We start from the raw sequence: 57,671 nt of genomic DNA, 5'->3' as shown, positions 1-57,671 counted from the left end.
TGGTTAAATTTGATAAAGCTAAAATTGAAACAAATTGCCGTAATTTATCTTCACCCAAATAAGCTGCAGCTTGTTTTAAAGAGGTTATTTCTATTTTGGTACCAGTAGCGACGTTATTGACCATTTTAAGTAAACTAAAAGTTAAATTAACATCATGACTGATAATGTCGGCAATATTATCAAAATCTAATGGGTAATTGAAAGTTTCACTGAGAAGGTTCAGCATTTGCACTTTAATAGGCGTTAGTGTTTTCCCTGTTATCACTTCCGGCTCGTGATAAAAAAATCCCTGGTAATAGTCGAACCCCACTTCCACTAACGATTGTTGTTGATATTTAGTTTCAACTTTTTCAGCGATTAGTTTTATGCCATACGGTTTTATTTTCATTACTACGGGCACTAAACGTTTGGTATTTATTTTTTCTACATCTATCTTAAGCGCATATAAATAAGGAATTAGACTATCCCAATGCTCATTAAGATCGTACTCAGTTAACGCTATTTTATACCCCTTTTCAAAGTAGTATTTAATAATTTTGAGTAAGCGTTCAGTCGGTTTTTTAATGCCTATTAATTCAATCACAATTGAATCTTTATCAAAAATTAATGGATATTTTTGAGTTAAACCATTTTCAGTAAAATTAATATAAGACACTTTATCCATACTAATTTTTTGTATATCACCATGAAGGTGGTTTTGAATAATTAGCTTAGAGCTGGCTATATCAAGATCTATCTCAGGGAAACAATTTTCAGGACTATTTCTAAACAATAATTCGTAGCCTACAGTATTCGATTTGTTATCGAATATGGCCTGTCTGGCGATATAGGTATTTTGCATTTAGTTGTCATAACCTTTTCTTATTGAACAATATTTAACATAGCTTATACCTAAGATAAGAAGCTAGTTTTGTATTTATAATAACATCTTAATTTAATGATTATTGATATTAATAATCGATTCTAATACTTTTATATTTCCATCTATTTGGCTATTAGGCTTAATCCCTAGCAATTTAGCCAGCAAAGGGTAAATATGGATATTTTCGAAGGCGTTAATCGTTTGTGGTGCAATAAAGTCAGGTCCCGCAGCAATAAATATTGCAGCTAGTTCTTTGTCATTTAAAGGATCAAAGCCATGACTTGCAACGGTTCTCCTTTTTGACGATGTGAAATAAAAAGGTTGTATAGCTTCAACAATTAAGTCAGGAATTGCTGGTGAATCACCTGTTAAATGCCAAGATTGTGGAAAATGTTTTTTACGATAAACTTTAAATTTTTTATCCAAGCCATTATTAGCTGATAATTGAGAATGAGCGTTTTTAATAAGCGCGTCACTATCACTATAAATAAGTAACTGTGTTTGGCCATTAACTACGGTTAACTTGTCGTCTTCTTCTAATAAACTTACAATTTTTATAGGAGATTTTGTCAGAGGGACCATCCCATGATCAGACACTATAACGATATTAACATCTTGATTTATTTCATTATTAATACGAGAAACTAATAAACCTATTAATTGATCAACTTCTTTAACCGCTAATGCAACTTGTTTGGAATTTGGCCCATGCTCATGACCTGCACTGTCAACTGTTGAGAAGTAGCTGATCAATAATTGAGGACGCTCTTCACTCGGCAGCTTTAGCCAATTAATAAGTTGATTAACTCGGGTTATATTAGGGGTGTTGTGCTGATATGGATAATAATATGTAGGTAGCGTTTCAGAAATTGTTGCTTCTGATTCAGGCCAAAAGTAAACTGCGGCTCTTAATCCTTGAAGCTCAGCAACCGTCCATATTGGTTGAGCTGTTAGCCATGACGAGTCATCTTTACCAGCCCCTAAATAATAAGATTTATTTAAATCGGGACGATAAAAACGATTATGAACAATTCCATGTTTCGCAGGATATACGCCCGTAACAATAGATAAATGGTTAGGAAATGTTTTGCTTGGATAAACAGGTGTAAGTGCTTGAGCCCGAACACCATTCTTTGCTAGTGACAATAAGTTTGGTGGCTGGTATTTTTCAAGGTAAGTATTAGAAAACCCATCAATAGATAATAATATCAATGGGTTTTTAACATTCGCCATAACTGAAAATTGAATTAACGTTAAAAAAACTACAATATTTATTTTTTTATATGACATAAATGATAACCAAATATCACCATTCCCATGGTTAGCACAGTTAAGGTGATTGCTGAGAATTTAAAAATACTGTATCAAACTAATAAGTCTTTAATATTAACTAAGTCTTTTTTTCCTTCAATTATTTCATCAGGAGTTAACCCCGATAACTCGTGCGGAAAAACTAACCATTCGCTTGATTCATGAATATAATAATCAGGCACTAATGAAACTTTTGAATTTTGTGGTTTATACCAAGGACAAGCTATCCGTACATCTTTAGGCATGTTTTTTCTGCTGAGTAACTTTATTTGCTTTATTAATGCATCAATACTTCTACCAGAATCGAATACATCATCAACGATTAATAACCCATCATCAGCATTAGCATTTTCTATAATGTAATGCAGTCCATGTACTTTAATTTCTTTACTTTGTTGGTTAATACCGTAGTACGAAGAGGTTCTAACGGCGATATGATCGGTTTCAACTTTTTTAAAGTCAAAATACTCTTGCACGGCGATACCAATTGGTGCTCCACCTCGCCAAATACCAACAATAAATTGAGGTCTAAAACCATCTTCAAATACTTTTGCTGCTAGTCTAAAAGAATCTTCAAGTAGCTCTTGGGCTGTGATGAAACGTTTTTCCATTGTTGGATAACCTTAATAGTAAATTTAATAATAAAACGTTGTATTCCAATGCAAGATTTAAAATACAGAACACTTAGTATAACGGGAATTTAAATTTTATGTTTAACAAAATTGACCAGTTGGTCATAAATAGTGATCTAATAACCGAATATGACGGTATATTGCTTGGGTTGCCAAAAGGTAGAATTGTTGATTTATATTTTCAAACGTATCATCACTGGTATGATAGTTTTCATGAGTGCCTACACCAAAGTAAATAAAAGGTATTTTTTTTCGGTTAAATGCCCCATGGTCACTTGCGACTAGCCATTTAACTTTTTTTCTAACCAAACTACCATGAGTATCTGTGTCTCTAAACCCTTTTTTGATACTCAAATTGGCATGACTAAATAAGTCTTCTTGTATTTGTGAGTAAATGGGATCTTCAATAATAGAGTCGACTCCTTTACTTATAAAGTGCAATGATTTGGTTTTTTTAGCACCTGCGATCATATCTAAATTTATATTTAACTTTATATTAGGCACTATAGCCGTAAAGTCATTTAAAAAAGCTTTGGCACCTAATAAATTCGACTCTTCTGCGTCAGTAAATAAAAATATTACGCTATAGCGTAATGGATTTTCTGAGATAATTTTTGCCATGTTAAGCAATGCAGCAGTACCAGAGGCGTTGTCGTCAGCACCATTATAAATTAACCGCCCTGTACTGCCTAAGTGATCAAAATGAGCACTTAATACTATGTACTTATCGCTAAAATGACTCCCTTTCACTAGCGCTACTAAATTTTGTCCGTTAACCGTTTTCGTTAAAGATTGGTGAGTAAAACTATGTCGATAACTTCCTTTATCATTAGCTTTTGTATTACTAGTTTTCTGACGACTAGCTAATGTGAGCGTATTAAAGGAAGCTAATTTTGATTCAATGAAATATCTTGCTTTTAAGTTACCCAAAGTTCCTGTTTTGCGCCCTTCAAATTCATCAGAAGATAAAGTTTTAAAATCTGCTAATAATAAAGTCGCATTTATTTCATCATGAATATTATCAGGGTATATTAGCTTGTACTTAGGCGCTTTATTAGTACTGCATGCCGTAATGATTAACAAAAATATTGTACTTAATGTTCTTTGTCTTCTAATTCTCAATAGCGGCATCTTTTAAATAGTTTAATTTAGCAATATACAAGCGATTAGTTCCTCTACTGTTATTATGTAAAATGGCACGTTCAATCGATTCTTGGGCAAGTCTAATTTCATTCATCTTAGAATAGACTTTAGCTAGTCCAAAATAAAACTCATGAACATTGCGATTTAATTTAATAGCCTTTTTATAATAGCGTAAAGCATCGGCATTATTACCGCTATAAAATGCGTCGTCGGCGAGTAACGCATAATAGTACGGGTTTTTTCTACGAATCGTTTGTAACTTATCTTTTATACTCGTCGCTTCTTCAAAATTTTGTTCTTGGAATAATAAAATGGATAAGTTCTCTAACGCCGTTAAGTTTTCATCATTTAAATCTACAGCATAACGGTAAGTTAACTCTGCCTCTTCAATTTGATTAGTTAACTTATATAATACCCCTAAATTACCCCATGTTTGTGAAAAATAAGGAGCAACATCAACCGATGTTTTAAAATATTGATAGGCCTTTGCGTAGTTTTTTTTAATAAGAGCCTGAGCGCCTTTATTATTGTAAAACATTGCTAGAACGATTTTTTTATCGATAACCGCCCTTTTAAATGTAGATTTACTTGCCAGAGGATCAAAGTCTATTTGAAAACCGTCACTGCCAAAGTTATAAGATTTACCATGATCTTGTTTTTGTTTAACTAATAAATTTACATGCCCGGTTAAAAAATTATATCGTCCATTTCTAACCCAGTACTCGGGGGTATTAATTTGTTGAAAACTCACGGCTAAGTTCGCTTCTTTAGCAAGTGAGTAAGCGAGTATAGTGAGTGATAAACAATTAGCTTGTTGATTATGAAAAGCTTGCCTTGCAGTAACATTGGCATTTCTTGCATAAGTTAATGAAATGTTTTCTGAATTAAATATAAACTTAAGCAGCTTTAATGCACGTCTTTTAATGTTTTGTTCAGGCGTTAATTTTTGAGCAACCATTAACTTCATCTCATCATCTAAAGCAAAAATCTCATCTTCAGATTCAACAGTAAAATTTTGATAACCAGGAAATTTTTCATCTAATAATGGTGGCTCAATTGTGGAACCATGAAGTGACGAAGGCGACGATTGGCAGCCTGAAACAATTACCGCAAAGCATATAATAAAAATGTTAGCTTTCATGATATGACCTCTATTAAGAAGAGTTATCTATAAGCTTAGTACGAAATTGCTCGTTTGTATTGTTTTAAAAAAAATAAAGCCACTTAGGATAAGTGGCTTTAATATTATTTTATATCTACTGTCCTGATATCTACTTAGCTTTTAGATTGAATATATTCATCAACAAAGTCTTCAAGTACATTTAAAGGCACAGGACCGTTTTTAAGAATAATATCGTGATATTCGCGTATATCAAACTTATCACCTAGTGCATCTTTCGCTTTTTCACGAAGCTCAACAATTTTAAGCATACCAATTTTGTATGCTGTCGCTTGAGAAGGCATCACTATGTGGCGTTCAACCATTTTAACTGCATCAGATTTTGCATTAGGGGTATTAGTTACATAGTACTCAATCCCCTGCTCGCGCGTCCATTTTTTAGTGTGAATACCTGTATCTACTACTAAACGACAAGCGCGCCATAGTTCCATAGCCAAACGACCAAAATCAGAATAAGGGTCTTGGTATAAACCAATTTCTTTCGGGATCATTTCGCTGTATAAACCCCAGCCCTCTGTATGAGCAGTATAGCCGCCAAACTTTCTGAACATTGGCATATCTTCCAGCTCTTGTTTAATAGCCATTTGCATATGATGGCCAGGAATACCTTCATGGTAAGCAAGTGCTGCCATTTGATAGGTTGGCATTGCTTCCATGTCGTATAAATTAGCGTAGTAAATACCAGGGCGAGAGCCGTCTGGCGCTGGCGATTGATAAAAGGCTTTACCTGCCGACTTCTCTCTAAAAGCTTCAACCGCTTTTACTTTTAATTCAGCTTTAGGTTTAGTTAAAAATAAAGTATCTAAACGGCCTTTCATATCATCAATAAGTGCCACAGCTTCACTTAAATAACGCGCTTTTCCTTCTTCGTTATCTGCATAATAAAACTGCTTGTCGTTGCGCATAAATTCCATAAAGGCATTCAAGTCGCCTTCAAAACCCACTTTATCTTTTATTACACGCATTTCATCATGAATACGTTTTACTTCACTTAAACCAATTTCATGAATTTCATTGGCTGTTAGATCTGTAGTTGTAGTACGTTTTAATGCATTGTTAAAATAAGCTTCACCTTCTGGGAATTTCCATGCACCATCACGATCATCAGCTTTTGTTTCTAAATAAGTAAGATAAGTAATTAGGTTATCGTAACCCGGCTTTAAATGGGTTGTTAAAGCTGTTTCTACTTCTTTTATTAAGGCAGACTTTTTAGCATCATCAATCGTCAATTCATTTACTTTACGAGTAAAATCAGCTAATACAGTACTAGCATCGCCATCATCAAAAGGAGCACCAGTAATAATATTGTTAGAGTCTCGAATAACATGCTCAAACACAAACTTAGGTACAATGATCCCAAGCTCTTCTCTAAGCTTAAGATTATCCACTAACTGGTTTAATAGCTTTTCAGTGCCATTTACGCGTGAAATATAATCTTGTGCTTCTTTTTCATTACTGATGGAGTGCTGGTTAATTAAAAAAGCAGGTATTTGAGAGTGTAAACCAAACATTTGATTTACAGGGTAACTATGAAAGCGCCATTTATGATCAGCAATCTCGTTTTCTAAACTTTGTATATATAAAGTACGGCTAATTTTAGCTTGTGCGTCTAACTTGCTTTCATCAATCGCTTTCACGGTCGCAAGATCTTTTTTAGTGATAGCAAGTTCTTTTAAAGTATTTGCTTCTGAAATATCGTCCCACTTATCGTAATCATCTTTTATACCTAAATAAGTTTGGTACATTGGACTACGCATTACAGCAGCTTTATAAAGCTCATCGAACTTTTTATTTGCTTGTTCTGTAGCATCTACTGCTACTGGAGCAACCTCACTTTCAGGCTGAACTTTTAAAGTGTTAACAGTAGTAGACTCTGGCGATTGATCACAAGCGGTGATAATAAACGTTGATGAAATAGCAATAGCTAATAAGGATTTTTTAATCATGTTATCTATTTATTGTTGAAAAAAAGTAATTGTTTTTCCCATACTGCTGTTAAAAGCGCAAGACTTTAGAGATTAATGGGGGAATATTTAAGATGAAACTTGTAAAGAATGCATGACGATAGCGACAACTTGTGGCGATGAGATAGAGATTTGAACTCTACGTCGAAGGTGTTGCGCTACAAACCTTTAATATTATTAAGTGTCAGAAAGCAAGAAGGCGCTAACCTTTCGATTAGCGCCTTCTTTAAATGTAGCGGTGAGATAGAGCTTTGAACTCTATGTCGAAGGTGTTGTGCTACAAACCCTTAAAAATATTTATCGCGTTTATTAAAGCAAAAAGCCCGTTACTTTCGCAACGGGCTTTTCTAAATGTGGCGGTGAGATAGAGATTTGAACTCTAGGAGGGCTACAAACCCTCGCCGGTTTTCAAGACCGGTGCTTTCGACCACTCAGCCATCTCACCATAGATGTCTAAACAAATGCTTGCTTGAAGACGGAGCGAATATTAAAGTGTCGAAAAACACTTGTAAAGACTTTATTAACTAAAAGTGTTTGATTGCTAAAATTTTAATCACTTTGATGCCAATTCAAACAAAGGTATAGATAAAATGGATAAAAGCACAATTTGTAGGTGCACTTGGTTAGATACAACAAAACCTGATTATGTTAAATACCATGATGAAGAATGGGGAATCCCCGTTTATGATGATCAAAAATTATTTGAATATTTAACCTTAGAATCTGCTCAAGCTGGATTAAGTTGGTATACCATTTTAAAGCGTCGTGATGGTTACAGAAAAGCTTTTGCCAATTTTAATGTTGATATGGTTGCCACTTTTGGACAACAAGAAGTTGATACTTTAATGCTTAACCCAAGCATAATTAGGAACCGAAAGAAGATAGAAGCGGCTATTAATAATGCTCAGCGATTTCAGGAAATACAGCAAGAATTTGGCAGCTTTAGCGATTATATGTGGTCATTTGTAGACCACAAAACTATTGTTAATACCTTTGCTGATTCAGATATCGCACCTGCTACTAGCAAAGAGTCTGATCTTTGGTGTAAAGATTTAAAGAAAAGAGGTTTTAAATTTGTTGGCTCAACAATATGTTACGCACATATGCAAGCATGCGGTATGGTTAACGACCACAACTTAACTTGTTACAAAAGAAAACAAATTATTAATCAATTTCAACAAGATTAGCCATGGCTATTTAAAAATCACCATGCCATAATATGTCACAAGGGTTGATTTTTCATTGCTCAATTAATACAGTTGAAATTGAGGTTTTAACCCCCATCTAATATATATAATTAGTTTTATAAGGAAGATTTATGCAATCTAATATGAGTTTAAATGCTGCTAGTCAGAGTTCAGCAATTGAAATCAACAAGGTATTAAAAAATACGTATATGTTGTTATCAATGACCTTGGTTTTCAGTACTGTTACCGCTGTAATTTCTATGGCCATGGGTTTATCTCACATGATGGCGTTAGTCATGATGTTAGGCGCATTTGGCGTAATGTTTATTGTAAATAAGCAAGCAGAAAAAAGTAGCGGTATTTTATGGATATTTGCTTTTACTGGTTTAATGGGAGCTTCTTTAGGCCCAATGTTAAGCTATTACGCAGCAATTGATCCTTCTTTAATTATGCAAGCTTTAGGCGGAACAGCGCTGATTTTCTTCGCATTGTCAGGTTATGCTTTAACAAGTAAAAAAGACTTCTCATTTATGGGTGGCTTTTTAATGGTAGGCTTAATCGTTGTTATCGTTGCAGGTATTGCAAATTTATTTTTCCAAATCCCAGCACTTTCTTTAGCCGGTAGTGCAGCCATTATTATGATAATGTCAGGGTTAATATTATTTGATACCAGTCGTATAATCCATGGCGGTGAACGTAACTACATTCGTGCCACTATGTCTTTATATTTAAATGTTTATAATATTTTCACTAGCTTATTACACCTTTTAGGCGCATTTGGTGGTGATGACTAAATCAGTTAATAATTGATTTACAATAGTTAAATTATTTATAATAAAAGCCTCGCTCAGCGAGGCTTTTTTATTTCAGTTACAGGAAACTAACGTGTCAACACTTGCCATTATGGTTACAACGCCGCCTTTTAGTAATTTAACCGTTACTGCTATCGACTATATAAAAACAGCCATCAATACCGGTATTGAAATTACAGGTGTCTTTTTCTATCAAGAAGGTGTGACCAATGCGAATAAACAAGTCTCTATTGCTAGTGATGAATTCCAAGCCATTAATCACTGGCAAGAGCTACATGATAAATATGATTTAAAACTTCACCTTTGTTATACCGCTGCTGAAAAAAGAGGTATGAATGATGAAAATTCAAAAGACTTACTGCATGATTTTTTCATTGTTTCAGGTTTAGGCGAACTCGTTGAATTAACGACACAAGCCGATCGTGTGGTGCAATTATGAGTAATCAAAAATCTGTTGCCATTATTAATTCAAAGGCCCCCTTTTCATCTTCAAATGGGCAAGACTCGCTAGATGTTGCGATGGTTTTTGGCTCTTATGAACAAACCATCAGCCTATTTTTTCATGGTGATGGTGTTTATCAATTAATTGATGATCAACAAGCTGAGTTGATTAATAAAAAAGATTACCTTAAAACATTCTCTGCGCTAGAATTTTACGATATTGAAAAAATTTACGTCTGCCAAACTTCACTACAAGAAAGAGGCTTAACTCAAAGCCGTTTTCACCTTGATAATGTAGTTACGCTTGATAAAACTGACTTTAGTGATGAACTCCATCAACATGATGCAATTTTTAGGTTTTAGGAGCCATTTATGTCCATACTCAATTTAATACGTAAATCAGCTTTTGAGTCTAATGATTTTCAACAATGTATTAATACTTGTCATGCCAATGATCTAATTGTGTTAATGGATGACGGTTGTTACAACCTGAGCCATCCGCTTTTAGCTAAAGTAACCTGTAAAGTAAATGTGGTAGCACCTCATGCCAATGCACGATCAATGACGGCAAAAAATGATGAACAATTTATTAGCATGGAGCAACTTGTTAAGTTGACCTTTAACTACAAAAGCGTGGTAACTTGGCAATGATTTTTAATAATCAAGAAGTATTAACGGATAAGCAAGGTTACTTGCTCGACTTTACTCAATGGGATGCTAATTTAGGTGCATTTATGGCGAGTGAAGATAATGTTGAATTAAGCGCTGAGCATTGGGAAGTTATTAATTTTGTTCGAGAGTTTTATCTAACTTTTAATACCTCTCCAGCCATAAGAGCTTTAACTAAAGCCATGAAAGCAGAGTTTGGGGAAGAAAAAGCAAGCAGCCGTTATTTATTTAGGTTATTCCCAGATGGTCCCGCAAAACAAGCGACAAAATATGCGGGACTGCCTAGACCAAAACGCTGCTTATAACGTTTATTCGTTAAATTTTCAGTTGTATAACTAAAATTTATACTTTGATATTTACATTGTGACCGCTATTACCAACAGGCAAAGCGACAGCATTAAGATTCGCAGAATCAATTAACTTAAGTGCCATTTCACCTTCTAGCTCTTGTTGATCTTTAGATAATTTAGCCGTTTTTAATGCATGACCTGTGGTAATTTCACTCACTGCGTTGTCATTATTTAATGTTAAAGACATAAAACCTCTCTTAAGGACTTCGTTCTAATTATTTAACGCTAACTTAACCATAAAGTATAGCTAAACAGGTTATCGGCTTAAAATGCGTTAGCTTTAATATTTATTGACGAACGTATGTTTATAAGAAAGAAAAAAGGCACATTATACCAATGTGCCTTTTAACAATAGATAATTAATCTGTCTTAACTATTTTATAAAAACTAAGATCTTCTTGCACTTACAGCATCATTAAGTTGAGCTAACAACTTTTCTGTATCAGCCCAACCAATACATGCATCCGTTAAGCTTTGACCATAAACTTTAGCTTCACCATCAACCATATCTTGGCGACCTTCAACTAAATGGCTCTCTACCATAACACCAGCAATATCATGGTTACCGTTGGCAATTTGCGCGCTCACATCGGTTGATACTAACATTTGGTTTTCGAATTTTTTATTGCTATTGGCATGGCTAAAATCAATCATAATTTTGGTGTTAAGCGAAGAGTCTGTAAGCTGCTCAGTTACTTCTTTTACTGAATCAGCATCAAAATTTGTTGTTCTACCACCACGTAAAATAATATGGCAGTCTGGATTACCTGTTGTTTCAACAATTGCTGAGTGACCTAACTTAGTCACAGATAAAAAATGATGAGGAGCACTAGCAGCACCAATCGCATCAATAGCAATTTTAATGGTTCCGTCTGTGCCATTTTTAAAGCCAACAGGGCAAGACAAGCCAGAAGCTAATTCGCGGTGAACCTGGCTTTCAGTAGTACGAGCGCCAATTGCTCCCCAACACATAAAGTCACCCATATACTGAGGTGTTATCATATCTAAAAATTCACCTGCGGTAGGTAAACCTAAGTCATTAAGATCAAGTAACAGCTTACGACCAATTCTTAAACCATCGTTAAGCTGGAAAGTATTGTCCATATAAGGGTCATTAATCAGTCCTTTCCAGCCCACCGTTGTTCTAGGCTTTTCAAAATATACGCGCATTACAATTTCAAGAGTGTCTGCGTATTTTTCTCTTAATTTAACTAAGCGCTCACCGTACTCTAATGCAGATTTTGGATCATGAATAGAACAAGGGCCAATTACCACTAATAAACGATCGTCTTTACCGTTAAATATATTGTGGATAGCTTCCCTACCCTCAAAAACCGATTTAGATGCTTTTTGTGTGGCTGGAAATCGTTCGAGTAATGCAATTGGAGGCAATAACTCTTTGATTTGATTAATTCGTACATCATCGGTTTGGTAAAACATAGTATTTCTCATTTATTCTGTATTTTAAATTCTTTATTTACGTCTAGACACCTAGAAGCTAATCCCACAGCCAATTTACCAATGTTATTGTTTCAATACCAACACTAAGTTAGAAAATATCGATATATTCAATAATTTTTATATTTTTCATTAATTTTTTAGTATTTTTGAGTAATAATAGTAATGTACAACCTTCAGTAAAACATCCTTGCTAGTCATCTTATGTCGTTAATAAATGAGCTAGAAACTTACTGAGATAAACCAATTCAATTACATAAAAAAGGTGATTCTCATGGCAACAGCTCATATCAGTGCAGAACTCGGCGATTTCGCTAAAACGGTGTTAATGCCGGGCGATCCATTAAGAGCAAAATTTATTGCGGACAACTTTTTAGACAATGCAAAATGTGTCACTAAAGTTAGAAATATGTTCGGTTATACCGGCACTTATAAAGGTAAAGAAATTTCAGTAATGGGCTCAGGTATGGGCGTTCCTTCTATTTCAATTTATGCAACCGAGTTGTATAAAGATTTTGGTGTTGAAGAAATAATCCGTATTGGTTCCTGTGGCGCTGTTCGTGATGATATTAAAATTAGAGATATTATTATTGGAATGGCTGCAAGTACAGATTCTAATGTAAACCGTCAACGATTAAACGGCTGCGATTTCGCTGCATGTGCAGATTTTAGTTTATTACAAAAAGTAGTAAATACCGCAGCAAATAAAAATTTAAAACTTCATGTAGGTAATATTTTTACTGCCGATTTATTTTATACACCTAATGTTGAAATGTTCGCTCAAATGGAAAAATATGGAATTTTAGCAGTAGAAATGGAAGCAGCTGGTCTTTACGGGGTTGCTGCCGAATACGGTAAAAAAGCATTGTCGGTGTTTACTGTAAGCGATCATATTAAAACAGGTGAGCAAACTACAGCACAAGAACGTGAAAACACCTTTAAAGAAATGATGGAATTAACATTAGACAGTATTGTATAAAACGCTAATTTAACAATGTTAAATAAAAAGGGCTAACTGATAAGTTAGCCCTTTTAGCTTAGTATTTCTCAACACTAAAATTTATCAACACTAATGGTAATCGTTACCACTTAATTAAAAGAAATTAGCTTTAAATTCGACACCAAAAAATTGTGGCTCATTGGTGTAACCTGTTAGGTTATTAAAATCTATTGCGCCAGTTAACTGTTCTTCATCAAGAATGTTACGACCAAAAGCTGCAACTTCATATTCTGCACCGTCTGTATACCATTCATAACCTACTCGCAAACCACCTTCTAATAAAGCGTCGCCGGTAAATTCAGTTGACTCGTATAAAAAGAAGTTTACTTCACTGCGGTATGACCAATCAGTATAGGGGTTTGAAGTCCAACGGTACGAAAAGTTACTCTAAGCAGTGAATTACTAAAATTGTTGTCATTTTACGTAGCTATGAGGTAACTACCAATGCTGCCCCGATTCTTTATGTGAAATATTAATTTCAACAAAGCAATTTTTCATATCGGCTGTGGATTGAGCCTCAGACATTATATCGTAGACGGTTTCTTCAAGATCTTGTGGGGAACTGTAAGGTACCTTTAAAATATAGACCCAACCATCTTTTTCTGGTTTGAACATATCGTACTGAGAAATCCATTCATCCTCTATATACTCCCGGGCTTTACTCTTTCCACGCACAAACTTACTGTTGTTTTCAACATTCATTGATACATCTAGTTTGGCAATTTTAATTTTTGAACGAGACCCGGGTAAAGTAGTCGTTGGATTAGCGTCCATATATTCTTTAATGATCCTATACACGCTAGCAATACCAATATCTAGTTTTTCTGCAACTGCTTGGCGGGTAAGTCCTTCCTTTATAAGGTTGATCACCTGTTCGGATTTTGTACGAGCCGTTGGTTGACGCCCTTTGTACTTTCCTTGTGCTTTGGCCTTAGCAATCCCTTCTAGTTGCCGTTCTTTACGCAATGTTGTTTCAAATTCAGCAAAAACACCCAACATACTAAAAAAAGCATTTCCAGCAGCACTGGAAGTATCGATAGGTTGCTCTGTAGCTTTTAAATGAATACCATTTTCTTTTAAATCGTGAGCGAGGTTTTGAAGATCTCTAAGGCTACGTGAAAGTCGGTCAACCCGGGTAACAATTAACGTGTCTCCTTCCCTAAGATAATCCAAACAAGCATCAAGCTGACTTCTTTCCTTTTTTTGGGTGCCACTTTTTTTTTCGGAAAATATCTTTTTACACTGAGCAGATTTTAATGCTGCATATTGAATGCTTAAATTCTGGTCTGTTGTCGAAACCCGGGCATATCCTACCAAAGCCATATCATATTACCCTAGATTTTGTGATAGTTATCTATCATAAATGGAAATTCAACTTATATGATAGTAAATGTTGATATAAAAAGATACTATCTTATGGGTGTACTCTATCGATAGGCTGAATCGGTATATATATTTAGCACCAATCATTCGATTCGTGTATAGTGATTGAATCAAGTGATATTAAGGTGGAATTCAAATGCTAGCACTCTCAGCTAATGATGCAAAAACACAATTTGGTGACATGTTAATGAAGGTTCAACGTGCACCGATCCAAATTAATAAAAATGGTAAGCCCGTTGCCGTAGTAATATCTGTAGATGAATACCAAAGTATAGAAACATTAAAGTTACACTTATTGCAAACTAGAGCTATAAACGCGATTGAAGATATTAATAATGGTGAGACTGTTGATGGAGAGCAATTTTTTACTGAACTTGAATCTGGACAACATGACTAAATGGTAGCGTATAGATTTACCCGGGATGCGCAAACAGATCTTATTGAAATTCGTCGCTACACCTTAAGGCAATGGGGACTAGAACAATCTAAAAAGTATCTCCTTGGATTACGTCAAACCATAAAAGTACTATCTGAAACACCAACTATTGGTAAACAATGCCATGAGGTAGGGAATAATGTTTTTAGCTTTCCTCATGTAAGTCATGTTATTTATTACACCATAGATAAAAATCAACTAGTCGTATTTGGCGTTTTGCATAAAAGCATGGTACCTCTTCTACATCTTGATGATCGAAATACTATTTAAAAACGCATGATAGTTAACAGAGTGACCATCACACGGTAGCAGACATATAATGAAATTGAACATTAACTCAAAAAAAGTTCAGGAAAAAGTAAAGTGGTTTAGCAATGCTAAAGGTTTTGGTTTTATCAACACAGATAGTTTTTCTGATGATATTTTTGCTCATTTTTCAAAGATTGAAATGGATGGTTTTTTAACATTAAAAGCAGGTCAATCAGTATTATTTGACATAGAAAAGACACCAACAGGCTTTCACGCGAAAAATATCTTACCAGTTATCTGAGCTAGAATTCAAAGGAGAAAAATTTATGGCAACATTAACCAAAGATCAAAAAAGGGCTAAAAAGAAAAAGGCCGCACAAAAAAAGTTAATTACCAAGCAGCATGAAGAGAATAAAAAATTAAACCAGTCGATCGCAGTAACTAATAATTTACCAGAACGCCAAAACCCAATGACTAAAATAAAACCTGACTATAAAGCCCTTGTTTCAAATTTTTCAGGTTCAATGGAGCAATGGGATGCACTTGTTTTACAAACTCATAATACTTTTGGTTACGGTTTTGAATATGATGATCTTGCAGATGTCATTATAGAAAAAGTCATGGAGGCTATACCAAGTAGTGCAGATATATTAAGTGCGAAAAATGGAAAATCTCTTGAAGAACTTATTAAGCAATTAGAAGATAAGTACGAAGATCAGCTTATTAATATGCTTTCCGTTGTTGATAAGCAAACAGGCGCTTATTGGCGTGGCGAATTAGAATCAGAGGGTTTGTTAGATTACGGTTTTGTATAAGATTTATTATCATTAGCATATTTAATACCGACATTAGCTTAAATATTTACTCAGATTCATTATTGGAAAATAGAATCAATCTATAAGGAACATAAAAAAAATGAATAAAGTAACAACACTGAAAACACTTGGAGCAATATTTTCATTTGCTTTACTTCAAGGGTGTGGTGACAGCTATCCAGAAGTAGGAAAATTTAGTGGTGGTAATTTTTCCGCGAAAAATATATTACAATATTCTACAGTTTATGCTCTAGAGTCTAGTGAATTTGAAGATTGGAAAAGTAAGTTAGAGGAATTTAAAGACCTATCTGCATTATCAGAAAGTGAACTATTAGCGCTTCAGCATACATTTTCACAATCTCCTTTAATTAAAAAGTCATTTGCATCAAAACCTTTGTTAATTGCCGATAACCTTGATTTAGATAAAATTTCAGAAACTGAATATGGCTTAACGACCAAAGAAACTGAACAAGTCAAAGCAGCTATAGTTAAGATTAAACAAGCCATATCCGATCTTGAAAGTGAAAAAATAAAGCTTACAACGCAATTAATGAACTTGGTCGGATAAAAAACGAAATTAAAGCAGAAAGAGAGGGGCTATTTAATCATTTTAATGCGTTAAAAGCTCAAGGTGCGGAGTTATTTAAACAATACAGTAAAAAAGATACAGGCTCATACAAAGCGCCGAAAGATGAAGTACTCAAAGGAAAGCCTTTTGATTATATTACTTTTAAGCAAGAAAATATGTCTTGTCGTGACTACGCCATAAGTAAAAATAAATGGCAGAAAGAAAGGTACCAGACTTACCTTTATTCGAACCCTATAAAAGTTGGCGAGAAAACATATTGCCCTATATTTAAAACAATGGGTAATAAAACGTCAAAACGTAAGGCACTATTATCTAATTTGTCTGAAGCAGATAAATCATTACTAATGAAAACAGCGACAGCAAACGTTATTTATAAAAAACGTAAAAGTGAGTTGAAGAAAAAAGAGCGTAATGTTACCCGTGATAATCCCAATTTAATGCAAGCTACAACTTTAGGCATAAACAACAATTATCAAATTTGGTTGCAAAAGAAAAACAAGCAAACCAAAAGCTTGCTCAACTTGGGGGTAATTCCACATAGCACTAGTTTGTCTTCATGAAAGTCTACAGCCCTTAATTTAAAGGGCTTTCAGTGATTTTTGTGTTTATATTGTTTTCAACTGAAAATTTAGTAACATCTTGAATATTAATAACATTATCTGTATGCCTAAATTCAAAATTTCCGAGTAAGTTAATGTGCTGCCAAGCTACAGGTGAAAAACGCTTAATTTGACTACATAACACTTCATCATTAGCAGCTTCAGCCTGTGCTAATAACTCGGAAAGTATCGAGGTATTGTAGTAAATAATACAGCAAGCTAATATTTTGTTGCATTGATTGCTTATCTCATACGCCTTGTCAGTTTTTCCTAATAGTTTTTTGCCGCTAATTTGAAGAATTCCAGCGCGTAATTGATGAAATGCCTCACCCCTGTTTAATGCTCTACTTACTCGTCTTCTCAAATCGATATCATTAATGTAGTTAAGCATATATATGCCCATAGTCATTTTATCAAACTCGATAAGTGCCTTTAACGTAGGGTTTTTCTTTGAATATGATGATAGTTTTCTGATGATGCCTGAACAAGCCCAGAGGTTAATGCTAAACTAACTAATGATAACGCTAAAACTTTCATACAGTATCTCTTCTCATTTTAATATTTACGTAAATATACCATTTATAATAAAATTATATATAGCTAGTAGATCATTCAATATTTAATTTAGAATGTCAAAATTATTGGGGCAAGATCAATGAAATTTTAGTTGCCCGTCAGGTTAAGTTTAATCCTGATCTTTAAAGTCGTAAGATAATGTCTGATCTACCAGACCTTAACGATTGGTTTAGATCTTTTTTACATGTTCTGATGCTAATCTCTTATACGCAAATAAATTATGCTTGAATTAAATTTTATGCTGTGTAGTTGATCAGAATATTTATAATAAAACAACAACGAAGTTAATATCATTAATATTCAATAGGTTACAAAGTATGTAATTATGAATAGTATAAGTGTGAAATCACTGAAGCCCTCGTGTATTAAAGGGGGTAGGCTATCATGAAGACAAACCAGTGCTATGTGGAATTAACCCCTTATAATTAGCTTCGGTGTATATTCGTTGCACAAATTAATCTAAAATTAGTTAATTATCTCTAAATAAGGTAACTAAACCTGTATTAAAGCATCATTGCCAAAGGCTTCCATGACAGAAAAATCCGCACTATTACCCGAGAGCACATCAACTATAAATTTATTATGTAAGCTACCTCCACTTTCAACTTGAACTATTACAATTAGCCTTTTAATTCTCGCTAAGTGATCAATTCATTAATTCACTTAGTATTAATACTTACCCAGTAAATTAATAAACCAACCTTGGTAGGTGTAATCCGTTAGCTTTAAATCATCACTAAAATCAGTGAAATTATAGCCAACACCCACTTTAAAATGTTCACCAATATGACGGTCGATGCCGACTAGCCAGCCCTGACGGGTTGAGTCATCTTCAGCAACATTTAAGCGGCGATATTCTAATAAACCGTCCCATTGGTGAGCGATATGATAACGGGTTTGTAGCGCGGTAAAATTAACCGTGCTTTTAAAGAATTCACCGAGACCACGACCTGCGCGTAGCTCACCAGTTCTCCGGCCTACTTTAGCGGCAAACTCCCATTTGGGGTTGTAGCGATAGGTACCTTCTAAGGTGACAATATTTGATTTTTGATCTGTGCCAAAATTGGTTTGTGCTAAACCGCGCAAATCATATAAATAGGTATATTTACCGAGGACATTCCAGCGGTTATTGTCATACGGGCGGTAAGCAAAGCCAACGCTGGCCTCAGTAAATTTAGCATCGGCTGCCGGGTCAATAGCATCTTCGGTGTCAGAGAAGTTATATTTGGCTGCTAAGCGCCATGAATCATTAACTAAATAAGTTAAGCGATTGGTGGTTAGCCATTGTGTGCGTTGCTCTGCGCCGCGATCTTTACGGTATTCTAGTTTTGTTAACCATTGTAGGTCTTTATCGCGAAAACCCGCAGATATAGTGGCTGCATCGCGAGCAACTTCACCAGCTTCTAGGGTTAATTCGCCATGTTGTAATGAAGCGCCTAAATTCCAGCCTTGTCCAAGCAGGTAATTCAAACCAAAAACATGCACAAAGCCATTTTCATTTTTACTGTCAATGGTTTGAGTTTCATTGTACACATTGAGCTTGTCGCTAATACTAGAGCGATGGCCAAAAGTTAAACCGTTACTGTTGGTTGATGACAATAGCGGGCTGGTGGTGTCGGTTGACCAGCTATAACGGCTATATAAACTGTGGTTACTATTCAATTGGTAGTCAATATCAAGCGCGGCGGTATCACCACGATGACCCGTTGCGTATTCTGCGCCAATATTGGAGCGGTCAGCCAGTAAATATTTACCACCAAGGGTGATTAAGTCATTATTTTTATAGTGCTTGTCGGCATCGAGTGTGCCTTGAGCAATACCATAAAGCTCAAAGCTTGGCGATAAACGTTGGCGATAACCAATAGCGGCTAACAGCCCGTTTTGCTCAACATTATTTTGCTGCTCTTTAACCTGTTTGATCTCGGCGCTGATATTACCGCTGGCAGCAAGGTTTTGTTGAATAAAGGCCCTGGCTTGCTCACGTTGATTATTGCCTGAGGCTTGCAGGGTAAAACGGGCACTGTAATGGCCGGTTTGGCTGTACTGCCCACTCACCTCAATGCCTTGCTCGGTAATTTCTTCATTTAAATCACGACGGGCAATAGAGAAACCTGCGGCGGTGTTTTTATGCCATGCCGCTGCGGTTAACTCTTGCTCGGTGTAGCCAAGAGCTTTGAGGTTTGCGCGTGCTTCAATACTCAACGCATCGCCCGAATCTTCTGTATTTTCTGCATCATCAAGCGATAAATTGCTCTGGTTAAAGGTTAAACCACCGTTATCTGAGTAGAATATAGGCGCTTGGCTATTTTTAGTGTCGCTGTGCTCAATTTTAATATAGCTGCCTTGGCCAGCTTGTAGGGTTAAATCAATACCGCCCAGTTGATAATCATTACCGACACGGTTTTCATCCACATAACTTACGCCTAAGGCAATATGGTCGTTAAACCAATGCTTAGCACGGCCACCTAAGGTTAAATGATCGGCGCTAAAACCGTCGGGTAAGTATTCATAATCAACGAGCAGTAATAGTTGGTTACCATCGAGTGGTTGATCGCGAATAATGCTGGTGTTGCTGTCGCGGGTGAAACTCAGTAAAGGGCGAGATAAAATAATACGCCCTTGTAATTCATCAAGCTGGTAGTCGGCATCACGGGTTAGCTCAATGCGATCAAGGGTTAACCCTGTGTCAGGGTTTCTCACTTCAATGGCTAACTTGTCTGAGCCGGGTAAAACATCGGTATGTTTTAAATAATAAAGGCTACCACCAGTACCTAAAAATTCACTGTGGCCAAGCGCGGTTTGTGCTTCCGATAAAAAACCTTTGACTTGGCCTTTTGCTTGGCCATAGGCGTTTGACTCCGTTGATCGCCAATTAACCATAGCACCATATAAGCTGCGATTATATTGGCTGTATTCGGTATCGGTCATGCCGGTATTATAGTTACCCCACAAAGCGAGCGATTTGTCCCAGTCAACACGCACATAAAAGCGCCCTTGGCTGTCAACATCGCGCGTGGTGGTAGAGTCGTCACCATAAACTGGGTAGTAGCGATCGGGATCTAAACGGCGGAAAACATCAACCGGGTCTTTATCTAAAAAGCCGTTAAATAAACGTGAAAGTTCGCGCTCTTGTGTATCAGCATGGGCGGTGACTAAGTACTTTCCTTGAATTTTACCTTTCAAATAAAAAGCAAGGCGGCCTTCAATCAGTAAATCATCATCGTATCTGTCATCACTGCTCAGCGGTTCAATATTGCCAGATACCTGATTATCACTGATGGTAATATCTGCCAGCGCCGCTAAAAACATATATTTTCCGGTAACATCAACTTGTAACGGCTTAGTTATTGTGCCTTTTTCGCCGCTTAAGGTCAGGTTAAACACATGTTGGCCGATGGGTAGTAAATGTTCGCTGGCGAATTTACGTTGTAGATCAATCGGTGTATTTTTACCATTGATTTCAATACTGTAGCCGTCAGGAATATCTTGACCAAAAATGCGTACCCGACTACCGGTGATCGGAATATTTTGTTTGAGTAACTGGTTTGCGCCAAAGCCAGCAAGCGCAATGTTATTCATCGCGCCATTGCTGCCACCAGCGCCTGCATTTACACTTGAATTTGTGCTTTGGTGTGAGCTTTGTGTTGCACTTTGACTGGAGCCTTGATCAAGCCCTTGGTTGAAACTCTGATCAGCATTTTGATTAAGATATGAGCCGTTATCATAAGCTTGTGGGGTAACCAATTGCAGTTGTTTACTTTGGGTTTCGTCCATATTGCCAAGCGCATCATAAGCACGTAATACATAACGTAAACTATCGCCGGCGATCATGTTTGGCAGTGCTGAAGGGGCAACTTGCCATGAAAATTCGCCGTGACTGTCGAGTTCGCCTTGGGCCCGTTTCAGCTCGCTACTATAAAGTGGTGTGACTAAATCAACATCACTGCCTTTATAAATAACTAGCTCTAAGCGTTCAATAAAGGCTTGATAGTTGGTGTAGTAATTAAAACGGGCGCTATAACTGTTACTACCATCAAATTTTATCGCTTGTGGCGCGGTAATGCTGAGCCTTGGTTCGGTGATCGCTGGATCTTCGGTGGCCCAAAAAATACCACCTAATGGCATTCTTACCAGAAAGTCGCCCTGCACTAAGGCTTTACCTTGTTGATTTGCCGGCGTTTCTGTACTGACATCGTGCTCAAGGGCAATTTCAACGCGTCTGTCGTTGGGCACATTGGCTGCGCTGGAAACTTTTTCGCCGCGGCTGATGATCTCAACCGTGAAGCCTTTAGCACTTTTACAAGGGCTAGGTGAGCAAAGCGGCACTGTCTGCTGCTCCGACTGTTTCGATTGTTGCACTTGCTGTTCTGTTTTTTCGGCCGTGTTGTTGGCCGCTAAGCTATTTACTGATAGAACCGTGCTGAATAATACGCTGATATAACGTGTCGTGGTGCTAACAAGGTGACGTTTAATGAAAGTATTCATTTACTTGCCCTCCGTGTTTGCATCTTTTGGATTATTAACTTCTGTATTCGTTTCAGCATCAATTTTTTGTATTTTAATGGTCAAGGTTTCCCATACTGCAATTGGCATGCGTTTTTTCAGTTCACCAAATACCGCTTTGGCACGGCGTAAACCTAACGCTAAATTGTAATCTTGTGAGGCACGACTATCAGCAAAACCGGTAATGGCTAAGTGGCCGGTTTCGGCTGCCACTAACTGCGTTGCAATACTATCTAGTAGCGGCGCATATTGTGCTTTAATAGTGGTTTTGTCGGTATCAAATAGCACTTTGCCTAATTTAGTTACATTGGCGAGGCTGATCATTGGGGCAAAAGCGCCATCAATTTCTTCCATTAAATCAACGCTAAAGGCATGGCGTAAGTCTTCGCGTATTAACGGCAATAATGCTTGGTAAGTATTATTGGCGCGCTCGTAAGCTAGTGCTTGCTGATGTGCTTGACCGATAATTTGTACTTGCCCGCCTTGGTACTGGTTAATGGTGTCTGCCATTTGTGTTAGCCAAGTGCGATGCTCGCTGTTTATTGTGGCGCTGTTGTCGTTAAAGAGCAGCTCACCCAGTTTAACCACAGCATGTTTTTCTTCGCCGCCAAGTTGTTCTGGCGCTAATTGCACAGCAAAATCAAAACGCGTTGGTAAACCTTGAGCAATACGTTTAACCCGAGGGTTTTCGCTGACAAATTCACTTTGCGGCGGCAAGGTGGCTTGGTCAACTTTCATATAGAAGTTACGACCACGGGCGAGATTGACCACATCAACCGCTTCAAGGTGGAAGCGACCATGTAAGTCGGTTTCTACATAAATACCATCAAGAGTAGCCACACGTACGCCCGGTATGCCAATTTCTTGAATACCATTATTTTGAATAATCAAATCAACTTGGTAGTTACCATTAGCTAATAGTGTCACAGTTCGTTCAATGGTGAGGTTTTGCGCGTTTAACCCTTGTTGCATTTCACCTTGATGGTTTAGCTGTATCTCGCTATGGCGATTCATGCTGATATGTGACCCTTCAGTCGTGGTGAGTAGTAAATCATCAGTAAAGGCTAATTCGCGCAGCTGTTGACGCACAATGATTTGATGATTGTGCGGGTGATCGGCAACGCTGCTAAGGCCTAATAAATCCCCTAAGGCAATACCACGATTTAATGGTGCGCCATTATTAGCATCGTCACTAGCATCGGAAATTATACCTTTACCGTTGCTATCAATCACTCGGGTGCTATTGGCAATATAGTGCTGTGCGTTAATGCCACCTTGAATAAATACTGCACTGGCATTGGCACTGTCTTGCCAGTTGTCTTGGTCTCTGTCATCAAACACTTTACCGAGTATGGTCACTTCTTCAAAGTCAGGATCGGCACCAACAATAACACTGGCGGTGGCTTCATTGCCGATAGGGGCATCACCAAGGAAAGGTGAAACGCGGTTAATATGTTTGCCACGGGCAACCCCAGCACCCACACGTAGAATATAAACTAAATCTACACTCTCTTGGGCGGGTACATCGATACCACTAACACTTAACGGATTAACACTATTAAGCTGTAATTGGCCATCGGTATCATTGGTATAAATCGAATTCTTTACATAACTAAAGCCCGCTGGGAGCTGATCGACCAAGGTCAGGTTGTTCACATCGACTTCACTGATGTTTTCCACTTGTACGGTATAGCGTACTAAGCCACCAATTAAGGTTTGTTTACTGTCGGCGCGCTTAGTTAGGCGGATCATATGCGGATTAACGCCAATTTGATCAACCGGAATATGGTTGTTGATCACATCAGGGTCGCCATTAGCCAAAGTAAATGCCATGTAATAAGTGGTGTCGTCACCAATTTGCGGCGCTGTTGCTAAATGCGATAAAGCAAACGGGCTTGGTTGTCCGGTGGGGTCAAGCGCGCCGTCTTGTGGCAATATTAAGCGTGAATGACTTGGCTGATATTGCTCTTCAGGCGCAGTAACCGCTAAGGTAAAGCTTGCCCCTGAGGCACACGCTGGGTCGGCATCAAGTAATAATAAAAAGAAGTAGAAACCGTCATCACCCGTAATTTGATGTTGCTGGTTAGGCAATAAACACACATCAGGCAAGGCAACACCGTTTTCATCGAGAATGCTGACCAGAGAGTTAGCCACCGGAATGCGGGTGATCGAATCATAAACCACACCGCTAGGGTCAACCGGTACCGGAATATTAACCGATTCGTTAGCCGGTACCAAAACCGTTTTACTGGTAAAGGTGGTGCCGGTTGGGGTAATAAAGGTAACGGTGTATTCACCTTGTGGTAGGTTGTCTACCAAAAAGAAGCCGTTTTCATCGGTTAATACCGTGGCAATAACATTGCCGTTGGCATCGGTAACTTGTACCGTCCAACCAATTAATAAGGTTTCACCGTCATTGAGTTCATCATTACGATCGCCATCGAGCCAAACAACCCCTTGTAAGCTACCGGCAGGCAGTTCAAATGGCGTTGGATCATCAGTGCCGCCGGCGGTATTACCAGGCGCGTCAGGGTTATCACCACCGGTGTCTGCATTATCGCTGGCGTTGGCACCACTGTCGGATAAATCATCAACCACTTGGCCACCGGTTGAAGTACCTAAGGCTTGTGCTTGGTTGGTTAATAAGCCTTTCGCGTCATCAGACGATGGATTAAGCTCTAAGGTAAAGCTGATATTGATATTTTCCCCCGGCATTAAGCGACCACTTTCGCCATCAAATAGATTGGCCGGAAAGTCAGGGCTTAATTGTGGTGTTTCTTGCGCGGTTGAGGCGGTAATTGTAGCGGCTTCACTTAGACCAACATAGGCATCACCAAATTGGCTGGCTAAATCGTCCACTAACTGAATATTAGTTAATGGCACATCACCAATGTTTTCGATCATCAATGCAAACGGCACATCAAAATTACCCGCCGTGCCATTGGTTGTTGGTGCAATATCACCACTAACTGTTTTTGCCACACCAATCGCCGGTGCTTCGGTAAAGGTGACCGGGGTTGGATCTTCTTCTGTGCCTTCACCATTATCACCTGAGGTATTGCTGCCGTTATCGGAATCATCGCTGACATCGGCGCCACTTGGGCTGGTGCCAGAGGCGGTAGCGGTATTGTTATATGGCCCTAAATTCGCCCCAGGGGTTACCGTCAGAGTGAGGGTGATGGTATCGCTAGCACCCACGGCAAGGCTTTGGCTGGCGGCAAAAATATTGCTATCGCTCACACCATCAAAATCGCTATTAATGGTTAAGCTATTGGCACTTAAAGCATTGACAGTAAAGGTTGTTGGTGCTGGGAAGGTGGCCGATAAGTCTTCAACAACTTGTACATTACTCAGGGCAATATCGCCGATGTTTTCCACATTCAGTTGATAACTTAGCGTGTAAGTGCCGTCATTGTTGTTGATTGGCTCAGCCACTAACGCTTTAGCGATACCAATGGCAGGTGCTTCGGTAAAGGTAATAGGGGTAACGTCATCAACACCGCCATCACCGTTATCGCTTTCAGGGTTTAAACCGTTATCTGAATCATCATTAACACTGGCGCCACTTGGGCTGGTGCCAGAGGCTTGGGCGCTATTATCGTATGGCCCTAAGTTACCTGCTGGGGTAATGGTCAGCACTAAATCAATCACATCAGTGGCTGACACCGCTAAGTTTTGGTTTGCGGCTAATAAGTTGCTATCAGCATTGCCATCAAAGTTATTGTTCACCACCAAATTGGCACTGGTGAGCGACACTATGGTGTAAATATTTTGATTTTGGAAGGTGCTGAATAAGTTATCGCTAACTTGCACATTGCTTAAGGCAATATCACCGGTGTTTTTCAGGTTAAATTGATAGCCTAAGGTGTAAGTGCCATCGCCATTATTAGTGACGTTGGTAATGGCTTTTGCCACCGCAATCGCCGGCGCTTCGGTAAAGGTAACCGGTGTTGGGTCATCTTCTGTGCCTTCACTATTATCACCCGAGGTATTGCTACCGTTATCTGAGTCATCGCTGACATCGGCGCCACTTGGGCTGGTGCCTGAGGCGGTAGCGCTATTGTTATATGGCCCTAAATTCGCCCCCGGTGTTACCGTCAGGGTAAGAGTGATGGTATCGCTAGCGCCAACGGCAAGACTTTGGCTGGCGGCAAAAATATTCGTGTCGCTTACGCCATCAAAATCACTATTAACGCTTAGGTTATTCGCGCTTAATGCATCGACCACAAAGGTTGCTGGCGCTGGGAAGGTAGCCGATAAGTCTTCAACAATTTGTACATTGTTCAGCGCAATATCGCCGATGTTTTCCACATTTAGTTGATAACTTAGCGTGTAAGTGCCGTCATTGTTGTTGATTGGCTCAGCCACTAACGCTTTAGCGATACCAATGGCAGGTGCTTCGGTAAAGGTAATTGGCGTAACGTCATCAACACCACCGTCACCGTTATCAGTTTCCGGATCTAAACCGTTATCTGAGTCGTCATTAACACTGGTACCACTTGGGCTAGTAGCTGAAACATTAACACTGTTGTTATAAGGGCCAAGATCGCTGCCTGGGGTCACAATAATGCTGAGATCGACAGTGACAGTGTTAGCCGCAGCTAAAGTTTGGTTTGCAGCAAGCAGGCTTGTATCACCATTACCGTCAAAGCTATTGTTTACGGTTAAATCCGCACTGCTTAAACTGAGAACACTAAAACTATTGGTATCGTTAAAAATTGTGGCGAGATCTTCGGTAATTTGCACATTACTAAGGAATATATTGCCGGTATTTTTACTATTAAATTGATAGTCGATTTGATAACGACCATCACCAAGGTTAGTGAAATTAAGGAGCGCTTTGGCAATGGCAATAGCAGGTGCTTCGCTAAAGGTGATTGGCGTAGGGTCGTTTAAACCACCACTGCCATTATTGCTGAGCGGATCGTCGCCATTATCTGAATTATCATTAACGCTAGCGCCACTTGGGCTATCGCCCGTTGCTACTGCGGTATTATTAAATGGTCCAATACTTGACATTGGAGTTACGATCACCGGCACTAATATGATGGCACTGGTGTTAATGGCAAGGCTTTGACTGGCTGCTAATAGGTTATTATCAGCATTACCATCAAAGCTTGGGTTAACATTGAGGTCGGCGCTGCTAATCGTGCCGACGGTAAAGCTTGCACCGGCAAAAGTGGTGGTGAGATCTTCAACCACTTGCACATTATTCAGTGGCACATCACCGCTGTTACGTATCACTATGCTGTAAAGCAAGCTATGGCTACCGTCTTGATTATTGGTAACCGCGCCACTGATCTCTTTGGCGATGGCAATGGCTGGCGCTTCGGTAAAGGTGATTGGCGTAGGGTCGTTTAAACCACCACTGCCGTTATTACCGTTAGGATCAATGCCGTCATCGGAATCATCACCAATAACTGCGCCGCTTAGGCTGGTGGCATTCACTTTGGCGGTATTATTATAAGGCCCTAAAAATGTGCTAGGTGTGATGGTTAAAGTCAGCTCTAGATCAGCAGACGCGCCAGTGGCTAAAGTTTGATTGGCGGCTAATAAATTTTGATCGTCATAACCATTAAAACTGTTATTTACAGTGAAGCTACTACTGGTGAGGCTATCGACAACTGCAGAGGCTGGTGCTGGGTAGGTGGCAGCAAAATCTTCAATCACTTGTACAGTATTTAAGTCAATATCACCATTGTTACGCACCACCATGGAGTAGGTTAAGGTGTAGCTACCGTCATTATTATTAACTGGAGCTGCGCTGATGGTTTTGGCAATGCCAATAGCAGGCGCTTCGTTAAAGCTTACTGGAGTGGCATCATCAAAGCCGCCACTGCCATTATTGCTTTCGGGATTACTACCGGCATCTGAGGTGTCATTTACCGTTGCGCCACTTGGGCTGGTGCCTGAGACGGTAGCGCTGTTATTGTAAGGGCCTAAGTTCGCGCCAGGAGTTACGGTGAGCGCTACGGTGATGGTAGCACGGGCACCAACAATTAAGTTTTGGTTATTGGAGAGTAAATTTTTATCGCCATCACCATTAAAACTGGCATTCACCGTAATGTCAGCACTACTAATGGCGGTTACTGCATAGCTAGCGCCTGAAAAGGTGGTAGCGAGATCGTCACTCACTTGCACATTGGTTAGATCACTCTCTCCAGTATTTTTTACCACAATGTCATAACTTAAGGTATAGCTACCGTCACCGTTATTCACCGGACCGCTACTCACCAACTTTGCTGCGCCAATAGCAGGAGCTTCAATAAAGGTAACTGGGGTAGCATCATCAAGGCCGCCACTGCCGTTGTTGGTTTCAGGGTCGCTACCGTTGTCAGACGTGTCATTTACGCCTGCGCCACTTGGGCTAGTACCACTGGCTGTCGCGCTATTGTTATAAGCGCCTAAGTTATTGCCTGGAGTAACCGTAACCACTAAGGTGATGGTGCTATCGCTGCCAACACTAAGACCTTGGCTGGCAGCAAGTAAGTTGGTGTCACCGTTGCCATCAAAAGCGCCGTTCACGGTAAGGCCATTGGTGGCGCTAGTGCTATCAACGGTATAGGTTGCACCGTTAAAGGTGGTGGCTAAATTATCCACCACTTGCACACCGGTTAAGTCACTATCACCAGTATTTTTTACTACCATCGAATAAGTCAGGGTATAGGTACCATCACCGTTATTGCTTGGGCCGGTGGTTACCGCTTTGGCAATCCCGATCGCCGGAGCTTCAACAAAGGTCACAGGGGTAGTATCGTTAAGACCGCCGCTGCCGTTGTTGGTTTCAGGGTCGCTGCCATTATCAGAGGTATCATTGGCATTGGCACCATTTTGGCTCGAACCGCTAGCAGTCGCGCTATTGTTATAAGCGCCTAAATTATTGCCAGGGGTAACCGTAACTACTAAGGTAATAGTGCTACTACTGTCGACTGTCAAATTTTGACTGGCGGCAAGTAAGTTGCTATCGCCGTTGCCATCAAAAGCGCCGTTTACGGTAAGGCCATTGGTGGCACTGGTGCTGTCTATAGTATACGTTGCCCCGTTAAAAGTAGTGGCTAAATTATCCACCACTTGCACATCAGTTAAGCTAATATCACCGGTATTTTTTACTACCATCGAATAAGTCAGGGTGTGAGTGCCATCACCGTTATTGATTGGGCCAGTGGTCACCGCTTTGGCAATGCCGATAGCAGGAGCTTCAGTAAAAGTCACTGGAGTGGCATCATCAAAACCGCCGCTGCCGTTATTAGTTTCAGGATCGCTACCATTATCAGAGGTGTCATTCGCGTTGCCATTTGGGCTGGTTGCGGTTGTGGTGGCGCTGTTATTGTATGGCCCTAACGTATTGCCAGGAGTGATAGTAACGGTGAGATCCACCATGCCAGTAGCGCCTACCGCTAATGTTTGATTTGCGGCAAGTAAATTGGTATCACCATCGCCGTTATAAGCATTATTGATGGCAAAGTCGCCACTGGTTGGGAGAGAAACACTAAAGCTATCAGCGCTGGCAAAAACGGTTGCTAAATCATCAATAACTTGTACATTAGCTAAATCAACATTGCCGGTATTTTTAACAATAAAGCGATAATTTAAGCTGTATGTGTCATTAAGGTTATTAACAACTGGACCATTTAAGGCCTTTGCTAAACCCAGCTCAGGGTTAACGGCAAAGGTGACTGGGGTTACGCTAGTGTCATTATCAGGGCCATCACTGGCGGGATCGGGATCGTCCCCGTCAACAGAGGTATCAGTGGCAGTGTTACCAGCATCACGGGCACTTTGGCCGTCGGCCGTTACACTATTGTTATATGTGCCTAAATCGGTGCCAGGGCTTACTGTAACGGCAATATCTAAGGTTTTGGTTTGGCCAATCGCTAAGGTTGATGGCACGGTATTATCGATCAACTCTCGGTTAACAACACCATCAAAGGTACCGTTGGTAGTGGTAAAATCAGCGCTGGTAACTGAGGTAACATTAATATTGACTGCCGCTATTGGGTTAAAGGTTGCCGCTAAATTATCGGTTAACTGAATGTTCGTCAGGGCAACATCGCCGCTGTTTTCTACATGTAAACGATAAACTAGATCAAAAGAGCCATCAGTGGCGTCAAAGGTACTACTGACTAATTCTTTGGCTACGCCGATAACGGGTGTTGATGTTGTCGTGGTAACATTGACCGCGGTTTGGGTACGGTAATTATTTAAGGGCGCGCTGGTTGAGGTGATAGGATTATTACCTGTGCCAGTGCTGATATCAGCAAAGTTACGTACGTCTTGCGCCGGTGCGCCGGTTTGCTGGCCGGCATAGTCAACATCAGTATTAGTCGTGAGTGTTGAGCCCGGTGTAACCGATGCTTTTAACGTGCTGTTAAAGGTTATGGTGAGTGTGGCCGATGGCGCCATGGCAAAAGTGCGATCAATACTGAGTAAGTTATTATCTGCGCCACTGACACTAAAATGCGCGGTGTTAATTGCGGTAACTAAATCAGTGTTATCAACCACAGTGCCTGCAGTTGACACATTCAACGCGGTAATGTTTTCTACGCCACTTGGTAATTGAATTTGCCAATTGCCGCTGTCGCCATCTTGTATTTGGAATGCTTGCGCCAACCCCGTATTGGTTAAGGTTAACGCCCACGCGAAGGTTGGCGTTTCATCGGTGCGGTTATCAACCGGATTGGGTGTGGTGCTACTGGTTAAGCTGAGTTGCGGCTCAACGATTTGCGCCAGCATAGTATTTGATAGTGAATTTTGTACGCCGCCAAGCAATACTTCAAATTGATTGGATAAGTTAACTACCTGCTGATTTGATAATTGATCTTTTACTAGCGCGCTAAATTCAATCACAATAAATTCATCATCGCCATCAGCATCGGTGTTGGTGAGATTGCCGATATCAAAATCAACTGAATTACCAGAGGCACCTAAGGTTGGGGTGATCGCACAGTCAGGGGTAACACTACTTTCAGGATCTGGGTGAGCTACCGTGCCGCCAGCACACAGCGCACCGGCTAAGCTTGAGCTTAAATTACCATCACTCACCAGTGCAATCGCAGCACTGGCGGTAACATATTCAAGCCCGGTTGGCAGGTTATCTCGAATAACAAAGTTACTGGCGCTGCCTTCAGGTACGGTCGCTAATAAGCGATAGTTAATTTGTTCGCCAATAGATAATAATCGCGGTGAGCCGCCAGCGCCTGTGCCCGCTTCACTGGTGTGAGTTAGACTGGTACTGACAATAGATTTTACTGAGCTAGTTACATCAACGGTAACAGTAGCTGAATCCACCGCTTGGTAGCTTTTTTCAGTGCCCGGTGTTGAGCCCGACAATGCGGAGCCGGTGCCATCTAAGCTCGTCCAGTTAAGCGTTGCTGTATTGGTGATGGCTTGGCCAGGGGTAGCCGCGGCTGATACATTGGCATCATAATTAAAGATACAACTTTCATTGGCGGCGAGCTGATCAATGCTAAGCGATATGCCAGCACCATTAGGGTCGGTATCATCAAAAGATGTTGTGCCTGCATCACAAGCACCAAATGCTGCGCTGGCATTAACATAATTTAATGCGGCGGGTAACACATCAGTTAAGGTAATATCAAAAGCCGTTGAAGGAGTCGTGATTGGTGCTGTGATCGTTAAGGTATAGGTAATGGCATCACCCGCGTCACCGCCAGCATTGTTTGCCGCTTTATCTAGGGTTAATACCGGTTCAACGCGCGTTAATGCGAGTGTTGCTGAGTCATAGCTCCCAGTGATGTCGGTATGTCGTGCTTGGTTGTCAAAGTCAGTACCGGCAATTCCGGAGTCAACTTTTACCGCATTGAGCTCTAACACAATAAGCTCCTCGTCAGCATCAGAGTCGCTGTTAGTGACTGTGCCTAATGTAAAGCTTGGATCATCACCAGCAACAAAAGGCGCATTGGCTGCGGTAATAGCACAATCAGGTACAATATTGGCGTTTGTGGTGGTATAGGTACAACCGCCAGGGTCGGCAAAACTAGAAGAGGTGATAGAGCTGCCAACCAAGGCTAAGCTGGCACTACCGTCGTGCTGATAAATTAATTGGGACGGTAATAAATCACTAAGCGATACGGTACTATGTGTGCCTTCTGGAATAGTGCTCACTATGCGGAAACGGGCAATTTCACCGACGACAAGTTCATTGGTGTTGCTATAGCTCTCAGAGGTAGTGACTAAGGTTTTTACCACATTTGGTGTAACGGTATTGACGTCAACTGTGCTTTCACGTACTGGAAACGCCGCTTCTCCAGCACCGGCAGCAAAAGTGAGTTGGCCGGTGTTTTCCACTAAAGTGTTGGCAGCAATACCGCTATTAATATCACAGGTAAAAGTTAAGGTGGCGATTTCATTGCCTGAGCCTGCTTCGCCCAAGCCACTGTTTGCAGCACCTAAGGTGTTATCAAGTACTAAACCGCCCGCTAAGGTGCCAGTAAAAGTGCCACTGCCACCAACTAATACCGGCACGGTACAATTACCCGCCGTGAGCGCAGCGCCAAACACATCGGTTACGGTGACATCAAAGGCATCTGCGCCCCCTTGGTTCTCTATAGTAATGCGATAGTCGATTTCATCGCCAGCATCTAGATTTGTGGTAACACTGGTAATTTCTTTGGTAATCGTTACGTCAGGCGCGCGTACTAAAATTTGCGTCACGGTATTATCGGCAACATTATCAACAGCACTGTTGTTAGTGGTGGCATTGAGTAAATTAGCAAGACTTAAGCCATCGGCATAAGGCGCAGCTGATGCTTTAGCATACACATTTAAAATGATGGTTTGAGTAGTGGCTGAGCTAATATCGCCAAAATCAATATTAATGCTATTAGAAGCGGCGCTACGGCTGATAGTTACATTGCCTGGCTCAGCAGAGCCAACAGCGTATTCAATAAAATTACCCGCAGCAGCAGAGCCAGGGTAGGTATTTAAATCGCCACTAAAGACGGGAAAGTCAGTGGCAGTAAATACTGGTAGTGGTAGTACATCGGTTAATATTACATTATCAGCATCGCCAGAAGGTACTGACATGCTTAGTTGAAATTGCACTACATCGCCCGGTTTTACTGTAGCCGAACCTATGGTTGATTTGCTGATAGTGATATCGTCAATGGTCACTGACGCGCTAGAAGTCTCAAGACAGTTCTGTGCATTACCCGCGCCACTGATGCCATAAGTGGCGGTAACATTATTCGTGATAATATCGCGGGTTAACACTGGGTCGCCATTGTTATAGCTTTGATCAATGGTCGTGGTGTAACTAATGGTGCCACTTTCTGCGGCATCAACAGTACCGCCAGCATTAATAATGGCAGTTAATATATCGGCATTACTAAAGCTAGCAGAAGTGCCAATACCAACAAAAGGCACATCAAGGGTCGTATTGGTTACGCCATGGTTAATGGTTAACCTAACAAAGCTGCCACCAACATCGCTATAGCTAATACCATCGTTTAAGGTATCGGTAACAGTAAAGGCATTAATGCCAGGGATAAATTCAGAAGTTTGGTAGGCATAGGTATAGGTAATCGTTGAACCCGGTCTGCCGGTGCCAGCAGCACTTTTTCGTAAAGTTAAATGCTTAGCGGTGTTAATTGCACCTGTGGTGGCACAGGTCATATTGTCTAAGGTATCAACAATATAAACATCAAAATCAACGCGAATATCTTGTGCGTTACCATTAGTGCCAGTACCAGAGTCGCAGGTAATATTGATATCTACATCTGCGCCCAAACCGGTCGTGGCATCGAGTGTGGCGGCATCTGGGGTTAAAGTACAATTTACTCCGCCTGTTATGGTGGGCAAACCAGTAAATTTAACATTGCCGGGCAAAGTAACGGTAGGGAAAGTGATCGGTGTTACTGTTGCGGTTGAAGCAATATCAGCAATGGCGGTGATCGGGTATGTCCATGCAGGGCCTGGCGGGTGCTCGGTTTCTGCTTGCGTATCCGATACTGAATATTGGATAACGGTTGGGGTAAAGTCATTTACTGCAGCGCTACCTACAATGGTATCACTGCCAATCACACCTGTAGCGCTGTCACCAAATTGAAAGCCCGGAATAACAGCTAGTGCATCGCTTTGCAGTACATCAGGCACGGCATTTACATCAACGGCCAAACATATCTCTACTGATAGCGCTGGTTGGCTGCTTGACACTGAGCCAACTGGGATGGTGAGCGCCACTAAGCTGCCGTTTTCACTGCCAAGGAAGGCTGAGCCTGAAATAGGATCATTTAACGTGCCGGTCGCGGTATAAGTTTGATTAGATACTAAATCTAAGGCTAAGCCGCTGAAAGTTGCTGATTGGAAAGTTAAATCGGGATCTAAGCGTAATAAATAATAGGGGCCATAACCGATATCAGCCGATAGGTTAGAAAAGTCAGCATTAAAACAAAAACTTTCACCAATAAACTCCTCACTAGGTGATTGATTAACCACATTGGGGATGGATGCTGCGAGTAAGGAAGAAGAAAAGAGTGTAAAAAATAGAAAAGCGATAATTTTGGTGAATATATAATACTTCATTAAATTTCCAGTTATGAGTTGAAAAAGTACCTATCTACTTGAAAAATTTCCCTATAATTTCATTAGTTAAAGTCTATACTAATTGCTTTTTTTTATCACTACAATGTAAAAAACATTTTTAATAGTAATGTTTACTTATTACAAGTTGCCCCGTTCGCAGCGTTCGGACTACAATATCTACTAAATTCTGCCTATGTTCCTTAAAATAGGCTGGCAATTACTATTCCCCTACTCTTTTCTGGTAAATATTTGAGTGAATTAAAATATTAATCACTCAATAAGGCCAAAATATTTTATTTAACGATCAAGCACCTAGCATTCACTACGAATGGTTAGCAAAATAAACTAATAAAAATAAAACTAATCAGGAAAGAAAAAACCTAATAATACGCCATTCCAACCAGCAACTAACTTTGCATTACCTTTCGGTTGATTACCCATATAAACCTCAGCTGGTGTACTTCCACCTAAGTTTTCATAGGGCCTTATGCAGTTATAACAAGTTTGATAAATTTTAAGTCGAGCCCGTAAGTGGTTAACATCTGTAAACTTTGCTAAATGCCACTTCCATTTAGATGTTGTAACGGTACAATTTAACTAGAGACTTCGTTAGAGGTATTATTACTTTAAATAACGAGGTCAACATGCCAAAGAAAATATTATCAGCAGAATTTAAACGTGAATGTGCAGAATTAGTCATTAATCATGGCTACAAACACAGTGATGCGGCTAAAGCGATGGATGTAAGTATATCGTCAATGCAACGCTGGGTTAGCCAATACAGAAAAGAACAAAAAGGCATTACACCCAAACCCAGCGCACTGACATCAGAGCAAATACGCATTTAAGAACTTGAAAAGCAAGTTAAGCAACTAAAAAGTGACAATCAACTATTAAAAATAGTGTTGCGTTGGCAAGTTGAATCTACATCAGCCTTTTTCGCTATGAAAGTGAACAACGGCAACAAATAGCTGTAAAACTGAAAAAGGCTGGAAATAATGTTCAACAGGTTTGTCGATGCTTATCTATCGCATCAAGTACGTTTTATTATCGAGAAAAACCTAAACGTATTGATGCTCAGAAAGTGAAGCTAGAAGCGGCTATTAAGCAAGTTCATATCGATATGGATCAAACGAAGAATGTTAGTTGAGCTACAGGCGATGGGCTTTAATTTAGGTATTCACAAAGTAAGAACATCAATGAAACGGCTAAGGCTTTTTGCTAAACGCCCGACACAGCACCGTTATCCATCAGGTGGAAAAGCGTCAATTATTGCACTGAATTACTTAAATAGACAGTTCAACCCTGAACACATAAATACTTTATGGTCAGGCGATATCACTTACATTCGTACGCAACAAGGTTGGTTGTATTTAGCGGTTATCATGGATTTATGCTCTCGGAAAGTGATCAGTTGGGCGTTCTCTAATAAGCCAAACAGTGAGCTTACGACTAGGGCTTTACGTTTGGCAGTCAACAAGCGGCAGCCAAACGATAATGTGATATTCCATAGTGATAGTAATAATGTTCTGGCCTTGTTTTGCTGTATTAATCATTCATTAATGGTTCATGCTTAAGACATGGTACCAACAATGCACTAGGTTCTCTGACCCTCATAGCGATAGACCAATTAATTGTGTCATTCCTCGGATCTGTCGATTACCTAGTTTCATTGCTTGGTGAGGGTTAGCTCATCAGTATTTGTGACTCAAGAAGGGCCTGTTGATTATCTCATTACTGTCATGTCCAAGTATTTGATTTGGTGCTCTCATCCATATTGGCTATCACCCAGGAGATAAGTAATGAATCAGATCAAAAAGTATGTTGTGGGAGGTGTTGATACCCACAAGGATATTCATGTTGCTGCCGTAGTAAATGAATTAAACCAAGTAATATCTACCGAAAGCTTTCCAACAACTAGGTATGGATATAAGAAAATGCTTATGTGGATGTCGTCATTTGGAATTATTTCACGAGTGGGAATTGAGTGCACTGGTACATATGGTTTAGGCTTATTGCGTTACATGCAAAGCAGCGGGATTGAAGTTTTAGAAGTCACTGCGCCAGACAATTCGGATCGCCGTAGACGAGGAAAAGACGATACTTTAGATGCCGAAAATGCAGCACACGCTGCTTTTAGCAAACTACGTACAGTTACACCAAAAACAAGAGACGGTATGGTTGAATCTCTTAGAGTTTTAAAAAGCTGCCGTAAAAGTGCTGTGGCTGCTAGAACAGTAGCATTGCAGATGATAAAAACGAGTATTGTGTCAGCTCCTGATGAGTTACGTGAAACTCTTAGGCATATGACAAGAATGAGCTTAATCCGTACGCTTGCCTCAACACGTCCTGACTTAACAAACTACAAAGACATTAGCACAGCATATAGGATTACCTTAAAGTCTCTTGCTCGAAGATATATTGAGCTTCATGATGAAATTGCTGATTTGGATAAAATGATAGCAACAATTGTAGACACACTGGCACCTGAATTAATTAAGCAAAATGAGGTTGGATATGAATCAGCGGCACAATTATTAATAACACTAGGTGATAATCCAGAGCGATTGAAATCTGAATCTAGTTTTGCTGCTCTTTGCGGTGTTTGCCCTATTCCTGCATCATCAGGAAAGACTAACAAGCACAGACTAAACCGAGGTGGAGACCGCGCTGCTAATAGTACGCTTCACATAATTGCCATTGGTAGATTACGAACAGAATATCGGTCAAAGTCCTATATTAAGAAACGGACTACCGATGGGTTATCAAAAATGGAAGCATTACGCTGCTTGAAAAGGTATATCGCTCGGGAATTATTCTATCTGCTAAAAAATAGGAATACATCCATTAACTGTGTTCAAATTACATCTTGACACTTAGAAGGGCATCCAGGGTGTTCAATATACGAGTGAAGCATTCCAACATTCATTAAAAGAACATGGTTTAATTTCAAGTATGAGTCGTCGTCGGAATTGCTTAGATAATGCGGTAACAGAAAGGTTTTTTCGCAGCTTGAAATCAGAGCGAGTTAACTATCGACGTTATCAAACTAGGCGAGAAGCAATGGCAGATATTATTGATTATATCGAGCCGTTTTATAATCAAAAACGACGACATTATAAATTAGGAAATTATGTGAGTTGATTCTGTGCCTTTTGTTTAAAAAGATTACTCTGAACGAACAAGATCTATTATTCTCTTTGTCGCTTTAGGCAATGGCGTGGTAATTAAAATAATCTAATTATTTTGCACAACCAAAGATTGGAGTTTAAACACAAAACTACGACAACCCCATAGAGCTAAATAGGATTCAGGATAAGAGTAAACTCGATCTATAAGGAATATAAAATATTATGTATAAAGTAAAAAACACTTGAAGCAATATTTTCATTTGCTTTACTTCAAGGGTGTGCTGACAGCTATCCAGAGGTAGGAAAATTTAGTGGTGGTAATATATCACAATATTCTACAATTTATACTCTAGAACTGAGTAAATTTGAAGGTTGAAAAAGTAAGTTGGGCGAACTTAAATGCTTATTCAAAAGGCAAGATTTATTTTTAGTTTACCTCTTTCTATTAGCAATTTCGAGTGGATGGGTAAAAATCCCTTTAACAAATTCCAAAAATCACTGAAAGTTAATGTCAAAGCGATAACTATTTTGACAAACAGAACGAAGTAAATAATGAAATTATATAAATTCTGCTTGAATATTGAAATCAATAGGTACAATTATAAAAAATTTAGCGTACTCGCATAAGATATAAGATATAAGATAAAGTTATATTTTAATTAAGAAAGCTATCAGACTGTACCAGAACATTTGAATTTAGCTATCACTAACAACTTACGTTCATAAAGAATAATTATATAGGGTTCTGAACAATGAAAAAACTATCACTTGTAAATACGATTATCGCGCTCGCAATTATGTTATTCATCATACAACTCTTCAGTAGCCTATCGTCTATTATTCGCGTTAACACTATGGGACATCATACAGAACAAATTGAAACCATATTGATACCCCTAACAGAAACAACTACCTTAATTACTGAACACCAACTAGAACAAGAAATAAAATTTGAACAGGCCTTTCGTTTTGCTCTAATGAACAGTGCCAGTGAGCGTTTTAACCATACCGTACAAGCTTTTAATACCTTAAACTCATCTATAGAAAATGAACTTAAAGACGCTCATAATCTATTGAAACAAGCTTCGGAAATTTTTACCGAAGGCAACGGGCAAGGGCAAATTGAGGAACTGTTAAAAAGTAATATTTGGACTAAAGAACACCATGCGGATTGGGTGGTAGAAGTAGAAAAAATATTTTCGCTACTGACCTTGGGAAAAACACAAGAAGCATACAATGTATCAGAACATATTGAAAGCGAAGCCGTAGCATTAGAAAAGCAAGTAACAACGATGCTCCATAAAGTAGAAACCTTGACCAAACAGACCTTGCACGAATTAAAAGGTGAAGAGGAACATATTTTAAATGTTGCTATCATCATTTTAATCGTATCTTTTGTCGTTGCTATAATGATGACTCGTTATGTTACTCAAAACCTAGTAAAAGAAATAGACCAATTAAGAGCCGCTATTACACGCATTTCGAGTGGTGACTTAATAACCAAAGCAACATCACGCTTAGGTAAGGAGTTTGGCATAAACCTAATGCGTCAGAATCTGCTTAAGACACTCTCTATCTTTGAGAGTAGCGCTCATGAAATGCTCGGGGCTAGCACTGAATTAGCCCAAATCAGTGCCGATGTTCGTCAAACAATCGATCAGCAAGCAGTGGAAATTGAACAAATCTCTTCTGCAATGGTACAAATGGAAGCGACATCGGTTGAAGTTGCTCAGCATGCTGAAAGTACACAAACATCAACACGCAGTGCCGCTGGTAAAGCACTTGAGAGCAAAGAAACTATAGAAAATGCCATGAGCCTCATTTCAGAGCTTAGCCACAGCCTTGATACGTCGAGTAACAACATCAAAGAATTAGAAGCTCATAGCACCCAAATTGGCTCAGTGCTGGGAGTGATAAAAGATATTGCTGACCAAACTAATTTATTAGCGTTAAATGCAGCGATTGAGGCAGCGCGGGCTGGTGAACAAGGACGAGGTTTTGCCGTGGTTGCTGATGAAGTGCGTAGCCTCGCTCAGCGTACTCAAGAGTCAACCATTGAAATTGAAAATATGATTGAGCTATTCACGCGTGGCACTAATGAAGCCGTCATGTCGATGTCGCAAAGCACTCAGCAAGGTGATTCGAGTAAAAACGCAACTCAAGACACCAATGTTAAAGTTGATGAAATTCAAATAATAATAGATGAAATCAACGGTATGAACAATCAAATAGCAACCGCCGCAGAGCAGCAATCTTGTACTTCTCAAGAGTTATCACGAAATACTGTCAGTATTAATAAATTAACAAACGAGAATTTGACCTCGGTAGCACAAATATCAACTGCATCAGAAGAATTGGCTCAAATATCAATGCAATTAAAAGAACAACTAGAGCAATTTACGCTAGCGTAGCTAGATGTCTAAAATTAACTAAAAAAAGAGCCAAAACAATGTTCATTTGTTGTGGCTCTTTTATTTTATATTTGATTAAAATGATTTTACGAACGCAACACCAAATACTGTTGCGGTTTCGCCATCAATAAAATCAACCGCGATAGTCGGAGCAATACCAAAATCAGTGACATGAAAATCATAGCTTGCTGAAATTCTTGTTAAATTTTCTTTATGGCTATGGTGCCCGCCCACTCTTTCTTTACCAAAACCTGCGCCAACTCTTAAGTCTTCCCATGGATGTAAAAACAGCGATGCTAAAGTAATTGTAGTACCGTCACCATGATGTGCGTCATTGGTTTTTTCAATAACAACACCCGCTCCCCAGCGGCTTGTAAATTTGTATTCATACTCGAAACCGTAGGTAAACTCGATTTCACTGTCAAATGATGTGCCACCAACAAATACCGCTGGAAAATGATGATGTTCCTCTGGTGATGCCCGAGCAACCCCAGAAGTTAATGCTAAATTAACTAACGATAACGCTAAAACTAAAACTTTCATCCTGTATCTCTTCTTATTTTAATATTTAAGTAAATATACCATTTATAAAAAAATTATTTATACCTGTAGAGCATTAAAATATTTATTTAAAATGTCAAAATTAGACACAACGTTAATATCAAGTAATGATAATACAATGTCAGCCATGAAACTTTAGTTCCCGTCAGGTTAAGTTAGACCCAAGCCTAACAACCAGACCTTATCGTTATATTTTGTATATCTCTAGGTTTAGAGCTTTTATTACACGTTCTGAACCTAATCTCTTATACTCAAATAAATTATGCTATATGGACTTCCCTATTTGAAAAATGAATAATTCAGAAATGTACAGTTGCAGGGTTAGCAGCAAAAGCTAGTGTACGGAACCCATTGTATGAGTTGCGACAACGGAAGAAATTATTGTAAAGATGAAAAAGTACCAGAGTCATGTCCCGTATGTGGTGAGCATAAGAACTATGACATTGTAGACCTAGAATCATTGCGACATTAATTTAATTAACATACAGGAACATAAGCATGAAAATAACAACAAGTGAAAATGAAACTGATGCAGGAATTACCGTCTATTTAGATGGTAACTCTATTGGTTGGGCAGATTACAACTTTGAAGATGAATTATCATTTAAAGCTAGTATTTCATTAACAGCAGATCAGATGATTGCAGTAGCAAATAAGTTAAAATCAATTAAGTAACTTGAGATATATTCGCGTTTCAACGCTAATAAGGTTGTGGATTAAAACCAAATAAAGTGAACCACTACAAATATTGAAGGAATAATATGCCAATTGAATTTCTTACTGAAGAACAAAAAAATCAATATGGCCGATATAATACAGAGCCTAACGAGACACAACTTGCTCGTTACTTTCTTTTGGATGATACAGCGCTAACGCTTATTAATAAAAGACGACGCGATTACAATCGTTTGGGGTTTGCTTTACAACTTACTACGGTGAGATTTTTAGGTACCTTTTTACCTGATCCAACTGAAGTTCCAAATAATGTACTTCATTTTATCGCACAACAAATTGATTCTGACGTTGAAAATTTAGCGCAGTATATGAGCCGTAAGGTGACTCGTTACAGCCATAGTAGTGAGATACAAACTTTTTACGGTTACCACGAGTTTAATACACCTCCTTGGCGATTCAGGCTAACACGTTTACTTTATACCCGGGCTTGGATCAGTAATGAGCGTCCGAGCCTGATGTTCGATTTTGCAACAGCATGGCTAGTACATCATAAAGTTCTCTTACCTGGTGTATCAACGCTATCTCGATTAATTTCAGAAATTAGGGAAAGAGCCGTTAACCGTTTATGGAATAAACTAGCAGCACTACCAACTAAAGAACAAAAAACGAAATTAGAAACACTACTTCAAATGCCTAATGATGGACGTGTTTCTCGTTTTGATAATTTTCGAAAAGGCCCGGTAACCATTAGTGGTCCTTCATTTATTACCGCTGTAGAACGCTATATTGAATTAAAGAACTTTGGTTTACAATCGATAGATTTTTGCCATATCCCACCCGTCAGGCTTAAAAACCTTGCTCGTCATGCAGGAGTTATCTCCATGCATAAAATAGCAAGAATGCCAGATGAAAAGCGAATCGCCATTTTGTTGGCTTTTGTAAAAGCGTTTGAAATCATGGCACTTGATGATGCCATCGATATTCTTGATTTATTAATCACAGGTATCGCTGGAGAAGCGAAAAAACTAGGCCAGAAAAAACGACTAAGAACACTGAAAGACTTGGATAAATCAGCACTTGCTTTAGCTGCTATTTGTGATCTTATATTGAATGAGGAAACCACGGATAATCTGTTAAGGAAAGCAATTTTTAATAAATGCCCTAAAGAAAAATTGGCAGAATCAATTGCTACAATTAATGCGATAGCTCGACCCTCTAGTGACAATTTTCATGATGAGATGGTTGAACAGTACGGTAAAGTAAAACGCTTTTTACCACGACTACTTAAAGATATTGCCGTTAAAGCGGCTCCTGCTGGTAAAGTAACGCTTGAAGCTTTTAATTATCTAGCTGAGCTTGGTCACTCGCGTAAGCAAATATTGGACAACCCTCCATTAGAGATAATTACCAATCCTTGGAAAAGATTAGTTTTTAATAAAGATGGCCAAGTGACAACCCGGGGTTATACCTTGTGCTTTCTAGATAAGTTACAAGATAGCTTGCGAAGAAGAGATGTATTTATTGAAGATAGTGACCGTTGGGGCGATCCAAGATCTAAACTCTTACAAAATGAAGAGTGGCAAGCAAATAGGGTCAAGGTTTGCCGCTCACTAGGTCATCCAGTCAAAGCCAAAGAAGCAGTCGAAGCCTTAACAAATCAACTGGATACTACTTATAAGCAAGTGGCCGCTAATTTTAATGAAAATAGCGCAGTCACCATTGATCATTCTGGAAAGCATCCATCTTTAACAATTACCAATTTAGACAAGCTAGATGAGCCAGACAGTTTAATACAGCTTAGAAAAGAAGTTTTAGATTTATTACCTAAAGTTGATTTAACTGAATTACTTTTAGAGATACATGCACTTACTGGCTTTCTTGATGAATTTATCCATGTAAGTGAATCTTCAGCACGAACAAATGATTTAGGTACCAGTATTTGTGCGGTGCTTATTGCTGAAGCCTGTAATATTGGACTAGAGCCATTAATAAAATCTCATATTCCTGCATTAACACGACATCGTTTAAGCTGGGTGAAACAAAACTATGTACGTGCTGAAACACTGGTGAAATCAAATGCGAGGCTAGTTAACCATCAAGCAACGCTAACGTTGGCAAAAAAATGGGGCGGAGGCGAAGTTGCCTCAGCTGATGGCATGCGTTTTGTAAGTGCCGTTCGAACGATAAATGCAGGGCCGAATAAAAAATATTTTGGCTCCAATAGAGGCATTACTTGGTATAACTTTGTATCAGATCAATTCTCAGGGTTTCATGGCATTGTTATCCCCGGGACGTTAAGAGATTCTATGTTTGTTTTAGAGGGACTTTTGGAGCAACAAACAGGATTGACCCTAACTGAAATCATGACCGACACCACAGGCACTAGTGATATAGTGTTTGGTTTATTTTGGTTATTAGGTTATCAATTTTCACCACGCTTGGCTGATGCAGGTGAAGCTTTTTTCTGGCGAATTGACAAAGATGCTGATTATGGCACTCTCGATGATTTAGCACGAGGAACCTTAAACCCAGAAAAAATATATCAACACTGGGATGATATGATGAGGATTGCAGGCTCATTAAAATTAGGCACAGTACAAGCTTCTGAACTCATTCGCTCCTTACTTCGAAGTGACAGACCTTCAAGTTTAGCGCAAGCTATCATTGAAGCTGGACGGATCAACAAAACCATCTATTTGCTCAACTACATCGATGATGAAGATTATCGTCGACGGATATTAACGCAATTAAATCGTGGTGAAGGAAGACACTCTGTTGCTCGTATTATTTGCCACGGTCAACGTGGGGAGATTCGTAAGCGATATAAAGAAGGACAAGAAGATCAACTAGGTGCGCTTGGCTTAGTTACTAATGCTGTAATTTTATGGAACACCATCTACATGCAGTCTGCATTGGAGCATTTACAGCAATCGATAGAAATTAACAAAGAAGATGAAGCTAGATTATCCCCTCTAGGATATGGTCATATTAATGTACTAGGCCATTACTCTTTTACTTTGGCAGAGCAAGTAAAGAAAGGAAAACTTAGACCTTTAAACTTACCTTCAGAAAGGATTGAAAATCCTTAGAGTAACTTTTCGTACCATTGGACTTCAAACCCCGTATATACATACAATTCGCCATCACCAATTTCTTTAGTCCAACGTGCGCTTAGGTTACCTATCCACTCAGGAGACTGAGGTAATGTGTTCCCATCGATAATAACTCCACCATTAGGCGTTAAAGGATCGGTAACTGTACAACCACCACCACAAGCAGCAACTGAAATTGTATCGTCTTGTAATTCAGTATGGTTATAACTCAAACTTGCACCAAAAACTAAATTTTCACTTGCCCAAAACTCTGAGTCTAACTCAAAACCGTACCCTACCGCTTTATCGGCATTAAGTAGGCTTGCTACATTGCTCGTGCCGCCAACAGCCGTTAACTGTTGATCATCAACTATATAATAAAAAACTGAACCATCAATACGCGCGGTATTTTCAAGCATGGTTGACTTAAAGCCTGTTTCAATTGATGTTACTAACTCAGAATCGGCAGTCGTATGAGATTCAGAAAACAGTAAACTACGCCCTTGTATACTTGGTGCACGATAACCTTTTGCTAATCTCGCGTATAAATTTGTTTCTTCTGTCCAAATATAATTAACGCTTATGTCTCCACTAACTTGTGAATCATTAACTGAAGCACTTTCACTAAAACTTGGCGCACCAAAAGGTGATTGTACTAAGGTGCCATCTCAAATACGTTCGTCATCACTATAACGGATACCAAAGTTCATGTTTACTTTTGAAGATATTTCGTAATCAACAGAGCCAAATACTGCCCAAGCTGTTGTTTCCATATTTTGAACAGCAATACCATCTTGAGCACCACCGCCTAAGGTATTAAAACTCAAATTGTTAATCGTTAAATCTTCATTAAAGTAGAAAAATCCTACTTGATAATCGATTACACCAAGATCATTACTCGCTAAACGAATTTCTTGGGTAAGTTGTGAGTGATCGGGCATTCTTGCACCAGTTTCAGAAGGGAATGGGATGAAACCAGGTCCCATATAATCAGGCAAAAATGCAGCACCATAACCACCATCTATATCACCTACAGAAAACATTTCTGCTGACTCGTAACCACTAACAGAAGTTAATGTATAATCGCCAAAGTCATATTCTAACTTTAAGCTAGAGCCGTTCATTTCAATGGTTTGATTATTACGAACTGCGGCATCATGATAAACAACTTCTCTGTCAAAATCGTCAACTAATTCATTAGTACCTGGTTTGATTACATTCGCTCGAAATACTCGTGCATCAGCATCAGCGTCTCTAAAGTGATAGTTAAATAACGCAGAAAAATTATCGCTAGGCTCCCATAATAATTGCAATCTACCGGCAGTTTCACCGTAACCACCTAATTGATCTTCTTGCTCAAAACCAGGCGCTTTATTGTCAATCCAATCATCACGGTCTTGTTGTAAAAACGCAACACGCGCTGATAAGGTGTCTGTTAAACCACCACCAACAGCTAAACGCAAATCAGTAGAGCCATAACTACCGTAAGAGCCTGAGATGGTCGCGTCAAAATCTTGTGTTGGTTTTTTAGATTGCACTTTAATAATACCGGCTGTGGTATTACGACCAAACAAAGTACCTTGTGGACCACGTAAAACTTCTACGCGCTCAATGTCAAACATTGGCATGCCCTTGGTTAATGCATTTTCTAGTACAACATCGTCATAAATTAAAGAAACAGGTTGCGAAGCAAGTAAATCAAAATCTGTATTACCTAACCCACGAATATAAAAACGTGGGAATGTGCGGCCAAACGATGATTCAATTAATAAACTAGGAACTTTTGCTGATAATGCTCTAACATCCATACCTGAGGAGCCAAGTACTTCAAGCTTTTTAGGGGTAATTGCTGACACTGAAATAGGTACATCTTTAATATTTTCAGTACGTTTACGGGCAGTAATTTCAATAACTTCAATCCCTACTACCTTTTTAGCTGCTTCTTCATTTTCTTGAGCGTTAACAGTGTGGCTATACACACCGCCTGCTAATATTGCCGCCTGTATGCACACAGCGAGTGATTTCTTTCTTAATGCAATCATGTTGTTCTCTCCAAGGGCTTTATTTTATTTTTTTAATAATTAAAACGTGATGAGTTTTCACAGTCACTATTTAAAGCGTGTGAAAATCAACACGTCTTAAAGTTATACTTCACTTTAATGGGTCAAAGTATAGTTAACTATTTTAAACTGGTCGGACTTTATTTTAAATGGCTTTATTTTGTTTAACTAATAAATAGTTAACAACGGACAAACTAAACAACTATTTTCCGACTATTGATGGAGTATTGATGAAAAATAGTTGCATTGCCAATGAGAGTATTATGATTTAAACGATAGGTCCTTTAAAAAGCTACTACCGTATTTAAAAGGTGTCAGGGTAAAAATATCCGCAATGGTTTGCCCCAAATCGGCAAAAGTAGCTCTTTCCCCTAAGTTCACCGAACTTATATTATGATGATAAACAATAATAGGCACATATTCTCGCGTGTGATCATTGCCCGGCCATGTAGGATCACAACCGTGATCTGCTGTTAAAAACAACACGTCATCATCTTTCATTGCTGCCATTACATCTGATAAGCGATTATCAAAATTTTCTAATGCTTGTGCAAAGCCAACCGGATCACGTCGGTGGCCATAATCTTGATCAAAGTTAACTAAATTAGTAAAAATCAAACTATTATCAGGTGCCGAATTTATATGATTAATAGTTGCATCAACTAACGCATCAATTCCTGTTGCTTTAGTTTTTTCACTTACCCCTTGATGAGCAAAAATATCGGCTATTTTACCGACACTAATCACGTGACCGCCCTCTTGCGTTAACTTGTCTAAAATTGTAGGTGCTGGTGGTAATACTGAATAGTCTCGGCGGTTGCCTGTTCTTTGAAAATTACTTTTGTTATCGCCAATAAATGGTCGAGCAATAACTCGGCCAATGTTGTATTCATCTAAAATGTCTCGCACTACTTGGCAGTACTGATAAAGATTATCCAAACCAAAATGCTCTTCATGGGCAGCAATTTGAAAAACACTATCGGCAGACGTATAACAAATAGGTAAACCCGTCTTAATGTGTTCTTCGCCTAGCTGCTCAATAATCGTAGTGCCAGACGCATGGCAGTTTCCTAGGAACCCATTAATACCGGTTGCTTTATTGATTTTGTCAATAATCTCTTGAGGGAAGCTTTTCTCTTTATTTTTAAAATAAGTCCAATCAAATAAAACAGGCACACCCGCCATCTCCCAATGTCCACTTGGTGTGTCTTTTCCTGTACTAATTTCAGCGGCATAACCAAATGCACCTTTAGTTGGTAAACTGCCATTAACAGATAACTGTCGATGAGAAGCTTGTTGGCAGGCTTCAACCAAGCCTAAAGAAGATAAAATAGGTAAATTAATCGCTATATTTTTATCTTTAAAGTATGCATCTGATAAGTTCCCAAAGGTATTAGCACCAATATCGCCAAACACATTAGCATCTGGGGCATGGCCAATACCAAAACCATCAATAACCATAATAATTACTCTAGACACAATTTCTCCTAGGTGGTTTTGCTGTTTATTCGTTAGAATGAAACACTATAAAATTAAAATATCTTGACATTATTTAACATTAAACATGACCACGTGGTCAAGTTGTGGTAATTTATCACCATTAATGATTTAGGCAAAGCGTTTAAATTTTCTCTATAATCACTAACAAATAAAAAATTTAAACTTTCATTTAAGGTAAAATTCAAGTTGAAACAAAATAGCCCTACCATTATAGCTATTACTGGTGCGTCTGCTTCAGGTAAATCATTATTTGCTCAAACCATTTTTGATGAATTACTACCAGAACTTGGTGAAGGTGGCATATCGATCATTAAAGAAGATGCTTATTATCGCGATCAAACGCATTTAGCAATGTCAGAACGAGTTAAAACAAACTATGATCACCCAGATGCCTTCGAACATACCTTATTGTCTGAACAATTAAACAGTTTAATTAACAATGAACAAGTAAGTTGCCCTACTTATTGTTATAAAACCCATACTAGAACCAAAGAAACCACGACCTTAACACCGACAAAAATTATTTTAGTCGAGGGCATACTACTCTTTTCTAATCCTAAACTACGTGATTGCTTCAATATAAAAGTGTATATGGATACTCCGCTAGATATTTGTTTAATTAGACGGATACAACGAGATACAACGGAAAGAGATCGAAGTATTGACTCAATCACCGAACAATATTTAAATACAGTTCGACCTATGTATTATCAACATATCGAACCATCGAAGTTCTTTGCCGATTTAATTATCACTAAAGGCGGTAAAAATAGAATGGCGATTGAAGTGCTTAAAGCAAAAATTAGACAACTTACACAATAAAATAAAACATGGGTGAGCATCTAATTAACGCATAATTTACCCTTTAACTTTAACTAATAAAAATAATAACGAGGTAACTATGGATTTAATGGCATTACGAGGTGCTTTAGGGATTGCAGCTCTGCTAGTGATTGCAATTTTGCTCTCAACAAGTCGCAATGACATTAACTGGCGCACCGTTGGTTTTGCGTTTTCACTTCAATTACTGTTAGGTGCATTTGTTTTATATATACCCTTTGGTAAAGATGTGCTCCAGTCGGTTACCAACGCAGTTCAAGGTGTTATTGACAGTGCGCAAGTTGGTATCGCCTTCTTATTCGGTGGTTTAGGCACTGATGCTATGTTTGGTAATGGTGTCGGGTTTGTATTTGCTGTTCGTGTTTTACCTGTCATTATTTTCTTCTCTTCTCTTATCGCAGTACTTTACTATTTAGGTATTATGCAGTGGGTCGTTAAAATTATTGGAGGAGGTCTACAAAAACTATTACAAACCAGTAAGTCTGAGTCTCTCTCTGCTACCGCTAATATTTTTGTCGGTCAAACTGAAGCACCATTAGTTATTCGCCCCTATATTGCAAAAATGAGTCAGTCAGAACTTTTCGCCATTATGGTTGGTGGTTTAGCGTCAGTCGCAGGTTCAATTTTAGCGGGTTATGCTGGTTTAGGTGTTGATTTAAAATACTTGATAGCCGCTTCTTTTATGGCAGCTCCTGGCGGGTTATTAATGGCCAAATTGATCATTCCTGAAACAGAAAAAATAATCAACCAAGACGCAATTATAGAAGAAGAGACAGATCGCCCAGTAAACGTAATTGACGCAGCTGCCTCAGGTGCTGCATCAGGCTTAAAATTAGCCGTAAATGTTGGTGCAATGTTATTAGCATTTATTGCTTTAATCGCTCTGCTTAACACTTTAGTTGGTGGTATTGGTAACCTACTTGGTTATGAAAACATTTCAATTGAATGGATACTCGGTTATTTATTTGCCCCATTAGCTTTTGTTATTGGTGTACCAGCAAATGAAATGCTACAAGCGGGAAGTTTTATTGGTCAAAAAATTGTTGTAAATGAATTTTTTGCATATGCCAATTATGTCGAAGTTAAAGAGACCTTAAGCGCCTCAACACAAGCTATTATTACTTTTGCTTTATGTGGTTTCGCCAATTTATCTTCAATTGCTATTTTACTTGGTGGTATTGGCTCTATGGCGCCCAACAGACGTCATGATATTGCCCGGCTGGGAATGAAAGCTATGATAGCTGCAACGTTAGCTAACCTAATGAGTGCAGCGATTGCTGGCTTATTTTTAAGCTTATAAGTCATTGCGTTTACAGTTTAACGCTATTAAGAAAATTAAAGGAACAAGGCGGTATGGCTCAGCTTTATTTTTACTATTCATCGATGAATGCGGGTAAGTCTACCAACTTATTACAATCGTCATATAATTATCAAGAAAGAGGATTACACTCTGTTATTTATACCGCGAGAATTGATGATAGATTTGCAAAAGCTAAAGTAACCTCTCGTTTAGGTTTAAGTGCAGATGCTAGTTTGTTTGATGAAAACACACATATATTTAATGAAATATCCGCACTAAACAATAACCAAAAGGTTGATTGTTTATTAATTGATGAAGCACAGTTCTTATCGAGCATCCAAGTAAAGCAACTCACAGATATTGTTGATTTATTACACATACCTGTTTTGGCTTATGGCATTAGAACAGACTTTTTAGGTCAAACGTTTTCTGGTAGTGCTGCATTACTTGCCTGGGCAGATAAATTGGTTGAATTAAAAACTATTTGTCATTGTGGGCGAAAAGCAAATTTTGTTATTAGACGTGACAACGAAGGTAACGCCGTTACCAATGGTCAACAAGTAGAAGTTGGTGGAAACGAGCGTTATGAACCCTTATGCCGCGCTCACTTTAAGTCTCTTGTTTGGTGTTAACAATTATTAAACTGTGTAAACAATGAAAATTTATTGAGGATAATTATGGCTAATTACGCGAGCAAACACCCTTTAGTTCAACACAAGATTAGTTTATTGCGCGATGAGTTAATTTCTGTAAAAAGCTTTAGAGAGCTCACCAATGAAATATCAAGTTTATTACTTACCGAGGCAACAGCTAACTTACCGTTAGAAAATAAGCCAATAACGTGTTGGTCAGGTAATATTTCCACACCTTTACTCGCCAATAAACAACCCACTTTAGTACCCATTTTGCGAGCAGGATTAGGCATGCTGGATGGAGCATTAGCAATACTCCCTTGTGCAAAAATAAGCGTTGTAGGCTTACAACGCAATGAAGAAACATTAGCTCCAGAAAGTTATTATCAAAATATTATTAGAGATATTGATGATCGTACAGCGATAATAATAGATCCTATGCTTGCAACAGGCGGTACAGCAAAAGATACAATAGATTTATTGAAAAACTCAGGGTGTAAAAATATTATTGCTGTGTTTCTAGTTGCCGCACCTGAAGGTATAGCGTATGTAAATGATGCTCACCCAGATGTCGATTTGTATTTAGGGGCAATTGATGAACGATTAAATGAACAAGGTTATATTTTGCCGGGTCTAGGCGACGCTGGCGATAAACTATTCGGAACCCTGTAAATAGCACGCTCCTTATTGCGATTTAATACGATAAGAAGCGACTAATTTAACAAAGAAATAACCTAGTCAATCGTTTGATATATCACAGGTAAAGCTTCTTGAGATACAGAAGATAAGCTAATCGATTTAACATACTCACTACTTGCTTGTACTGCCATATCATTACTTGTTGCATGCACACGAGCGATAACATCACCTTTATTGACCAAAGTCCCCACAGGTAAAATTTGATCAAAACCGACACTATGGTCAATCGCTTGTCCATTTGCTAATCGCCCGCCTCCCATTGCGACAATGTTCATACCAATGTCTCGTGTTTGCATAGCATTGATATAACCATGCTCTGGTGCAACAACATCTTTGATAACTTTCGCTTTAGGCATAAATTGCCATGGTTTTTCTAGTAAATTGGCATCGCCCCCTAGAGCGGCGATCATTTTAGCAAACACTTGAGCTGCTTTACCTGAAGCAAGTGCTTTGTCCGCCATCGCCTTCGCCTCTTGATTACTTTTAGCAATCCCAGTGTTAACTAACATCGCATTAGATAACGCTATTACAATTTTATGCAATCGAGGCTCTCGTTGCTCGCCAGTTAAGTATTGTATCGTTTCATAAATTTCTACGGCATTGCCTGCACTACTGCCTAAGACTTGATTCATATCCGTAATGATCGCTTGCGTTTTAACCCCCGCATGGTTAGCAACATTAACAATACTTTGCGCTAACGCAGTAGCTTGAGACATATCAGTCATCATCGCGCCATTACCCACTTTAACATCCATCACTAAAGCATCGAGACCTGCACTCAACTTTTTGGACAAAATAGAGGCAGTAATAAGCGGTATAGACTCAACTGTCGCCGTGACGTCGCGAATTCCATACAATCGTTTATCAGCAGGAGCAATATTGTCAGTTTGAGAGATAATCGCGATGCCTAATTCTTTAACAATACGCTGAAAGTCACTTGTAGTTGGTTGTACATTAAACCCTGCAATACTTTCTAACTTATCAGAAGTTCCGCCGGTATGTCCTAAACCACGACCTGAAACCATTGGTACATATGCACCGCATGCCGCAACTATAGCTGCCAACATAAAACTAACTTTATCTCCAACACCACCGGTTGAATGCTTATCAACAATAGGTCCATCAAGCTTTAAAGCATCTGCCCAAGATAAGACTTCTCCAGAATGCATCATTGACATAGTAAGCTGGGTGATTTCTTGTGTTGTCATGCCCTTTTGATAAACAGCCATCGCCATTGAACCTACTTGAGCATCGTTAAACTGACCATTAACTAAACCATCAACAAAAAATTGTATTTCTTGATCTGTTAATTGGCCACCATCGCGTTTTGTTCTAATTATTTCTTGAGGTAAAATTTTGCTACTCATATTAATATCCTTATTTATCGAGTAAATCTTTGGGTGAGAAAGCATCAGGTAACAACTCAGCAACTGTCCATTGCTTTTTATCACCTAAATGATTAGCCGCTCTTATATTTGCTAAAGGCTCGAAAAACTCAGCAATAACTTGTCTGCACGCACCACATGGTGGGGTAAGTTTTTCTTGTTCGGTGTAAATTACCATAGCAGTGAGTGCTTTTTCGCCATGAATAATTGCTTGCGCTATACAGTTTCTTTCAGCACAAGTTGTTAAACCATAAGAAGCATTTTCAACATTGCAGCCTTGTACTATATGCCCTTGCGCAGTATAAGCCGCAGCACCTACATAGAATTTGCTGTATGGTGCATACGCTTTTCCTGCGCTTTCTTTGGCAGAGCTTGTTAATGTTAACCAATCAATTGTTTGTTGAGACATAAATAAACCTTAATTAACTGACCATATGGTCAACTTAATTAATATCCTAGTTAACTCTTGCTGAAATATCAATAACTCTTTACGTTTTAACCATAAAAAAGCCGCACAAAATTATGCGGCTAATACGTAGAGCTAAACAAAGTAAAGGCTAGAAATCATATTTCATACCGATTCTAATTTCCCATAACGACGCGTCTGTAACACGGCTTTGTGATGAAGGCGAAGTAAAGCTATCATAAGAATACTGCCCATTAGCTGTTATTGAAGACTCTACAGCGCCTTGTAAGAAACTACCTTCTTTTAATACGCCCCAATCATCGTTAAGCATGTTGCCAAAGTTTTCTATAACAAAATACGCGCTTGCCTTATGACCTTTGATAAAACCTGGGAATTGTTGTTCAACGCGAACATCAAACTTAGTCCACCATCCACCGTCAAGGCTATTACGTCCCATTATTGCACCTCGTTTTAACCCTTCAGATTTTATAAAGTCATTAAAAGCTGCTTGATCAAAATTGCTACCATAAACGACTTTACTATCATTTTCTGTCGGTACATAAAGCAGTTGACGAGAGGTATCGTTATAACCAAAACCACTCGAACTATTGCTGAAACTATAGGTATAAGGATGAGTTTGATTAGATTGGCCGAAAACACTAAATTGTGTTTCATAGCCGGCAAAGAACTCATGAACATACGTCATATTTAACGTAAAACGATGAGGTATTTCATAATTTGAGGGCGATAGCGCTAAATTTTCTGAATCTACCACTGCGACATTATGATAATTAGAAAATGCAACAGAACTTGTCATCGGGTGAATATCTTGAGCATCAGTATAAGCATATGATGCGGTAAAAGAGAAACCATTGTCATAAGCTTTACTCACAGCAAAAGACATCACGGTAGTTTTTCCGTCTTCCCCTTTAACATTGGTTAATAAAAAGTCGTTATTTCTACCGTGATTAACTCCTTCATAAACTGGACGTCCATCAGGAGCAGTCGCAACTTGTCCATAAGCAATATTTTTAATAACCGCTGAGTCTTGCTTGTCTGTATAAAGGAAATCGGCCATCAATACATATTCATTAGTAGTGACATACGTCGCACCCAACGAATACTTCCATTCTGACGGTATTTCAAAATCAGGATCGGTTACGTTCGTATCAGAATCACTACTTCCGCTGCCAACACTATTATATAAATCAACAGGAATATCGTATCCAGGTTGGCCACTGCCATTAAAGTCAATGGCATTAGGCCCTAATATTTGTATTGATTTAATGCGCTCTTGAATATTACGTACGCCATCATTAGAGTAACTGTTAGAAATCCAAACATTTGGATTACCACCAGAATATAGTCCTAGGCCACCTCTTATTTCTAATTGCTCATCAACGGTCCAATTAAAACCAAACCTTGGCTGAATGAGATCAACGCCATCTAGATTTTGTGAATTGGTAAAACCGTATCTATTTTCAAAATTTTGATTATGATTAGGTGTATCATCGCTTGTATACCAGTCATACCGTAAACCAGCAGTTAGGGTAATATCGTAATCATCAAATTCAAATTTATCTTGAAAATAAACCGTATTTAACGCGTAAGCAAATTCCCCTGCCGCATCATCAGGATTATGAGAGCTCGCGTTACCGTAGTATATTTGTTTAGCAAAACCATCTTCAAAACCTTGTAAGTTACTAAAGTCTGTTTCTCCTTGAGAGTGCTGAACAAATAAATTAAATACATCTAACTCTTCACGCTCATAACCAAAATACAACTCGTGTGAATCAAGGTAATAAGTACCAGCTATTTTTATTGACAAATTGTCGTATTTTAATTTGTTCGATTGACGAGAATCATCTGGACCTAAATAAACATCAACATCTTCACCGCGCTCAATACCCACTTTTTCGATAGTAAACTCACTAAAGCCACTTGCTTGATCTAGTGAAATTTGTCGATTATCAAGTTTTGAATACCCTAATCTAACCTCAGTAGTGAAATTATCGGTCCAGTCTGAATATAATGATGAAACATATGAGGTGAACTCTGCACCACGTTCATAAAAGTGATTAGAAAGGGATAACCGTGAAGAACCTTCATCAGACTGCCCTATTTCAAATCCATCATTATAATTATAAACAAAGTTCAAACGATGGTTATCGTTTATGTTCCAGTCGAGTTTAACAAGAATCTTTTCATCATCAACAGGAATACTTGGCACCATAGTGCCTGGATCGTAATTGTATTTATCTTTAGATATTTGAATAATACGATCGATATCTGATTGTAAAATCGCGCCGTTATCAAAGGCTGTATATTGCATGATTTGCGCACCATCGAGCTTTTCATAGGCCGCAAAGAAATATAATTCATCTTTAATTAAAGGAAAGCCAAGATTAAAACCATAACGCTTTTCATCATAACTCCCCGTATCAATATCATCCCCTTCTAGGCTATCACCTTTAAACGAATCACTGGTGTAGTCTAAAAATACACTGCCGGCAAACTCATTCCCACCCGATTTTGTTACCGCATTAATATTACATGATGTAAAACCACCATATTGTACGTCAAACGGAGCAAGTTCAACCGCAACCTGATCAATAGCATCATAAGAAAAAGGAATGCGAACAGTTGGATAACCATTAGAATTTAAGCCGAAATTATCATTCATTCGCGCTCCATCAACGGTCAAACTATTAAACCTAGGATTACCACCCGCACAAACTACAGAATCAGAGCCTGAGCCAGTTTCATTAATATATACTCGTGGATCTACCCGTATTACATCTTTAATATCGCGATTTACCGTTGGAGTTAATTCAATATCTTTTAAATTGAAATTAGAAGATGGGCTATTACTGCCATAGTTTTTATTAACAATACGACCTGTAATAACAATAGTTTCAATATCTTCTTGAGGTTTTAAAGCAACATTTACGGGGTAAGTTTCGCCTAGCGTTAAAAAAACATCTTTAAGTTGCGTATCTTCAAACCTATCTGAGTCAATAACAATTTTATATGGTCCCCCTACCCGTAAACCTTTAGCAGAAAATGATCCCGTATCATTAACTACGGCTGTTTTAGTGGTCCCTGATGGTATGTGCGTTATAGTCACTACTGCACCACTAGCCGGATTACCGTTAGGGCCAACAATATTACCTTTTACACCTGATGAAGTAGTATTGGCCATTGCTGATGTAGTTAAACCTAGTGCGATTATTACTGCACCTGCAATACGAGTTATACTGGGAGTATCCATATTATTTTCCTTGGTGTTTATACTGTTATAATTAAAATTGTTTTTATCTAGACAATAATAGTCAAGATTAATGTTTTTGCTATAAAATCCACAAATCGTTCAAAATTAAAACAAACATTCATGACAATTTCATTACAACTTGCACTTATTGACTATTTAGTTAGTATTTAATATACACTTAATGAATGTTAGTGGTATTGTGTCATGATCAGTACACCTCCCTTTGACTACTTTAAAATAAAACATACTAAATGGATGATTAACTAATGGCTGAAAAAATGAATAAACAAGGTTTAATAAGAGCCCAAAGCCAAGAAAAAATATTATTTTCAGCTCAAGAAGAGTTTATTTTAAATGGTTATCGAGGTGCAACGGTTCAGTCGATTGCCGACAGAGCCGGCTTACCTAAAGCTAATGTATTATATTATTTTAAAAATAAAGAAAATATTTATCACGCGGTTCTCGAACAAACATTAGATATGTGGGATCAAGGAATTGGTGATATTGAAACTGATGCCGGCCCTAAAGTAGCAATTGAAAAATTTATTGAAGCCAAAGTTAAAATGTCATTTAACCACCCAAGCGCTTCAAAGATATATGCGATGGAGATCATTCAAGGGGCACAACATCTTAAAGAATACGCCAGAACTTATTTAAGAAAATGGGTAAGAGAAAAAGCGAAACTCTTCCAACAGTGGGTTGATAACGGAGAAATGAAAGATGTAGATCCTGTTTACCTTATCTTTCTAATTTGGTCTTCAACACAACATTATGCTGATTTTGAAACTCAAGTATTAACAGTCATGAATCAAGCTGATTATGAAGAAGAAGATATTCAACGTGTTACGAGTTTCTTAACTGACTTTATTTTACGTGGTTGTGGCTTAAAAACATAAATACTACGCTTTATGTTATCACCAAATTTATCGTATTAGGCTCAGTTATTAATAAACTTAACCAATAAAAAAGGTTGCCGAAGCAACCTTTTTCAATTTTATAATATGAT

The 57,671-nt window shown here is 38.7% G+C and carries 44 protein-coding genes, 1 tRNA gene and 1 pseudogene (1 of these 46 running past the window's edge); 25 read left to right on the top strand and 21 right to left on the bottom strand.

From position 1 onward, the window contains the following. From AC27G3_RS05205 to AC27G3_RS05175, 7 genes are all read right to left on the bottom strand, one after another. A protein-coding gene (locus AC27G3_RS05205) for an EAL and HDOD domain-containing protein (protein WP_487119471.1) crosses the window boundary here: on the bottom strand, positions 1-841 show its 5' portion. The gene continues 371 nt to the left of window position 1, outside the view; 841 of the gene's 1,212 nt are visible here — the first part of the coding sequence; it begins with the start codon at positions 839-841; its stop codon lies beyond the left edge, outside the window. A 93-nt stretch (positions 842-934) separates the two neighbouring features. Continuing rightward, the gene (locus tag AC27G3_RS05200; RefSeq protein WP_487119469.1) at positions 935-2,152 is read right to left on the bottom strand and encodes an alkaline phosphatase family protein; all 1,218 of its coding nucleotides are present in this window, start codon (positions 2,150-2,152) and stop codon (positions 935-937) included. A gap of 74 nt (positions 2,153-2,226) precedes the next feature. Then, on the bottom strand, positions 2,227-2,784 hold the full coding sequence (locus tag AC27G3_RS05195) for a phosphoribosyltransferase (RefSeq protein WP_487119467.1): 558 nt from the start codon (positions 2,782-2,784) through the stop codon (positions 2,227-2,229). 123 nt (positions 2,785-2,907) lie between these two features. Beyond that, positions 2,908-3,927 (bottom strand): M20/M25/M40 family metallo-hydrolase, encoded by a 1,020-nt coding sequence (locus AC27G3_RS05190; protein WP_487119465.1) that lies wholly within the window; start codon positions 3,925-3,927, stop codon positions 2,908-2,910. Further along, positions 3,917-5,089: a tetratricopeptide repeat protein gene (locus AC27G3_RS05185; protein ID WP_487119463.1), complete on the bottom strand. Its 1,173-nt coding sequence runs from the start codon at positions 5,087-5,089 to the stop codon at positions 3,917-3,919. The genes AC27G3_RS05190 and AC27G3_RS05185 overlap by 11 nt, the downstream gene beginning before the upstream one ends. A gap of 134 nt (positions 5,090-5,223) precedes the next feature. After that, positions 5,224-7,074 carry a DUF885 domain-containing protein gene (locus AC27G3_RS05180; protein WP_487119461.1) on the bottom strand — a complete coding sequence of 617 codons (1,851 nt, stop codon included), beginning with the start codon at positions 7,072-7,074 and terminating at the stop codon, positions 5,224-5,226. A gap of 372 nt (positions 7,075-7,446) precedes the next feature. Beyond that, positions 7,447-7,537, bottom strand: a tRNA-Ser gene (locus AC27G3_RS05175). 145 nt (positions 7,538-7,682) lie between these two features. Between AC27G3_RS05175 and AC27G3_RS05170 the strand changes: the two genes are divergently transcribed. From AC27G3_RS05170 to AC27G3_RS05145, 6 genes are all read left to right on the top strand, one after another. Beyond that, positions 7,683-8,279, top strand: coding sequence for a DNA-3-methyladenine glycosylase I (locus tag AC27G3_RS05170; RefSeq protein ID WP_487119459.1), 597 nt, complete (start codon positions 7,683-7,685; stop codon positions 8,277-8,279). A gap of 131 nt (positions 8,280-8,410) precedes the next feature. After that, entirely contained in the window at positions 8,411-9,073 is a 663-nt protein-coding gene (locus AC27G3_RS05165) for a Bax inhibitor-1/YccA family protein (protein WP_487119458.1), read from the top strand. Between the two features lie 91 nt (positions 9,074-9,164). Then, complete coding sequence (gene tusD / locus AC27G3_RS05160) at positions 9,165-9,530, top strand: sulfurtransferase complex subunit TusD (protein ID WP_487119456.1); 366 nt, start codon at positions 9,165-9,167, stop codon at positions 9,528-9,530. After that, on the top strand, positions 9,527-9,895 hold the full coding sequence (tusC, locus tag AC27G3_RS05155) for a sulfurtransferase complex subunit TusC (RefSeq protein WP_487119454.1): 369 nt from the start codon (positions 9,527-9,529) through the stop codon (positions 9,893-9,895). Before tusD ends, tusC begins: the two co-directional genes overlap by 4 nt. Before the next feature lie 9 nt (positions 9,896-9,904). After that, entirely contained in the window at positions 9,905-10,183 is a 279-nt protein-coding gene (tusB, locus tag AC27G3_RS05150) for a sulfurtransferase complex subunit TusB (protein ID WP_487119452.1), read from the top strand. After that, positions 10,180-10,506: a TusE/DsrC/DsvC family sulfur relay protein gene (locus AC27G3_RS05145; protein ID WP_487119450.1), complete on the top strand. Its 327-nt coding sequence runs from the start codon at positions 10,180-10,182 to the stop codon at positions 10,504-10,506. Before tusB ends, AC27G3_RS05145 begins: the two co-directional genes overlap by 4 nt. Positions 10,507-10,543: 37 nt before the next feature. Here AC27G3_RS05145 and AC27G3_RS05140 read toward each other — a convergent pair whose 3' ends face one another. Both AC27G3_RS05140 and aroG read right to left on the bottom strand, forming a co-directional pair. After that, on the bottom strand, positions 10,544-10,738 hold the full coding sequence (locus AC27G3_RS05140) for a hypothetical protein (RefSeq protein ID WP_487119448.1): 195 nt from the start codon (positions 10,736-10,738) through the stop codon (positions 10,544-10,546). 200 nt (positions 10,739-10,938) lie between these two features. Then, on the bottom strand, positions 10,939-11,991 hold the full coding sequence (gene aroG / locus AC27G3_RS05135) for a 3-deoxy-7-phosphoheptulonate synthase AroG (protein ID WP_487119446.1): 1,053 nt from the start codon (positions 11,989-11,991) through the stop codon (positions 10,939-10,941). Positions 11,992-12,283: 292 nt separating this feature from the next. Here aroG and deoD point away from each other — a divergent pair, with 292 nt between their 5' ends. Further along, the gene (gene deoD / locus AC27G3_RS05130) at positions 12,284-12,988 is read left to right on the top strand and encodes a purine-nucleoside phosphorylase (protein WP_487119444.1); all 705 of its coding nucleotides are present in this window, start codon (positions 12,284-12,286) and stop codon (positions 12,986-12,988) included. Positions 12,989-13,102: 114 nt separating this feature from the next. Here deoD and AC27G3_RS05125 read toward each other — a convergent pair whose 3' ends face one another. Both AC27G3_RS05125 and AC27G3_RS05120 read right to left on the bottom strand, forming a co-directional pair. Beyond that, a complete protein-coding gene (locus AC27G3_RS05125; RefSeq protein WP_487119442.1) occupies positions 13,103-13,276 on the bottom strand; it encodes a hypothetical protein in 174 nt (57 codons plus the stop codon). Positions 13,277-13,447: 171 nt separating this feature from the next. Then, positions 13,448-14,332, bottom strand: a complete 885-nt coding sequence (locus AC27G3_RS05120; protein ID WP_487119440.1) for a recombinase family protein — start codon at positions 14,330-14,332, stop codon at positions 13,448-13,450. A 196-nt stretch (positions 14,333-14,528) separates the two neighbouring features. On the opposite strand from AC27G3_RS05120, the gene AC27G3_RS05115 reads away from it, so the two are divergent. The 6 genes from AC27G3_RS05115 to AC27G3_RS05090 all read left to right on the top strand — a co-directional run bounded on the left by AC27G3_RS05115 (position 14,529) and on the right by AC27G3_RS05090 (position 17,041). Next, positions 14,529-14,789, top strand: coding sequence for a type II toxin-antitoxin system Phd/YefM family antitoxin (locus tag AC27G3_RS05115; protein ID WP_487119438.1), 261 nt, complete (start codon positions 14,529-14,531; stop codon positions 14,787-14,789). Next, positions 14,790-15,098 (top strand): type II toxin-antitoxin system RelE/ParE family toxin, encoded by a 309-nt coding sequence (locus tag AC27G3_RS05110; protein WP_487119436.1) that lies wholly within the window; start codon positions 14,790-14,792, stop codon positions 15,096-15,098. 49 nt (positions 15,099-15,147) lie between these two features. Beyond that, a complete protein-coding gene (locus AC27G3_RS05105) occupies positions 15,148-15,378 on the top strand; it encodes a cold shock domain-containing protein (RefSeq protein WP_487119434.1) in 231 nt (76 codons plus the stop codon). Between the two features lie 25 nt (positions 15,379-15,403). Next, a complete protein-coding gene (locus AC27G3_RS05100; RefSeq protein ID WP_487119432.1) occupies positions 15,404-15,892 on the top strand; it encodes a hypothetical protein in 489 nt (162 codons plus the stop codon). 100 nt (positions 15,893-15,992) lie between these two features. Then, positions 15,993-16,460, top strand: a complete 468-nt coding sequence (locus tag AC27G3_RS05095) for a hypothetical protein (RefSeq protein WP_487119430.1) — start codon at positions 15,993-15,995, stop codon at positions 16,458-16,460. 176 nt (positions 16,461-16,636) lie between these two features. Then, on the top strand, positions 16,637-17,041 hold the full coding sequence (locus AC27G3_RS05090) for a hypothetical protein (protein WP_487119428.1): 405 nt from the start codon (positions 16,637-16,639) through the stop codon (positions 17,039-17,041). Positions 17,042-17,054: 13 nt separating this feature from the next. Here the strand turns inward: AC27G3_RS05090 and AC27G3_RS05085 are convergent, their stop codons facing one another. The 3 genes from AC27G3_RS05085 to AC27G3_RS05075 all read right to left on the bottom strand — a co-directional run bounded on the left by AC27G3_RS05085 (position 17,055) and on the right by AC27G3_RS05075 (position 34,702). Beyond that, on the bottom strand, positions 17,055-17,504 hold the full coding sequence (locus AC27G3_RS05085; RefSeq protein ID WP_487119960.1) for a Tn3 family transposase: 450 nt from the start codon (positions 17,502-17,504) through the stop codon (positions 17,055-17,057). An 821-nt stretch (positions 17,505-18,325) separates the two neighbouring features. Further along, positions 18,326-22,141 (bottom strand): TonB-dependent receptor, encoded by a 3,816-nt coding sequence (locus AC27G3_RS05080; protein ID WP_487119426.1) that lies wholly within the window; start codon positions 22,139-22,141, stop codon positions 18,326-18,328. Further along, a complete protein-coding gene (locus AC27G3_RS05075; protein ID WP_487119424.1) occupies positions 22,142-34,702 on the bottom strand; it encodes an isopeptide-forming domain-containing fimbrial protein in 12,561 nt (4,186 codons plus the stop codon). A gap of 644 nt (positions 34,703-35,346) precedes the next feature. Between AC27G3_RS05075 and AC27G3_RS05070 the strand changes: the two genes are divergently transcribed. From AC27G3_RS05070 to AC27G3_RS05050, 5 genes are all read left to right on the top strand, one after another. Further along, positions 35,347-35,550 carry a transposase gene (locus tag AC27G3_RS05070; RefSeq protein ID WP_487119422.1) on the top strand — a complete coding sequence of 68 codons (204 nt, stop codon included), beginning with the start codon at positions 35,347-35,349 and terminating at the stop codon, positions 35,548-35,550. Between the two features lie 291 nt (positions 35,551-35,841). Continuing rightward, on the top strand, positions 35,842-36,279 hold the full coding sequence (locus tag AC27G3_RS05065; protein WP_487119420.1) for a DDE-type integrase/transposase/recombinase: 438 nt from the start codon (positions 35,842-35,844) through the stop codon (positions 36,277-36,279). Positions 36,280-36,504: 225 nt separating this feature from the next. Beyond that, on the top strand, positions 36,505-37,575 hold the full coding sequence (locus tag AC27G3_RS05060; RefSeq protein ID WP_487119418.1) for an IS110 family RNA-guided transposase: 1,071 nt from the start codon (positions 36,505-36,507) through the stop codon (positions 37,573-37,575). An 82-nt stretch (positions 37,576-37,657) separates the two neighbouring features. After that, positions 37,658-37,846, top strand: a complete 189-nt coding sequence (locus tag AC27G3_RS05055) for an IS3 family transposase (RefSeq protein WP_487119416.1) — start codon at positions 37,658-37,660, stop codon at positions 37,844-37,846. A 739-nt stretch (positions 37,847-38,585) separates the two neighbouring features. Beyond that, positions 38,586-40,244, top strand: coding sequence for a methyl-accepting chemotaxis protein (locus AC27G3_RS05050; RefSeq protein ID WP_487119414.1), 1,659 nt, complete (start codon positions 38,586-38,588; stop codon positions 40,242-40,244). 75 nt (positions 40,245-40,319) lie between these two features. On the opposite strand, the gene AC27G3_RS05045 is transcribed toward AC27G3_RS05050, so the two are convergent. Beyond that, positions 40,320-40,787: a hypothetical protein gene (locus AC27G3_RS05045; protein WP_487119412.1), complete on the bottom strand. Its 468-nt coding sequence runs from the start codon at positions 40,785-40,787 to the stop codon at positions 40,320-40,322. Positions 40,788-41,303: 516 nt separating this feature from the next. Here AC27G3_RS05045 and AC27G3_RS05040 point away from each other — a divergent pair. Then, positions 41,304-41,480: a hypothetical protein gene (locus tag AC27G3_RS05040; RefSeq protein ID WP_487119410.1), complete on the top strand. Its 177-nt coding sequence runs from the start codon at positions 41,304-41,306 to the stop codon at positions 41,478-41,480. Positions 41,481-41,566: 86 nt separating this feature from the next. Continuing rightward, positions 41,567-44,569, top strand: coding sequence for a Tn3 family transposase (locus AC27G3_RS05035; RefSeq protein WP_487119408.1), 3,003 nt, complete (start codon positions 41,567-41,569; stop codon positions 44,567-44,569). On the opposite strand, the pseudogene AC27G3_RS05030 reads toward AC27G3_RS05035, so the two are convergent. The 3 genes and pseudogenes from AC27G3_RS05030 to AC27G3_RS05020 all read right to left on the bottom strand — a co-directional run. After that, a pseudogene (locus tag AC27G3_RS05030) lies at positions 44,566-45,183 on the bottom strand (TonB-dependent receptor domain-containing protein); the annotation flags it as partial. The gene AC27G3_RS05035 and the pseudogene AC27G3_RS05030 sit on opposite strands and share 4 nt — an antisense overlap. 57 nt (positions 45,184-45,240) lie before the next feature. Then, positions 45,241-46,614 (bottom strand): TonB-dependent receptor, encoded by a 1,374-nt coding sequence (locus tag AC27G3_RS05025; protein ID WP_487119406.1) that lies wholly within the window; start codon positions 46,612-46,614, stop codon positions 45,241-45,243. A 279-nt stretch (positions 46,615-46,893) separates the two neighbouring features. Beyond that, on the bottom strand, positions 46,894-48,111 hold the full coding sequence (locus AC27G3_RS05020) for a phosphopentomutase (RefSeq protein WP_487119404.1): 1,218 nt from the start codon (positions 48,109-48,111) through the stop codon (positions 46,894-46,896). Positions 48,112-48,318: 207 nt separating this feature from the next. On the opposite strand from AC27G3_RS05020, the gene udk reads away from it, so the two are divergent. From udk to upp, 4 genes are all read left to right on the top strand, one after another. Then, a complete protein-coding gene (gene udk, locus AC27G3_RS05015) occupies positions 48,319-48,954 on the top strand; it encodes a uridine kinase (RefSeq protein ID WP_487119402.1) in 636 nt (211 codons plus the stop codon). A gap of 79 nt (positions 48,955-49,033) precedes the next feature. After that, positions 49,034-50,272: a NupC/NupG family nucleoside CNT transporter gene (locus AC27G3_RS05010; RefSeq protein ID WP_487119400.1), complete on the top strand. Its 1,239-nt coding sequence runs from the start codon at positions 49,034-49,036 to the stop codon at positions 50,270-50,272. A gap of 53 nt (positions 50,273-50,325) precedes the next feature. Next, positions 50,326-50,904 (top strand): thymidine kinase, encoded by a 579-nt coding sequence (locus tag AC27G3_RS05005; RefSeq protein WP_487119398.1) that lies wholly within the window; start codon positions 50,326-50,328, stop codon positions 50,902-50,904. A 45-nt stretch (positions 50,905-50,949) separates the two neighbouring features. Further along, a complete protein-coding gene (upp, locus tag AC27G3_RS05000) occupies positions 50,950-51,576 on the top strand; it encodes a uracil phosphoribosyltransferase (protein WP_487119396.1) in 627 nt (208 codons plus the stop codon). 62 nt (positions 51,577-51,638) lie between these two features. On the opposite strand, the gene deoA is transcribed toward upp, so the two are convergent. From deoA to AC27G3_RS04985, 3 genes are all read right to left on the bottom strand, one after another. Beyond that, a complete protein-coding gene (gene deoA, locus AC27G3_RS04995; protein ID WP_487119394.1) occupies positions 51,639-52,970 on the bottom strand; it encodes a thymidine phosphorylase in 1,332 nt (443 codons plus the stop codon). Positions 52,971-52,980: 10 nt separating this feature from the next. Next, entirely contained in the window at positions 52,981-53,397 is a 417-nt protein-coding gene (locus tag AC27G3_RS04990; protein ID WP_487119392.1) for a cytidine deaminase, read from the bottom strand. 148 nt (positions 53,398-53,545) lie between these two features. Continuing rightward, a complete protein-coding gene (locus AC27G3_RS04985) occupies positions 53,546-56,665 on the bottom strand; it encodes a TonB-dependent receptor (protein WP_487119391.1) in 3,120 nt (1,039 codons plus the stop codon). A gap of 266 nt (positions 56,666-56,931) precedes the next feature. Between AC27G3_RS04985 and AC27G3_RS04980 the strand changes: the two genes are divergently transcribed. Further along, the gene (locus AC27G3_RS04980) at positions 56,932-57,561 is read left to right on the top strand and encodes a TetR family transcriptional regulator C-terminal domain-containing protein (protein ID WP_487119389.1); all 630 of its coding nucleotides are present in this window, start codon (positions 56,932-56,934) and stop codon (positions 57,559-57,561) included. The last annotated feature ends 110 nt before the right edge of the window (positions 57,562-57,671 follow it).

The organism is Colwellia sp. SU-HH01217 (assembly GCF_057543495.1).
Note: the sequence above shows the minus strand (reverse complement) of the source record. Positions and strands in the feature narration are given on the sequence as shown.

Coding starts and splice junctions, on each gene's coding strand:
- AC27G3_RS05200 (WP_487119469.1), bottom strand. CDS start 2,152: ATGTCATATAAAAAAATAAATATTGTAGTTTTTTTAACGTTAATTCAA.
- AC27G3_RS05195 (WP_487119467.1), bottom strand. CDS start 2,784: ATGGAAAAACGTTTCATCACAGCCCAAGAGCTACTTGAAGATTCTTTT.
- AC27G3_RS05185 (WP_487119463.1), bottom strand. CDS start 5,089: ATGAAAGCTAACATTTTTATTATATGCTTTGCGGTAATTGTTTCAGGC.
- AC27G3_RS05180 (WP_487119461.1), bottom strand. CDS start 7,074: ATGATTAAAAAATCCTTATTAGCTATTGCTATTTCATCAACGTTTATT.
- AC27G3_RS05170 (WP_487119459.1), top strand. CDS start 7,683: ATGGATAAAAGCACAATTTGTAGGTGCACTTGGTTAGATACAACAAAA.
- AC27G3_RS05165 (WP_487119458.1), top strand. CDS start 8,411: ATGCAATCTAATATGAGTTTAAATGCTGCTAGTCAGAGTTCAGCAATT.
- tusC (WP_487119454.1), top strand. CDS start 9,527: ATGAGTAATCAAAAATCTGTTGCCATTATTAATTCAAAGGCCCCCTTT.
- tusB (WP_487119452.1), top strand. CDS start 9,905: ATGTCCATACTCAATTTAATACGTAAATCAGCTTTTGAGTCTAATGAT.
- AC27G3_RS05145 (WP_487119450.1), top strand. CDS start 10,180: ATGATTTTTAATAATCAAGAAGTATTAACGGATAAGCAAGGTTACTTG.
- AC27G3_RS05140 (WP_487119448.1), bottom strand. CDS start 10,738: ATGTCTTTAACATTAAATAATGACAACGCAGTGAGTGAAATTACCACA.
- aroG (WP_487119446.1), bottom strand. CDS start 11,991: ATGTTTTACCAAACCGATGATGTACGAATTAATCAAATCAAAGAGTTA.
- deoD (WP_487119444.1), top strand. CDS start 12,284: ATGGCAACAGCTCATATCAGTGCAGAACTCGGCGATTTCGCTAAAACG.
- AC27G3_RS05120 (WP_487119440.1), bottom strand. CDS start 14,332: ATGGCTTTGGTAGGATATGCCCGGGTTTCGACAACAGACCAGAATTTA.
- AC27G3_RS05115 (WP_487119438.1), top strand. CDS start 14,529: ATGCTAGCACTCTCAGCTAATGATGCAAAAACACAATTTGGTGACATG.
- AC27G3_RS05110 (WP_487119436.1), top strand. CDS start 14,790: ATGGTAGCGTATAGATTTACCCGGGATGCGCAAACAGATCTTATTGAA.
- AC27G3_RS05105 (WP_487119434.1), top strand. CDS start 15,148: ATGAAATTGAACATTAACTCAAAAAAAGTTCAGGAAAAAGTAAAGTGG.
- AC27G3_RS05100 (WP_487119432.1), top strand. CDS start 15,404: ATGGCAACATTAACCAAAGATCAAAAAAGGGCTAAAAAGAAAAAGGCC.
- AC27G3_RS05095 (WP_487119430.1), top strand. CDS start 15,993: ATGAATAAAGTAACAACACTGAAAACACTTGGAGCAATATTTTCATTT.
- AC27G3_RS05090 (WP_487119428.1), top strand. CDS start 16,637: ATGTCTTGTCGTGACTACGCCATAAGTAAAAATAAATGGCAGAAAGAA.
- AC27G3_RS05080 (WP_487119426.1), bottom strand. CDS start 22,141: ATGAATACTTTCATTAAACGTCACCTTGTTAGCACCACGACACGTTAT.
- AC27G3_RS05075 (WP_487119424.1), bottom strand. CDS start 34,702: ATGAAGTATTATATATTCACCAAAATTATCGCTTTTCTATTTTTTACA.
- AC27G3_RS05070 (WP_487119422.1), top strand. CDS start 35,347: ATGCCAAAGAAAATATTATCAGCAGAATTTAAACGTGAATGTGCAGAA.
- AC27G3_RS05065 (WP_487119420.1), top strand. CDS start 35,842: ATGTTAGTTGAGCTACAGGCGATGGGCTTTAATTTAGGTATTCACAAA.
- AC27G3_RS05060 (WP_487119418.1), top strand. CDS start 36,505: ATGAATCAGATCAAAAAGTATGTTGTGGGAGGTGTTGATACCCACAAG.
- AC27G3_RS05055 (WP_487119416.1), top strand. CDS start 37,658: ATGAGTCGTCGTCGGAATTGCTTAGATAATGCGGTAACAGAAAGGTTT.
- AC27G3_RS05050 (WP_487119414.1), top strand. CDS start 38,586: ATGAAAAAACTATCACTTGTAAATACGATTATCGCGCTCGCAATTATG.
- AC27G3_RS05045 (WP_487119412.1), bottom strand. CDS start 40,787: ATGAAAGTTTTAGTTTTAGCGTTATCGTTAGTTAATTTAGCATTAACT.
- AC27G3_RS05040 (WP_487119410.1), top strand. CDS start 41,304: ATGAAAATAACAACAAGTGAAAATGAAACTGATGCAGGAATTACCGTC.
- AC27G3_RS05035 (WP_487119408.1), top strand. CDS start 41,567: ATGCCAATTGAATTTCTTACTGAAGAACAAAAAAATCAATATGGCCGA.
- AC27G3_RS05025 (WP_487119406.1), bottom strand. CDS start 46,614: ATGATTGCATTAAGAAAGAAATCACTCGCTGTGTGCATACAGGCGGCA.
- AC27G3_RS05010 (WP_487119400.1), top strand. CDS start 49,034: ATGGATTTAATGGCATTACGAGGTGCTTTAGGGATTGCAGCTCTGCTA.
- AC27G3_RS05005 (WP_487119398.1), top strand. CDS start 50,326: ATGGCTCAGCTTTATTTTTACTATTCATCGATGAATGCGGGTAAGTCT.
- upp (WP_487119396.1), top strand. CDS start 50,950: ATGGCTAATTACGCGAGCAAACACCCTTTAGTTCAACACAAGATTAGT.
- deoA (WP_487119394.1), bottom strand. CDS start 52,970: ATGAGTAGCAAAATTTTACCTCAAGAAATAATTAGAACAAAACGCGAT.
- AC27G3_RS04990 (WP_487119392.1), bottom strand. CDS start 53,397: ATGTCTCAACAAACAATTGATTGGTTAACATTAACAAGCTCTGCCAAA.
- AC27G3_RS04985 (WP_487119391.1), bottom strand. CDS start 56,665: ATGGATACTCCCAGTATAACTCGTATTGCAGGTGCAGTAATAATCGCA.
- AC27G3_RS04980 (WP_487119389.1), top strand. CDS start 56,932: ATGGCTGAAAAAATGAATAAACAAGGTTTAATAAGAGCCCAAAGCCAA.